The 57,671-nt window shown below is 60.0% G+C and carries 46 protein-coding genes and 5 pseudogenes; 24 read left to right on the top strand and 27 right to left on the bottom strand.

Going from position 1 to position 57,671, the window contains the following annotated elements:
* Positions 1–1,105 precede the first annotated feature (1,105 nt).
* The 4 genes from IVB18_RS34105 to IVB18_RS34090 all read left to right on the top strand — a co-directional run bounded on the left by IVB18_RS34105 (position 1,106) and on the right by IVB18_RS34090 (position 3,282).
* Positions 1,106–1,678 (top strand): hypothetical protein, encoded by a 573-nt coding sequence (locus IVB18_RS34105; protein ID WP_247984688.1) that lies wholly within the window; start codon positions 1,106–1,108, stop codon positions 1,676–1,678.
* Positions 1,679–1,865: 187 nt separating this feature from the next.
* Positions 1,866–2,309, top strand: coding sequence for a hypothetical protein (locus IVB18_RS34100; RefSeq protein WP_247984687.1), 444 nt, complete (start codon positions 1,866–1,868; stop codon positions 2,307–2,309).
* Positions 2,309–2,701: a hypothetical protein gene (locus tag IVB18_RS34095; protein ID WP_247984686.1), complete on the top strand. Its 393-nt coding sequence runs from the start codon at positions 2,309–2,311 to the stop codon at positions 2,699–2,701. Before IVB18_RS34100 ends, IVB18_RS34095 begins: the two co-directional genes overlap by 1 nt.
* A 284-nt stretch (positions 2,702–2,985) precedes the next feature.
* Entirely contained in the window at positions 2,986–3,282 is a 297-nt protein-coding gene (locus IVB18_RS34090; RefSeq protein ID WP_247984685.1) for a hypothetical protein, read from the top strand.
* 446 nt (positions 3,283–3,728) lie between these two features.
* Here the strand turns inward: IVB18_RS34090 and IVB18_RS34085 are convergent, their stop codons facing one another.
* A complete protein-coding gene (locus tag IVB18_RS34085; RefSeq protein ID WP_247984684.1) occupies positions 3,729–4,505 on the bottom strand; it encodes an outer membrane beta-barrel protein in 777 nt (258 codons plus the stop codon).
* A 140-nt stretch (positions 4,506–4,645) separates the two neighbouring features.
* On the opposite strand from IVB18_RS34085, the gene IVB18_RS34080 reads away from it, so the two are divergent.
* From IVB18_RS34080 to IVB18_RS34055, 6 genes are all read left to right on the top strand, one after another.
* Entirely contained in the window at positions 4,646–5,020 is a 375-nt protein-coding gene (locus IVB18_RS34080) for an NUDIX domain-containing protein (protein WP_247984683.1), read from the top strand.
* Between the two features lie 190 nt (positions 5,021–5,210).
* Positions 5,211–5,402, top strand: a complete 192-nt coding sequence (locus IVB18_RS34075; protein WP_247984682.1) for a hypothetical protein — start codon at positions 5,211–5,213, stop codon at positions 5,400–5,402.
* 18 nt (positions 5,403–5,420) lie between these two features.
* The gene (locus IVB18_RS34070) at positions 5,421–6,380 is read left to right on the top strand and encodes an IS630 family transposase (RefSeq protein WP_247984681.1); all 960 of its coding nucleotides are present in this window, start codon (positions 5,421–5,423) and stop codon (positions 6,378–6,380) included.
* Positions 6,381–6,776: 396 nt separating this feature from the next.
* The gene (locus IVB18_RS34065; RefSeq protein ID WP_247984680.1) at positions 6,777–7,169 is read left to right on the top strand and encodes a hypothetical protein; all 393 of its coding nucleotides are present in this window, start codon (positions 6,777–6,779) and stop codon (positions 7,167–7,169) included.
* Between the two features lie 257 nt (positions 7,170–7,426).
* Positions 7,427–9,151: an IS1634 family transposase gene (locus IVB18_RS34060; protein WP_247983724.1), complete on the top strand. Its 1,725-nt coding sequence runs from the start codon at positions 7,427–7,429 to the stop codon at positions 9,149–9,151.
* A gap of 201 nt (positions 9,152–9,352) precedes the next feature.
* The gene (locus IVB18_RS34055; RefSeq protein ID WP_247984679.1) at positions 9,353–9,865 is read left to right on the top strand and encodes a thermonuclease family protein; all 513 of its coding nucleotides are present in this window, start codon (positions 9,353–9,355) and stop codon (positions 9,863–9,865) included.
* A gap of 3 nt (positions 9,866–9,868) precedes the next feature.
* Here the strand turns inward: IVB18_RS34055 and IVB18_RS34050 are convergent, their stop codons facing one another.
* The 4 genes and pseudogenes from IVB18_RS34050 to IVB18_RS34035 form a co-directional block, all read right to left on the bottom strand.
* Complete coding sequence (locus tag IVB18_RS34050; protein ID WP_247984678.1) at positions 9,869–10,042, bottom strand: hypothetical protein; 174 nt, start codon at positions 10,040–10,042, stop codon at positions 9,869–9,871.
* A gap of 494 nt (positions 10,043–10,536) precedes the next feature.
* A pseudogene (locus IVB18_RS34045) lies at positions 10,537–11,614 on the bottom strand (IS110 family transposase).
* 987 nt (positions 11,615–12,601) lie between these two features.
* The gene (locus tag IVB18_RS34040) at positions 12,602–12,739 is read right to left on the bottom strand and encodes a hypothetical protein (protein WP_247984677.1); all 138 of its coding nucleotides are present in this window, start codon (positions 12,737–12,739) and stop codon (positions 12,602–12,604) included.
* A gap of 758 nt (positions 12,740–13,497) precedes the next feature.
* Positions 13,498–13,674, bottom strand: coding sequence for a hypothetical protein (locus IVB18_RS34035; RefSeq protein WP_247991962.1), 177 nt, complete (start codon positions 13,672–13,674; stop codon positions 13,498–13,500).
* Positions 13,675–14,296: 622 nt separating this feature from the next.
* Here IVB18_RS34035 and IVB18_RS34025 point away from each other — a divergent pair.
* Positions 14,297–17,707 (top strand): adenylate/guanylate cyclase domain-containing protein, encoded by a 3,411-nt coding sequence (locus tag IVB18_RS34025; protein ID WP_247984676.1) that lies wholly within the window; start codon positions 14,297–14,299, stop codon positions 17,705–17,707.
* Positions 17,708–17,979: 272 nt separating this feature from the next.
* On the opposite strand, the gene IVB18_RS34020 is transcribed toward IVB18_RS34025, so the two are convergent.
* The 3 genes and pseudogenes from IVB18_RS34020 to IVB18_RS34010 form a co-directional block, all read right to left on the bottom strand.
* Complete coding sequence (locus IVB18_RS34020; protein ID WP_247983252.1) at positions 17,980–19,395, bottom strand: IS4 family transposase; 1,416 nt, start codon at positions 19,393–19,395, stop codon at positions 17,980–17,982.
* A gap of 141 nt (positions 19,396–19,536) precedes the next feature.
* A pseudogene (locus tag IVB18_RS34015) lies at positions 19,537–20,767 on the bottom strand (IS66 family transposase); the annotation flags it as partial.
* 79 nt (positions 20,768–20,846) lie between these two features.
* Positions 20,847–20,996 carry a hypothetical protein gene (locus IVB18_RS34010; protein WP_247984675.1) on the bottom strand — a complete coding sequence of 50 codons (150 nt, stop codon included), beginning with the start codon at positions 20,994–20,996 and terminating at the stop codon, positions 20,847–20,849.
* Between the two features lie 95 nt (positions 20,997–21,091).
* Between IVB18_RS34010 and IVB18_RS34005 the strand changes: the two genes are divergently transcribed.
* Positions 21,092–22,030: a metallophosphoesterase gene (locus tag IVB18_RS34005; RefSeq protein ID WP_247984674.1), complete on the top strand. Its 939-nt coding sequence runs from the start codon at positions 21,092–21,094 to the stop codon at positions 22,028–22,030.
* A gap of 491 nt (positions 22,031–22,521) precedes the next feature.
* Positions 22,522–22,977 (top strand): hypothetical protein, encoded by a 456-nt coding sequence (locus IVB18_RS34000; RefSeq protein WP_247984673.1) that lies wholly within the window; start codon positions 22,522–22,524, stop codon positions 22,975–22,977.
* A gap of 21 nt (positions 22,978–22,998) precedes the next feature.
* On the opposite strand, the gene IVB18_RS33995 is transcribed toward IVB18_RS34000, so the two are convergent.
* From IVB18_RS33995 to IVB18_RS33970, 6 genes are all read right to left on the bottom strand, one after another.
* Positions 22,999–24,759 carry an IS1634 family transposase gene (locus tag IVB18_RS33995; RefSeq protein ID WP_247983291.1) on the bottom strand — a complete coding sequence of 587 codons (1,761 nt, stop codon included), beginning with the start codon at positions 24,757–24,759 and terminating at the stop codon, positions 22,999–23,001.
* Positions 24,760–24,863: 104 nt separating this feature from the next.
* Entirely contained in the window at positions 24,864–25,676 is an 813-nt protein-coding gene (locus tag IVB18_RS33990) for an ABC transporter permease subunit (RefSeq protein ID WP_247984672.1), read from the bottom strand.
* Positions 25,673–26,596, bottom strand: a complete 924-nt coding sequence (locus tag IVB18_RS33985; RefSeq protein ID WP_247984671.1) for an ABC transporter permease — start codon at positions 26,594–26,596, stop codon at positions 25,673–25,675. The genes IVB18_RS33990 and IVB18_RS33985 overlap by 4 nt, the downstream gene beginning before the upstream one ends.
* The gene (locus tag IVB18_RS33980) at positions 26,572–27,750 is read right to left on the bottom strand and encodes an extracellular solute-binding protein (protein ID WP_247984670.1); all 1,179 of its coding nucleotides are present in this window, start codon (positions 27,748–27,750) and stop codon (positions 26,572–26,574) included. Before IVB18_RS33980 ends, IVB18_RS33985 begins: the two co-directional genes overlap by 25 nt.
* Before the next feature lie 80 nt (positions 27,751–27,830).
* The gene (locus tag IVB18_RS33975; protein ID WP_247984669.1) at positions 27,831–28,919 is read right to left on the bottom strand and encodes an ABC transporter ATP-binding protein; all 1,089 of its coding nucleotides are present in this window, start codon (positions 28,917–28,919) and stop codon (positions 27,831–27,833) included.
* Positions 28,920–28,952: 33 nt separating this feature from the next.
* Positions 28,953–30,224, bottom strand: a complete 1,272-nt coding sequence (locus tag IVB18_RS33970; protein ID WP_247984668.1) for an ATP-binding protein — start codon at positions 30,222–30,224, stop codon at positions 28,953–28,955.
* A gap of 503 nt (positions 30,225–30,727) precedes the next feature.
* Here IVB18_RS33970 and IVB18_RS33965 point away from each other — a divergent pair.
* Positions 30,728–31,996: an IS256 family transposase gene (locus tag IVB18_RS33965; protein ID WP_247984146.1), complete on the top strand. Its 1,269-nt coding sequence runs from the start codon at positions 30,728–30,730 to the stop codon at positions 31,994–31,996.
* Between the two features lie 323 nt (positions 31,997–32,319).
* Here the strand turns inward: IVB18_RS33965 and IVB18_RS33960 are convergent, their stop codons facing one another.
* From IVB18_RS33960 to IVB18_RS33950, 3 genes are all read right to left on the bottom strand, one after another.
* Entirely contained in the window at positions 32,320–32,619 is a 300-nt protein-coding gene (locus IVB18_RS33960; protein ID WP_247984667.1) for a hypothetical protein, read from the bottom strand.
* Between the two features lie 655 nt (positions 32,620–33,274).
* Positions 33,275–33,526: a hypothetical protein gene (locus IVB18_RS33955; protein ID WP_247984666.1), complete on the bottom strand. Its 252-nt coding sequence runs from the start codon at positions 33,524–33,526 to the stop codon at positions 33,275–33,277.
* A 675-nt stretch (positions 33,527–34,201) separates the two neighbouring features.
* Positions 34,202–34,831, bottom strand: coding sequence for a response regulator transcription factor (locus IVB18_RS33950; protein WP_247984665.1), 630 nt, complete (start codon positions 34,829–34,831; stop codon positions 34,202–34,204).
* Between IVB18_RS33950 and IVB18_RS33945 the strand changes: the two genes are divergently transcribed.
* The 4 genes and pseudogenes from IVB18_RS33945 to IVB18_RS33930 all read left to right on the top strand — a co-directional run bounded on the left by IVB18_RS33945 (position 34,805) and on the right by IVB18_RS33930 (position 37,572).
* On the top strand, positions 34,805–35,068 hold the full coding sequence (locus tag IVB18_RS33945) for a DUF736 family protein (protein ID WP_247984664.1): 264 nt from the start codon (positions 34,805–34,807) through the stop codon (positions 35,066–35,068). The genes IVB18_RS33950 and IVB18_RS33945 overlap by 27 nt on opposite strands.
* An 81-nt stretch (positions 35,069–35,149) precedes the next feature.
* A pseudogene (locus IVB18_RS33940) lies at positions 35,150–35,284 on the top strand (DUF6499 domain-containing protein); the annotation flags it as partial.
* Between the two features lie 346 nt (positions 35,285–35,630).
* A complete protein-coding gene (locus IVB18_RS33935; RefSeq protein WP_247984663.1) occupies positions 35,631–36,101 on the top strand; it encodes a S26 family signal peptidase in 471 nt (156 codons plus the stop codon).
* Positions 36,102–36,372: 271 nt separating this feature from the next.
* Positions 36,373–37,572, top strand: coding sequence for a Fic family protein (locus IVB18_RS33930; protein WP_247984662.1), 1,200 nt, complete (start codon positions 36,373–36,375; stop codon positions 37,570–37,572).
* A 210-nt stretch (positions 37,573–37,782) separates the two neighbouring features.
* On the opposite strand, the pseudogene IVB18_RS33925 reads toward IVB18_RS33930, so the two are convergent.
* Positions 37,783–39,313 (bottom strand): annotated as a pseudogene (locus tag IVB18_RS33925) (IS66 family transposase).
* Between the two features lie 520 nt (positions 39,314–39,833).
* Between IVB18_RS33925 and IVB18_RS33920 the strand changes: the two are divergent.
* On the top strand, positions 39,834–41,921 hold the full coding sequence (locus IVB18_RS33920) for a recombinase family protein (RefSeq protein WP_247984661.1): 2,088 nt from the start codon (positions 39,834–39,836) through the stop codon (positions 41,919–41,921).
* Here IVB18_RS33920 and tnpB read toward each other — a convergent pair.
* Positions 41,909–42,217, bottom strand: coding sequence for an IS66 family insertion sequence element accessory protein TnpB (gene tnpB, locus IVB18_RS33915; protein WP_346732572.1), 309 nt, complete (start codon positions 42,215–42,217; stop codon positions 41,909–41,911). The two genes, IVB18_RS33920 and tnpB, sit on opposite strands and share 13 nt — an antisense overlap.
* Complete coding sequence (locus IVB18_RS33910; protein ID WP_247984659.1) at positions 42,217–43,056, bottom strand: transposase; 840 nt, start codon at positions 43,054–43,056, stop codon at positions 42,217–42,219. Before IVB18_RS33910 ends, tnpB begins: the two co-directional genes overlap by 1 nt.
* 354 nt (positions 43,057–43,410) lie before the next feature.
* Between IVB18_RS33910 and IVB18_RS33905 the strand changes: the two genes are divergently transcribed.
* From IVB18_RS33905 to IVB18_RS33885, 5 genes are all read left to right on the top strand, one after another.
* Complete coding sequence (locus IVB18_RS33905; protein ID WP_247984658.1) at positions 43,411–44,010, top strand: hypothetical protein; 600 nt, start codon at positions 43,411–43,413, stop codon at positions 44,008–44,010.
* A complete protein-coding gene (locus tag IVB18_RS33900; protein WP_247984657.1) occupies positions 44,007–44,468 on the top strand; it encodes a DUF3363 domain-containing protein in 462 nt (153 codons plus the stop codon). The genes IVB18_RS33905 and IVB18_RS33900 overlap by 4 nt, the downstream gene beginning before the upstream one ends.
* 364 nt (positions 44,469–44,832) lie before the next feature.
* On the top strand, positions 44,833–45,948 hold the full coding sequence (locus IVB18_RS33895; RefSeq protein WP_247984656.1) for a Fic family protein: 1,116 nt from the start codon (positions 44,833–44,835) through the stop codon (positions 45,946–45,948).
* A 258-nt stretch (positions 45,949–46,206) separates the two neighbouring features.
* Positions 46,207–47,277 (top strand): hypothetical protein, encoded by a 1,071-nt coding sequence (locus tag IVB18_RS33890; RefSeq protein WP_247984655.1) that lies wholly within the window; start codon positions 46,207–46,209, stop codon positions 47,275–47,277.
* Between the two features lie 156 nt (positions 47,278–47,433).
* Positions 47,434–48,039, top strand: coding sequence for a hypothetical protein (locus tag IVB18_RS33885; RefSeq protein ID WP_247984654.1), 606 nt, complete (start codon positions 47,434–47,436; stop codon positions 48,037–48,039).
* Between the two features lie 219 nt (positions 48,040–48,258).
* Here the strand turns inward: IVB18_RS33885 and IVB18_RS33880 are convergent, their stop codons facing one another.
* The 7 genes and pseudogenes from IVB18_RS33880 to IVB18_RS33850 form a co-directional block, all read right to left on the bottom strand.
* On the bottom strand, positions 48,259–49,536 hold the full coding sequence (locus tag IVB18_RS33880; RefSeq protein ID WP_247984653.1) for a hypothetical protein: 1,278 nt from the start codon (positions 49,534–49,536) through the stop codon (positions 48,259–48,261).
* A 971-nt stretch (positions 49,537–50,507) separates the two neighbouring features.
* The gene (locus tag IVB18_RS33875) at positions 50,508–50,924 is read right to left on the bottom strand and encodes a hypothetical protein (RefSeq protein WP_247984652.1); all 417 of its coding nucleotides are present in this window, start codon (positions 50,922–50,924) and stop codon (positions 50,508–50,510) included.
* Between the two features lie 81 nt (positions 50,925–51,005).
* Positions 51,006–51,290 carry a hypothetical protein gene (locus IVB18_RS33870; protein WP_247984651.1) on the bottom strand — a complete coding sequence of 95 codons (285 nt, stop codon included), beginning with the start codon at positions 51,288–51,290 and terminating at the stop codon, positions 51,006–51,008.
* A gap of 128 nt (positions 51,291–51,418) precedes the next feature.
* A complete protein-coding gene (locus tag IVB18_RS33865; RefSeq protein ID WP_247984650.1) occupies positions 51,419–52,339 on the bottom strand; it encodes an aldo/keto reductase in 921 nt (306 codons plus the stop codon).
* The gene (locus tag IVB18_RS33860; RefSeq protein WP_247984649.1) at positions 52,324–53,589 is read right to left on the bottom strand and encodes an MFS transporter; all 1,266 of its coding nucleotides are present in this window, start codon (positions 53,587–53,589) and stop codon (positions 52,324–52,326) included. Before IVB18_RS33860 ends, IVB18_RS33865 begins: the two co-directional genes overlap by 16 nt.
* Before the next feature lie 41 nt (positions 53,590–53,630).
* Positions 53,631–54,380: an NADPH-dependent F420 reductase gene (locus tag IVB18_RS33855; protein ID WP_247984648.1), complete on the bottom strand. Its 750-nt coding sequence runs from the start codon at positions 54,378–54,380 to the stop codon at positions 53,631–53,633.
* 1,913 nt (positions 54,381–56,293) lie between these two features.
* Positions 56,294–57,489: pseudogene (locus IVB18_RS33850) on the bottom strand (IS256 family transposase).
* Between the last annotated feature and the right edge of the window lie 182 nt (positions 57,490–57,671).

The following is a 57,671-nucleotide window of genomic DNA, read 5'->3' as shown; positions in this document are numbered from 1 at the left end:
TGCGGGCCACGACGGTGTGGCCTTGGCCTGCGATTTCGGCACAGGCGACAATCTCACGCGCCTCCTTGGCGTAGCTCGGTACAACGGCCGATACAGAGCGCATCGGAAAACGTGATCATCCCCCACATGATGCAATTGGGCGTGCCGAAGTAAAATGGTCGCCAAAATGCGTGGGACAATTGGATACCAAAGCGAATGAAAGGAGAGGTTCCCGCGTCCCAATTTCTTCGCCCCTACTCAGGCAATAGCTGCGACGAATTTCTGGAGCCTGGGGCGATGCCGCTCACCACCGCAAAGGTGATCACCTATTGATATCGCCGATTGCGTTCGTTGTGCTTTGTCGAGGGTGTTTCTGGTGCGAAACTGGTGCGGTTAGCGAACCTCGGGCGGAGCCGTTTCACGCGACTAAACTAGCTCCGACCGTTCGAAGAACTGCATGTCGGGTGTATGAGTCTGTCCCATGATGGATTGGACGGAGAGTTCAAAGTGTTCAATTTGTTAGAAGGCGGCGTGTGCACAGCGTGTGCACCGGGAGATCAAGAAAAATCTATTGAAAGCAAGTGTGGGCGGTCGTTTGGAGTGATGTAGGGCGCGCAGCGCCGTGGACGGCCTAGCTAGCGAAGTTGGGTCACCAGCAGAGCTCTGTGTTCGGCTGATCGCGAGGAGCACCGCGGAGGTCGCCTCTGTTGTCTGGAAATCAGATGACCATGGCAACTTGATCGAAATGAGGGGCGGCTATTTCAGGGATGTCTTTTTTCAAACAAGGTTAGCGGCCTCACGACCTGAGATCAGTGACTTACCTCATCGTGGCTTTGAGGGGGCCAAGTCGCGCCGACTACCACACGAACCCATGATCCCACGATCCGTATAATCATCTAAGGCGCCCCCCGACAGAGTATCCACCGTCCCCGTGACAAGACGTGGCGCAGGCCGCACCGAATGTGGCGCGCGCCTCACCCGAGCCAGCGCAAATCACCTACTATGCCAGCACGAGATTATTCACGTGGAAGACCATGACCGAAACAATCGAAACCGAGATTGCGGCGTTGCACGCGCGCGCCGACACCTAGCTGCCGATGCGGCGTTCTTTGACGCCAAGTCAAAGTTGCAGCGCCACCACCTCGAAGCTGATCTCTACGCGGACGATAAGGCTCGCGCGAAGCTCGAGGCGGCAGTCGCCGCCTGCACGTTGACGCGCGACGGCTACGCCGATGCGCTCGCCGAGGTGCAGACGAAGATCGCTGACACCGAACGGAGGCTGGCGGCTGAGCGCGCCGCCGCCGAGCGCAAGGCGGCGAGCGAGCAGTTGGCGCGTGATCTCGATGGTGTCGAGCAGGCGCTGCCGGACTACCTGCACGCCGGTCGCCATCTTGCTAGTGCATTGGAGGCGATCCACCACAGCTTCGAGGCCGCACAAATGGCGACCTTCATTCACAACGGACAGGCTCAGATCGAGATCGCCGCCGCGTTCGTTGTGCAGGAATTGCGCAATATGGTCGGAACGATCCGCGATGGCGCTGCACCAATCCCCGCAGCCAAGCCCGACGCCACGTTCACGCCGGCGCCGGAGTCCGTGCCGTACATCGAGGCCGATCCGATGCTGCGCGAAGGCATTTTCACAGTGATTGATCGCAGCGCCGAAGCGCGGACGATCCAGATCGAGGTGTCGCGGATATGAAGGCAGCACCTCCCGGCTGGCAAGTGGTCACGCGCATCGACGGCTGGATCGTTGATCCCCAGAACGAAAGCCGCATCCCCCCCCGCCGTGGCGGAGATAATCGCCCGCGCGATGCCGCAGCCCGGCGGTGACACCGTCGCTGCGATCTACGCGCGCATGCTCGCGAGGCACAGGAAGGTGTTGGGCGATGTCTAAAGGGAACCCGGCCGAGGAAGGCGATGCGCAACCTGCGACTTCTCTCGGCGGGTCGGAGGCCGCTGCCGGCGTCGGAGGCACGACCGACAACGGCGGCGGCCTCGATGCGGAGGTCGATGAATACGACGAACTCCTCGCTTCGCTCGGTCGCACTTACGACGAGGATGTGCGGATCGCGGTCCATGAAACGGGGCACGCCGTTTGCGCGCGCCTGCTCGGGCGTGAAGTTGGAGGCATGACCGTGAACCCGAACCCGGTCCGTGGTTACGAGGGCTTGTGCTGGGGTGTCGGACATACCGAGGCGTTCGCGGAAGGTCGCGGGGATGCCTCCGACGTTCGGAAAGCCATTGCTCCGCTGATGCCCAACGCTGGCGAGGATCACGGCTCGGTCGCTGATGTCTTTGCCAGCGTATATATAATGAGTGCGTCGAGCTGATGGCCGGCCGGGCTGCCGAAGCAATGCTGCTGAGCGACCGCGATCCTGAGCCGCCGGCCGATGATCTGCGGCAGGCGCGTGAGCTGGCCCTGCTGTTCTGCAAGAGCGAGGAAGCGATAGAAACATTCGTCGCACATTGCGATGTCGCTGCCCGTGATTTGTTGTTGCCCTACGGCGATGTCCTGATCGTGCTGTCCACTGTTCTGCGCATCAAGCGTACGCTGGACGGCGCCGAGATCGATCGGATCATCCTGGATCTCGAGACGCGCAAGGCATTGGCGATTGAGCATCGGCGCCGAGCCGAGTGGCGCAAGGCCGAGCACTTTCGGGCGGGATGTGAACGCCTCGATGTCGTGCGACTGCCATCATGTGCACAAGATCGGGTGCAGTAATCGCCGATATCTGGATCGGAAGGCTCGGCGGATGTACCCGAGCCTTGTGATCTTGAAGGGGGCCCCGGCGTGGAATACGTCGGGGCCATTTTTGTGTCGGCGTCGTTTCAAGCTCAATCGGTTGACCGGCTGGGAGGATTGCGCAACTGAATTCAGCGCCATTTACCCTCACGGCCGGTGCGCTTTTGAACCTCGCCATCCGGTCGGGACCTTGCCGCGAGTACAAGATGGAACCGTCGGTGTTCGTGACCGTTAGATCGGTTCAAGCTCAGGGAGGACCTCCCATGCTAAAAATCGCTATTGCCCTCGCGGCAGCCACGGCCGCGCTGACAACCACCCCGCTTGCAATTCCGGCCAAGGCTGAAGGCATCAAGATGGCCCAAGGCGTCGATGTTCAGGTCGGACGGGACCGGGATGACCGCTACTATCGGGACCGTTACCGCTATGACCGCGACACCACGGTCGGCGTCGGCCCGGGTGGCGTCACCGTCGGCCCACGAGAGCGCTGCCGCACAGTGACGACAACGGTTGAGCGTGACGACGGCCGAATGGTTACTCGCAAAGAGCGTCGCTGCGACTAGGTGCGGTCGCGAGGTCGAAGAAGATGGCCGGGCGTCAAGCCCGGCGAGAGGTAATTGCGCGATGTCGGACTATGCGGGACCCGCCCGCCCGGAAACCAGCGCACGCCGGATCGTGTTAGTACGGTTCAATAAATTAACCAGTACTACTCCCCGTCGCCTTAAAGCTGACCGTCCCCCTTGATCAGAAGGAGGCGTGCGCCATGACATTACCCATATGCTGCGCCTGCAATGTGGACCGACGGCTCGTGGCCGTTTCGCCGATCACCAGGGACCACGACACACGGTCGTTTGAATGCCCACAGTGCCGGACCGTCTTGCGACTGTTGGTGCGGCGGGATGCGCCCCCGCCGCGGGAAGTCGGGCACGCCTAAGCGCTGCCCAGCCATCTCGCATTCGCCCCGATGGAGGTCCCGCATGGGCTGTTGGCATGCTTCGGTTCGCGAAGATCAGTACTTCGCGACAACCGGGCCACCCCAGCGGTAGTTCAGACGAACCAAACCGATGTCGACGTCCTGATCAATACGGGCGGTTCCTGCGACAGCGCCCGCCGGAGCGCCCACTATCCCGGTTGAGAAGAAGTCCACGTCCCGATGGCCCATGAACAGGTGGTCGTATTCAACACCGACAGACCAGTTCGGAGCGAAGCCAAATTCAAGGCCCGCCCCTACGGTGCCGCCCCAGCGGGTTTCGCTGGCGTTATTGAGCGTCAGCCCGGTCGCAATATCGAAAACTCTGTATTTGTCGTTGACGACCGCAGCACCACCTTTCACGTAGAGCAGTACGTTGTTCCAAGTGTAGCCAACTTGGACCGTGAACAGGCCGAACGCATCCATCTTGGTTTCGTCCTGGACGCCCGCGAAGGCAAGATTGGCGTTGGACCCCGTGAAATCGGCCCAGTTGCCCTGCGCCTCCACGCCGAACACCCAGTTCGCCATCTGCCAGCGATAGCCGATCTGACCGCCGACTGAACCTCCGGTCGCATCATGGCACCCCATGGAAACGGGCGGAACGACGGGCACACCGCCGGTATTGATTACATCCCAGCACTTATGGGCGGAGCCGCCGCCGCCGTTGATGCCGATGTAGAAGCCGCTCCAATCATAGATCGGAGCGAGCATCATCGGAGGGGGCGCTTTGGTGTAGGGCCGCGCTGCCAGATCAGCGGCCGAGACAGGAGCGGCGAACGCGATGAGGGCAACCGTGCCCAGCACAATTTTCTTCATTTTTGACCCTGTTTCGAATCATTGTGGCGCCCCCAGTGTGCAACCTACCATTGTTCGCCGAAGTTTCTGTCGCCCGTGCGCCACACTCCGGAGAAGCTAGATAGTTGCACAACCGGACGTGATTTCGCACTTCAGGCGTCATGGCGGAATCATGTCGGCTATTACCGCAACTACATCGAAACGGGACTTTCGCGCTGCCGGACGCATTCGACGACGAGCCGTCGTTTGCCGTAACGAAAGTTCGAGTCCTTACTTCTGAAAGCCAGCGGAAGTGTCTTCGCCGTGAGATTGGCGAAGAGCTGCCGAAACTCAACGTTGGGCTGATGAAGCGCTGGAAGGAAGTGAAGGCGAAGAACCGACGATCTGGGCGCAAGGTGAGTGACGCTATCTTCGTGGCGAAGAAGGTCTCCGGCCGATTAAAGATCGGCGACAAAAGGGAGATCGACAAGGCGGCATGGCGCAAGCCGCGAGGCATCAGACTGACGCCCACGTCGCGCTACATTCGGGACAAGTGAACGAGCATGACTGTCTCGCGGTCGAGCACAAAGTTATCCAGGTGATAACTTCGTTTGCTATCGGCAGTTCGTTAGAAATAGCGATCATGCTCCCATGCTAGACGACCGATTCCATGAAATTGGCACTGATGGAACGGATGGTTTGTTGCGGGATTCCTCGTTTGTGTTTGGCTGAACGAGGAGTGGCGTCATGGCGAAGTGGCGGCAAGCGGTCGAGTTGGCGCTGACCGATGAGGAGGCTGAAGTGTTGACGGCTCTTTCGCGGTCGAGGACGGAACCGGCGAGCCGGGTGTCGCGGGCAGCGATGCTGCTCGCCTACCTCGAACAGCCATCGTTCTTTGCCGTGGGACAACGGCTTCGCGTGCACCATCAGACGGTCTAACGCTGCGTCGAGCGAGCCGTGGCGTACGGCGCACTGGCGGCACTCGACGACCGACCGCGACCGGGCAGGGAGCCGGTGATCACGCCTGAGGCCAAGGCCTGGTTGGTGTCTTTGGCGTGCGACAAGGCCAAGGAGCACGGCTATCCACACGAGCTGTGGACGACGCGGCTTTTGGCCCGTCATGCGCGCGAGCACGGACCGGCGGCGGGGCACGAATGTCTCGCCCGTCTGGTTCAAGGCACGGTGTGCAAGCTTCTCGGCCAAGAGGCAATCAAGCCGCACAAGGTGCGCTACTATCTTGAAAATCGCGACGCCGCGTTCGAACAGAAGATGGCGGAGGTTCTGTGCGTCTATCGTGAAGTCGATGTCCTGAAAAAAGCCCCTGCCAGATCCAAGAAGCGGGGAAAACCGGTGGCGATCGTCTCTTGCGACGAGAAGCCGGGAATTCAGGCCATCGCGACCACGGCGCCGGATTTGCCGCCTGAGCCCGGCATCCACGCCACCTTTGCGCGGGATCATGAGTACAAACGCACGCTCAGCCTGTTGGCCGGGATAGATCTGCTCACCGGAAAGGTCCACGCGCTCGTCAGAGATCGCCACCGCAGCCGCGAGTTCATCGAATTCCTCAAGCTTCTCGATGCCGCCTATCCGGCCAGCACCGCGATCAAGCTGATCCTCGACAATCATTCGGCACACATCTCGAGGGAAACCAGAGCCTGGCTCGACACCCGACCGGCAGGCCGCTTCGGCTTCACGTTCACGCCAAAGCACGGCTCCTGGCTCAACCTCATCGAGGGCTTCTTCTCCAAGTTTGCCCGCTCTGTCCTGCGTCACATCCGAGTGACATCAAAGCACGAACTCAAGGGACGCATCATGGCCGGCATCGACGACGTCAATCGCCATCCCGTCATCACACCTGGTCCTATAAGCTTGCCGATGCAGCCTGATATGATTCGAACCATGGAAACGCTGACCTAGTTATAGAATAACCAGCTTAGCCAAATTTATAACGGCAACTAACCACTCATCGTAATCAGTCCTCTAAAGCAAAAAAATTAAGACGCCAAGATCAAACGGTTGCATCGAAAAATACCAACCTACATTTATCGTAACCTCGTTACTCCTCTATCGGTTGGTGGGCGATTGGGCTGCATTGAGGCTATTCATTCGATCAGGTTGATCGAGCAGGTTTCTCGCACCATCCCGCGCCGATATAGACCGGCGCCAACAGCGACGAGCGTCCGCATGCGGACAAACGTCCATAACGGCCAGCGTCTAAAGGCCAGCGTAAAGCGAGCATCAACCGAATGCGCGCCCCGCAATCTTTGTGGGGCGCGCATTGCAAAAAAAATGTTCGCTCGCGGGAGGACGACGATGGTTATCAAGCTAGAGGATGCCCGCCTTCTCAAACCGATGAAGATGGCGCTCAACATTCCTATCGAGCAACGCACCTTCAGCGCAGAATATTCGCGCCATTGGGTCCGCTTGATGGATGCACAAAGCGCTTTCATACAGGCCGTGGACAAGTACACGACCGGCAGGCGCGCGGGACTACTGAGCACATGGAAACTGATGCGGCGCAAGCTGGATGCATTCGCTCAGCAATTCAGCCACTGCGCAACGTTTTGCGAAACGATCGGCGGGCATGTGCTGCGCCGTTGTTCAAAAGCGAGCAGGACGAACACGAATACGTCTTTCTCCGCTATTTCCTTGCCGAGTATGCGGCGCCGTACATTGAATTCTGGAAGGAAACCATGGATACCGTAGATGCAGGCGTGCACATGACATCAACTCTAGTGACGTCCCGGCGTGGCCGTGAACAATGCCGTTGACAGCAACGACGTGAGAGCGCGTCAGCTTGGTCGCGCTTTTTCTCATGCCACTGCCTCTAGCCCGAACTTCCCCTCGGGATTTTTGTTAGAGCGTTGAGAGGATTTGAGAAGTTTGGATCGGGCTGATTTTGTAGGCATGTAAATGATGATTTTTGGCTTGCGAATGGCAGGTTTCCGTGATTCGATTCCGGCATGTTCGTCGCCCGCATTCCCAACCGCAACTCACCGCCCGCGATCCTGTTGCGCGAGAGCTATCGCGAGGGCGACAAGATCAAGTCGCGCACGCTGGCCAACCTGTCGCATTGGCCGGATGAGAAGATCGATGCGCTGCGCCGCGTCCTGAAAGGCGAGGAGCTGGTCTCGCCGGCCGAGCAACTGCGGATCGAGCGCTCGCTGCCGCACGGCCACGTGGCCGCGGTGCTCGGCATGGCGCGCCAGCTCGGACTGCATCGCCTTGTCCCGGACAAGCCCAGACGGTTGGCCAGGCTGGCTTTGGCCTTGATCGTGGCACGGGTGATCGAACCGGCCGCCAAGCTGGCCACGGCGCGCCAGCTCAGCGAGGCGACGGCGGCGCATTCGCTGGGCGAACTGCTCGATCTCAGCGCCGTCGACGAGGACGAGCTTTACGAAGCGCTCGACCTGCTCGGCACGGCCCAACCGGGGATCGAGGCGACGCTCGCCAAGCGCCATCTGCATGACGGCTCGCTGGTGCTCTACGATCTCACCTCCAGCTATCTGGAGGGGCGACATTGCGAATTGGCGCGGCATGGTTACAGCCGCGACGGTCGTTCCGACAAGCTGCAGATCGTGTTCGGCTTGCTGTGCGCCGCCGACGGCTGCCCGGTGGCGGTGGAGGTGTTCGAAGGTAACACCGCCGACCCGAGCACGCTGGCCGCGCAAGTCGACAAACTGAAGGCCCGCTTCAAGCTGTCGCGTGTGGTACTGGTCGGCGATCGCGGCATGATCACCAGCGCCCGTATCGAAGCCGATCTGATGCCGGCCGGGCTCGATTGGATCACCGCTCTGCGGGCGCCGGCGATCCGCAAGCTCGCCGAGGACGGCGGCCCGCTGCAATTGTCGCTGTTCGACGATCGCGATATGGCCGAGATCACGTCCCCCGACTTCCCCGGCGAGCGCCTGATCGTGTGCCGCAACCCGGATCTGGCCGACGAGCGTCGGCGCAAGCGCGGCGAGTTGCTGGCGGCGACCGAGAAGGATCTCGCCCGCGTCAAGGCCGCCGTGCAGCGTCAGCGCAACCCCTTGCGCGGCGAGGATGAGATCGGTCTGAAGGTCGGCGCCGTGCTGGGCAAGCGTAAGATGGCCAAGCACTTCCACCTCGCCATCACCGACACTTCGTTCGACTTCAGTCGGATCGAGGATGCCATCGCCAACGAAGCGTCGCTCGACGGCTTCTATGTGCTACGGACCAACGTGCCGGCCGAGAACCTCGACACCGCCGCCACGGTGCGTGCCTACAAGAGCCTGGCCCAGGTCGAACGCGCCTTCCGCACCATCAAGACCGTCGAACTGGAGGTGCGCCCGATCCACCATCGCCTCGCTGGCCGCGTGCGCGCCCACGTCTTCCTCTGCATGCTCGCTTATTACATCGTCTGGCACATGCGCCGCGCGCTGGCCCCGATCCTGTTCGACGATCACGACCGCGAGGCCGCCGACGCCGCGCGCGTCTCGCCCGTCGCCAAGGCCAGAGTCTCGGCCGCGGCCAGAACCAAGGCTAATCGCAAGCACACCCACGATGGCCGGCCCGTGCACAGCTTTCGAACGCTGTTGCAGGATCTCGCCACGCTCACACGCAACATCGTTCGCATCGGTCAGGACGCCCCGGCCGCTATGCTCACAAGTCCAACCCCACTACAACAAGACGTCTTCAATCGGCTCGGCATTCCTATCGCCCCATAATGTAGGCAGACGCGCCGTCACGCCCGCTGGAATTACACGCCAGCTCAAATGCTTACGTCGCTACTCAAGGGGAAGTTCGGTCTAGCGCGCGGCACGCAGCTCGAATACCCTCTCAGTTTGCGCTCATAGTGTGAAGGCGACGAGCGGAGTACCCCACATCCACCTTTGGAGGTAGGCATTGGCCCTGCCAATATCGTAACCATGACCGTGATCCCATTTCGGCGCCGCCGCACATTCCTGAGCTGGCCCACTATTCTGGGCGCACTAGCTGCGGTTGCTTTTGCTGCCGTCTGCGCGTTTTTGGTTTCGCAAAGTGCACCTCACGCGACATCGCCTTACGAGCGCGCATCTCAAGCAATTCAGGTGATCGACGGCGACACCGTCAGACTTGACGGCAATACCTATCGTCTTGTTGGCTTTAATACGCCAGAAAAGGGCGATTTGGCTCGCTGCGAGGATGAACGCAAACGGGCGGATGCTGCGACTGCACGGCTGAAAGCTCTCATCGCAACAGGCGATGCGCGCCTAAGCCGCGTCGCATGCGCCTGCAAGCCGGGTCAGGAGGGCACCAAGCTCTGCAACTATGGGCGCCTATGCGGAGCTTTACTGGTTGATGGACGCGACGTGGGGCAGATCATGATCAGCGAGGGGCTTGCGGAGCGTTACGTGTGCAGCGCGCCGCGCTGTCCGCCGCGCAGATCGTGGTGCGGCTAGCAACTATTGCTCGCGCTTGTCGGCTATTTCTCGCGCAGCCAAACTAAGCTCCAGTTCTCTGAGTTGCTCGATCAACCGCTCTACAATCTGCTCGTAGTCATATGGCGTCAGTGAATGCACGCCGCGCAACGTCAGTTGGTTCTGGAGGATCGTCGCCATCATGGCTTTAACGCTCATGGGGACCTCGACTGAAAATTGGATCGTCATAAAATCAATCTCAAGTAGATGCTAAAGATGGCCGACACGCAACGGCAATGGCTTCACTTCGAGCTCCGTACAATTACGGGCGACGCTCGCGCTATGTTGCGCTTTCGAAGCACGCGTGTTCGACATCAAAGCGCTTCGCTTCGAATTCGGGTCATTCGAAACAGTTCGTTAGCTTTCATGTGGCTAGCTGGGAGCGTGCCGATTACCGCCGATTGCGGCACATGGAATGGGAATGCCGGCCCCGGCTGTCCTCCCAACCTGCGGCTGGGGCCGTTTTCTTGAACTTGCGCAGCATCGTTCAACCCCCGGTCCACAACCATGATTAGAGGCATTGCTATAGCGCTATTTGGGATGAGCATTCTCTCCCAGTTCGATCAGGCGTTCTTTTACGGCCGACATAGTGACGCGGCGCTCAGGCTTGTGCGCGAGACCAGCCGCGGGTTCGGCCTATAGGGCACATCACGTCAGTAGTGCGTTGCGGCGAGATGTCCGGAGTCGGCTGTAGACCGGAAGTCACGATCCAGGAGGCGAGCCGACGCGCGAACCGCCCAGGCGATGCGGGCGAGCTTGTTGGCGAGCGCAATCGCCAGCACGTTGTGGTGCAATCGTTTCTTGGCGGCTTCGATCCAAGATTTGAGGCCATAGCGCTCCCAACACTTGACCTTGACCAGCACAACCCACGCGGCTTGCACGAACAGAACGCGCAGGTAGCGATTGCCGCGCCTTGATATCTTGCCGAGGATCGTGCGGTCGCCTGTCGATATCTGCTTCGGCACCAGTCCAAGCCAGGCGCCGAAGTCGCGGCCTTTCGAGAACACGTCTCCAGTGCCGATCGCGGCTACCATCGCGCTCGAGATGATCGGGCCGATGCCCGGGACCGTCATCAGTCGCTCGCAGCCTTTGTCTTGACGAGCCAATGCTTCGATCTCGCTGGAGAGGTCCTCAATGCGCGCGTCCAGTCGGCGCCAGTCTCCTGCCAGGTCCTCGATGATGCGCAACATGCGAGGCGCGAGGACATCGGTGCGCGTCGCGAGAATACCCGGCAACTCGGACCGCAGCGAACGCAGGCCTTGCCGCACGGCGATGCCCCGCTCCAGCAGGAACGAACGGATCTGATTGATGACGCCGGTACGCTGGCCGACCAATCGCTCGCGCACGCGGTGCAGCGCCTGCAGGTCGAGCTGGTCGGCGGTCTTGGTCGCGACGAACTTCATGGTCGGGCGTTGGACAGCCTCGGCGATGGCTTCCGCATCACGGAAGTCATTCTTCTGTCCCTTCGAATAGGGGCGCACGTATTTCGCGGGCATCAGTCGGGCGTCGTGGCCGAGCATTTGGAGCTTGCGACTGAGATGATGCGCGCCGACGCAGGCCTCCATACCGATTAAGCACGGAGGCAGGTTGGCGAGCCGTGCTTCTACCTGGCCGCGTGACCACTTCTGCCGCAGCACGATTGCCGCGCTGATCGTGGCCCACGATGTGGAACGAGTTCTTGCCGATATCGATGCCTATCACGGCGATCGCTGAGCTGAGTTTCTGAGACATGGCGTGCTCCTTGTCTTGGGCGCCCCTTACCAGCTTGTCGTGCTGGCAGGGCCGGAGCACGGCCGGACCATTCCATTGGCGGACATTGAGGTTCGCGCAGCCGCGGTTCGCTGACGCTGATCGGATCGATTGTCGCCCTCTTCGAGACCCGCGCGGCACTGGATCGCAAGCGTTTCAAGAGGAGCCTAAATTTCCCAATGAACAAAGAGTAAGGCCGCCCCTTGGGCGGCCCTTCTTTCAGTCACGATCATGATGGTGATGTTCATGATGGTGTTCGTGGTGCTCGTGTTCATGCCGGGAGACCAGGCCGCCCCCGGAATGCGCAATTGCCGTGCTGGTAAGAGAGGTCGAGAGTAGCGCCGTAATGGCGGGCGGCGTCACAACCGCGAATCTCCCACAGTTCTTTAGAAATTGACGGCGATCATCTTGATCCGAGGGCATGTTGTTCCTCCAGCTGCGGCTAAGATATTAAATAGTCGCCGCAGAATTAAATCAAATTAAATAACTCGTTCCTTCACGAATTTGAGAGGCCACCTCAGTTGCCCCGATGTCCGGCTTAGGTCTGCAATGGGGTTGAGAGCGGATAGCCTCATACTCCAGCGCGTCAGCGCGTCTTCCAGGCAAATATCTTCTCTCCGCTGGCGGCACGACATCGAACTGGAGGCACCGGTCGGAGCAGCATCCCGGGACATGATCCGTACAATTATAGATTGTGAATTAAGCCGACGTGGAGGGGAAGTATGTCTTTGCTGGGAATGGCGAGGGCGTCTGATGGATTTCATTGAGCGTTGTTTTTGTGCGTTGCGATGACCGGGTTCATCGTTCTCGTCACCAACGTCGGATTGCTGTGCCTGCGTTGAGCGCGACGGTCTGTTCTATGTTGCCTTACCTGCTCTCCATCCCGGAACAAGTGGCGATCTGAAACGTTGCAATAACCGCTCTGACGGCCCCCGTCGGAGCTGTTAGACCCCCATCACGGCCTCAGCATTACCCTCGCTGAGGCCGTTTTTTTGTGCCGCGCTTGGATCGCCCGTCGAAATAAGAGAAGGCCGCCAGCGTGACTGCTAGCATGAACAATCCCAAGCCGCCCGTGATCGCCACCATCATTGCCACGGCGACGAACATGCGACCTAACTTTCAGCGGATCGGCGACTTGGTTGGCGGGAGGGATCGCTTGGTCTTCGCCACTTCGGCCTTCTCGAAAAACTCCAGAGCCAAGATATGCATGGCCTGTGCTTTTTCTGGATCAGACTCGGCGAGAGCGAACCGGGAGGCAACTTCGGCTTGCCTTAAATAGTAATCGACCCATTCTCCCGCGTGAAGGTGGCGGTTAACGCAACTTCAGAGCATTTGTTCCCGGCTGAGACGATCGAGCGCGAGGAGCAAACAGGCCCGAGGCCGGAACCAATTCGCCCCCTGTGCATTCTGGTAACGATCTACAAAGATCAGTAGCGCTGAAACGCAAAGGCCCCAGTCGGTCCAGCCCCGGACTGGGGCCTTTTCGTACGTCCGGAAACACACCGCCGCCCGCTTTGAAATAATTGCAGGCGGCGCTGTCCAGCCCCGGGAGGAGATAGCCTCGCACCTCCGAACAACTCGTGGATCGGCGTATTCTTCGTACGCATCCGACGAGCGCCGTCTTGTCTGACGCGTGGTATTTCGCGAAGCGTGTGACCTTAAGTCTAGCTTTAAGGTCATCAGGGGATGCGGGTCGAGATTTTGAGGCCAGAGCGTCCGATAGTGTAAACTGCGAACGCGAGTGAGCTCAGTTTGCCTGTGAAAGCTGATCTTCTCACGCCAATGAAGCATAGTCTTGCGAGGATCGGCCGGTTTTGACGCTAAGCTCACCTTCGGTGGGACATGCACGTCTCAGACATCCACGATCAATCCTCGTCCGGCTCCCGCACGACCGCCGGTTCATCGGCGCTGTTCTCTTCTTCGTCGTCTTCGTCCTCTTCGTCTTCTTCATCGGGATCGCGGGGCGGAATGATGTTGCCAACGGTCATGAAGGCGCTCAAGTCTGTCCTGATGAAAACTTCATCGGCTGTTTGTGAGCTCATATCGTTGCTCCTCTCGGAAGTGAATCACAGCGGGACTTCAGCCTCTATTTCAGCGACGTGAGACCATCGCAGTACCGCCGATCCCAAGCACATGCGCAGCGCCGGTGGATAAGTCAATGCAGCTTCCCTTCACGAACGGACCCGGTCATTTATCCGGACCGTGACGCTTCGACCGGTCGGGTGTGAGGTGATTGGTGATTGTGACATGAGAGCCGAATGGCCTGGTCCGATGCGTTGCGGTCATTGCGCTTGGATCCATCTGTTCGCCCGATGCTGTTCGGCCGCCGCTGTAACCATAACGAGAGGCAATGCAAGCTTCGGCGAATGCCGATGTGGACAAACAGGTGATCGCGCATATAGGGCGGATCATCGTCTCGCTCCCAGGATCCAGCCCAGTCGGCTAACTTTTTGATATGCCTCTACGTTCCTGTCAGGGTTGTCGAATGACGAAGCAGCCCGGACGTTCGGTCAGACTGGCACGTCGCAGAAAGGGCCAGAAGCTGACCTTCCTCAGCAGTCAACTCGTGACGTTTCACCGCGCCCACCGCACGGCATTTTGAGATAGACTGGAGTACCTAGCGCTCTGAGGACGTCTGAGGACGGCCGAGCCGGAGATGAGCCCATGGACGTCGCGGCCTGGCTGCGTGGTTTGGGGCTGGGACAGTACGAGCAGGCGTTCCGCGAGAACGACGTCGACGCCGAGGTCCTGGCCGATCTCACCGCCGAGGATTTAATCGGGCTCGGCGTCGCCTCGATCGGCCATCGCCGCAAGCTGCTCGCCGCCATTGCTGCCCTGCGTGCCGGCTCAATTTCGGCCACCACTCCTGCCACGTCCGCACCCACCACTATCTCCGAAAAGGCTTGGCTTGCACCCGAGGCCGAGCGCCGCCAGCTCACGGTGATGTTTGTCGACCTGGTCGATTCGACCGCCCTCGCGGCGCGCCTCGATCCGGAGGAAATGGCTGAAGTCCTGCGGATCTATCAGAGCGTAGTGACCGGCGCGATCGCGCGGTTCGAAGGACACGTGGCAAAGTACATGGGGGATGGTGTGCTGGCCTATTTCGGTTATCCGCGCGCCCATGAGGATGAGGCCGAACGCGCTGTGCGGGCCGGCCTCGCTGCAGTCGCGGCGGTGCACAGCCTGGAATCGGCGCATGGCGAGACACTGGCGGCCCGGGTCGGTATCGCGACCGGCCCGGTGGTTGTCGGCGAGTTAATCGGCGAAGGCGCGGCGCGGGAGGAGACGGTGGTCGGCGACACGCCGAACCTCGCGGCGCGGCTGCAAGCCTGGGCCGACCCGGGCACGGTGGTGATCTCCGCTCGCACCCGGGAGCTCGTTGGCGGGCTGTTCGAACTCGCCGAGCTCGGCATGCAGATCTTGAAGGGATTTCCGGTACCGGTCCGGCCGTGGCGGGTGGTCGGGGAAGGCGCCGCCGAGAGCCGGTTCGAGGCGTTGCACGGGGCAGGTCTGACGCCGCTTGTCGGCCGCGAAAATGAGATCGGCCTGCTGCTCGAGCACTGGGAGCGAGCCAAGGAGGGTGAAGGCCAGGTGGTGCTGCTGGCGGGCGAGGCTGGCATCGGCAAATCACGCCTTGTGCGGACGCTGCGCGGACGACTTGAAGATGAGCCGCATACCACCCTGGGCCACTACTGCTCACCGCATCATCAGACCAGCCCGCTTTATCCGGTGATCGGCCTGCTGGAGCGGGCGGCGGGCTTCGCCGCGGACGATCCCGCCGCAACGAGACTCGACAAGCTCGAGGCGCTGCTTGCGCTATCGACCGATGATGTCTCGGCAGTGGCTTCGCTGCTCGCGGCGTTACTGTCGCTCGAGACAGGTGCGCGGTACCCGCCCCTCGAGATGAGCCCGCATCGGCAGAAGGAGCGGACGCTCGAGGAGCTGGTCGCTCAGGTATTGGGGCTCGCAGCAAGGCGGCCCGTGCTGGCCATGTACGAGGACGTGCACTGGGCAGATCCGACCTCGCTCGAGCTGCTCGATCTCCTGGTCGACCGGGTGCAAGGCGCCCGCGTACTCGTCCTCATGACCTTCCGGCCCGAGTTCGAGCCGCCTTGGATGCGCTATGCCCATGTCACCGCGCTGACCCTCAGCCGCTTGAGCCGTCGACAGGGTGCGGCCATGGTCGCGCGGCTGAGCGGCGGCAAGGCGCTACCCCCTGCCGTGCTCGACCAGATCGTTGCCAAGACGGACGGCGTGCCGCTGTTCGTCGAGGAACTGACGCGGACGGTGCTGGAGACCAATTTGCTCCGCGATGAGGGCGACCACTACGCGCTCGCCGGGCCGCTGCCGCCGATGGCGATCCCGGCCACGCTCCAGGAGTCGCTCTTGGCGCGGCTCGACCGGCTGGCTCCGGCCCGGGAGGTGGCCCAGGTCGCAGCCGCTATTGGCCGGGAATTTTCTCACGAACTGCTCGCGATCGCGGCCGCGCTGCCGGAGAGCGATCTGCAGGCGGGGTTGGACGAGCTTGTCGACTCGGGCCTGGTGTTCCGGCGCGGAACGGCGCCGCAGGCGACCTATAGCTTCAAGCATGCACTCGTGCAGGACACCGCCTATGCCACGCTGGTGCGCGCGAAGCGGCAGCGCTTGCACGCCCGGATCGCTGCCGCGCTTGAGCAGCATTTTCCGGAGAGGGTGCAGGTGCAGCCCGAACTTCTGGCCCACCATTACATGGAGGCCGGGCTGGTCGAACCGGCGATCGAGTATTGGCTGAGGGCGGGACAGCGAGCCATCACGCGCTCGGCGATGACTGAAGCGCTGGCGCAGTTGCGGAATGGGTTGGACCTGCTTGTGGGCTTGCCGGAGGTCGACCGCCCGCGGCGAGAACTGGACCTCCAGGTGGCGTTGGGTGTGGCACTGATGGCAACGCAAGGCTGGGCAGCGCCGGAAGCCGGGCGGGCCAACGCCCGTGCTCGCGAGCTCTGCGAGCAGCTCGGTGCCATCGCCCAGCTCTGGCCCGTGCTCTACGGTCAATGGGTGTTCCACGGCGTGCGGGGCGAGCACAACGCCGCGCGAAGCGTGGCAGACGAGTTTCTTCGCCGGGCGCGGGACCATAATGACACGTCCCCAGCGGTGGTTGCTCACCGCATCTGCGGGACCGGTGCATTATGGCGCGGCGAGCTGCCGGCTGCCTGCGTCCATCTGGAGCGGACGCTTGCCCTCTATGACCGGGAGCAGCATCACTCGCTCGCCTCTCTCTACGTGCAGGATCCGCGGGTGGCGGCGCTGTCGGGGCTCTCATGGACGTTGTTTGCGCTGGGCTATCCGGAGCAGGCCCGGACGCGGAGCCGCGAAGCGCTCGATGCGGCACGTGAGCTCGCTCACCTCAACACGGTGGCTTACGCCCTTTTGTTCGCGTCTTTCTTCGAGCAGTATTGTCTGGCGTGGCGTGAGGCGAAGGACCGAGCCGAAGCACTGGTTGAGCTCTCGACCGAACAGGGATTTCCGCATTTCCTCGCGCCCGCCACGGTAATCCGGGGTTGGGCTCTGACTCAGTCGGGGGAAGCGGAGATAGGGCTCACGCAGCTTCGGCAGGGCCTTCCGGCATGGCGTGCCACCGGGGCTGGTCTCTATGAGCCGTATTTCCTCGGCCTGCAGGCTGAGGCGTGCGGCTGTTTGGGCGCAGTGGAGGAAGGTTTGGAGCTGGTTGCAAAGGCGCTGGACCGCGTGGAAGAAACCGGCGAGGGATGGTTCGAGGCCGAGCTTCATCGGGTGATGGGCGAGCTGATGCTGCGGCTGGAGAAAGCCGAACCGACCACCGCGGAAGCACAGTTTGGGCAGGCGGTTGCAACCGCGCGCCAGCAAGGTGCCAAGCTGTGGGAGTTGCGCGCAGCGACACGCCTTGCACGCTTGTGGAGCGAACAAGGTCGGCGCGGCGAGGCTCACGACCTGCTCATCCCGCTCTATAGCCAATTCACTGAGGGTTTTGGGACAGCGGATCTACAGGCTGCCAGAGCAACACTTCGCGAGATCACTGCCAGCTCCGAGCCGAAGAACCCGACAGACACCGGTAGTTGATGCGGTGCACGAGCGTGGCTGGTCTCTTAGCCAGTCGCTTGGACGGGATCTGGCCGGTTTTCAGCAGTGGCATGAAGCCGCCCGCGTCTGAACGGCGGCTCAGGGTCAAAAGCGACTACCTCAACACATCCGCTTAATGAGCGAAGCGGACCTTTACAGGAGCGGATGATGCGAACTTGCTTTCGCCCAGAACTCGGATATCGGCCTGAGTTCTTCCATAACATTTGATCTGCGAGCGCGACACACAGCTAGGTAAGCATCCGGCGAAGCTTTCAATTACCCACAATTTCTGCACCGACTATGGCCCCCAGCGCGATGTCGGTCAGGCGCGATAGCCCGCGCCACATGACCGTGTTGCCGGGCGGAGGATCGTGGGCGCGGGCGAGATAGCCGCCGAGCCTGGCGATCTTGGCCAGGTAATGTGAGAGGGTTTTCCGTCGAGCTTGCGGTTTGTCATTCACGAGTCGATCGAGCAGGGCGATTTCAGTTGCGGTCAACGCAAGAGTCGGTAGCGCCCCTGGAGCTGCGCGATTGAGCATCGTCATCCAGAAGACCCGCCAACTGAGGATGCAAAAGACAGAGATCAGGTTGGTCAGACGCTGGGCGGTCCGGAGCTTCGATTCCTCAGCTTTGCAGCCCGATTTGAGGATCTTGTGGAAGACTTCGATTTTCCATCTTAAGGCATACCATTCGAGTTTCTCGATTGCGTCGGCGCGTGAGCCCACAGGCAGATCTGTAATCAGCTTCCACTCGATCTTCTTTCTGTTCTTCGGCGTTACGCGCTCTTCGGCATGGATCACCGTCAAGATCAGCGCAGGATAGCGCTTCTGCTTCCCAATTGGCGGCAGGACGCGAATCTTGCGATATCTGATCTCAAGGACGGCTTCATCGGGATCGCCGTTGTTGTTTCTGACGTCGATGCGATGCAGTCCTTTGACGGCGACCTCGTCCATTTCGTCGGCGATCGTGTGATCCCCATCCCCAGCCAAGCGATTAACGCAAGTCCTGATCACGAAATGCGTTCCAGCTTCGCGAGCCGCGCAGAACAGCTCATAGATGTCGCTCTCGCGATCACCGATATGGATGCATCGTCCCGGATCGCGCAGCAGCTCTGTGGATTGCCGGACATTATCCAGCCATCGGACGCTCTCCTTCTTCTCGATGGGAACGCGCGTCGGGTTGATCTTCTTTTTAAGCGCGGCAGTCCCCTTGAATTTCTTTCGGGTCCAGAATTTGACGGCCGTCAGTCCAAGCGGCAGCCCCTCGGTCGTTACCGCCAGGCTCGAGTGCATCAGGATGCCGCAAACCGTGTGCGATCTCAGGCGGCCGGCCTTGTCCCGGCCGCTGTTTATGCTCTTGGTGATCCCGATCGCGTCTGAGTCCTCCCTTCGATAGCTGAACTCGGTTGTATCATGGAGCACCAGAACAGCACCGCCTGTGGCAATCGTGCGCTCACGCGTCGATTGAAAGTGGCCTGCCAGAATGTCCGCCTCACTGACCCGGTCGTTGGAGAAAAAACGATAGGCAGCCTTTGTGTTGGCCCAATCCTGGCAAACCAGCGGAATGCTTTCTCCCATGGCGCTCCCGATCTGCGCCACCAGTTTGCGGAGCCGCTTGTTCAGGCGCTCGTCGGCAAGGCTGCAGCCCGCGAGCTCACGATCAAACCATGCGCCTGCTTCTCCGTCCATTGGCACCGCCCCCGCGAATCGGTGCCAGACAAGGAATCACGGTCGATTCCTGCGATGCAACAGTTTATGCGCTCCCTCAGCCCACTCGGCTAAATGTGGGTAATTGAAAGCCGGCGAAGACCGCACGCGGGTCATTTCGGCTCAGGCGGCTTGATCAACGTTCCGGATGGCGGAGCGCCAATTCCAGGGCAGCAGCTCGTCGAGCCTTTGGACAGGATGCTCGGCGATGCGTGCCAGAACGTCGGCGAGCCAGGCTTGCGGATCGACGTCGTTCATCTTGGCGGTGACGATGAGGCTGTACATCACCGCGGCACGCTCGCCGCCGCGATCCGAGCCGCAGAACAACCACGACTTCCGACCCAAAGCGATGCCGCGCACGCCACGCTCGGCCGCGTTGTTGGACAGGCAGATGCGGCCGTCATCGAGGAAGCGGGTGAACGCACTCCAGCGCTTGAGCATGTAGTCCATGGCCTTGGCGACATCGTTGCTGCGCGAGAGCTTGGCGCGTTGCGCGCGCATCCAGGCTTGCAGATCGGCCACGAGCGGCGCGCTGAGTTCCTGGCGAACTGCCTGGCGCCTTTCGGCGCTCTGACCGTTGATGGTCCGCTCGATCTCGAACAAGGCGTCGATCCGGCGGACTGTTTCCAGCGCCAGCGGCGAGATCACTGCCGGCTTCTTGCCCTGAGCCTTGCGACGCGCGTTCTCGGCCAGATCAGCCATCACGAAGAACGGCCGCCGGGCATGGACCCAGCACGCGGCTTCCAGGATCGGACCTGCGTTGCGGCCCGGTTCGTAAAGCCTGCCATAGCCGCCATAGGCATCGGCCTGGAAGATTCCACTGTAGTTGGCCAGATGCGCCTGGGGATGCTCGCCGGCGCGATCGCGCGAGTAATAGAACACCGCCCCCGGCGGGGCCGGCCCGCCAAAAGGCTTGTCGTCGCGCAGATAGACCCAGATCCGGCCGGTATCGGTCTTGCCTTTGGCCAGGACCGGGACCCGTGGTGTCGTCCCCGTGCAATCGCTCGGCGCTCAGCACATAGGCCTCGAGGCGCTTGAACAAAGGTGCCAGCGCCGCCGTGCAGCCGCCGACTTGGTCGGCCAGGGTCGACAGACTGATCGGCACACCCTCCTTGGCATAGCGCTCTGCTTGCCGGTTCAGCGGCTGATGTTGACCAAACTTCTCGAACAGCACCATCGCCAGCAGGCTTGGCCCCGCCCAGCCGCGGGCAAGCACATGGAACGGCGCCGGGGCCTGGCTGATCTTCTCGCAATCACGGCAAGTAAACTTCTCACGGACGTGCTGGATCACCTTCCAGGATTTCGGGATCACCTCCAGCGTCTCGGTGATGTCCTCACCGAGCCTGGACAACCGCGTGCAAGGCGGCCCTCGCCGGAGGGAGACGTTGCATCCGACGTTAGTTCGATCGTCTATTGACTATTGTGAGCGCCTTTCAGTGGAACGCCTTGCGCCGGTCATCCAAAGCACCACGGTCGAGCTCATCCATCAACCTGAAGTCGCTGTCGCTGTTCGGCTGCGCCGACGTGATCGAATAGCGATGCAGTTTGTTGCAGTGCGCGAGCCAAATGACCCAAGGCGACATTCAGTGGAAGCCTGGGAATTAGCCACTGTCGGGTTGACCTTGGCCTCATGAGAATACGCTATATCTACCCGAAGGCCGTTCAAAAGGACTAGCTGGTGGACGAAGACATTCTGCGCAAACTCGAGATCCGTCTCGGGCCGCTCCATGCCCGGCAGCGATTGGGGGTTGAGAGAGATCACGAAGCTCAGGTATTTGGCCAGGGCCTCACATTTTTTCACCTTGAAAACTCATCTTGGGCCGAGTGGATCATTCGAAATGTTCTGAAGGCAACAGGGCTCTACTGGCGTGCACGACAGAATGCAGAACGCATTCTCGTCAAACGAAACGAAATGAGGTTCAAGACATTACCGCCCCTCTTTGAGGGCTTCACCATTCTCCACGTTAGCGACCTTCACGTGGATATGAATGAAGTTGCCATGAACAGACTCATCGAGCTGGTTGGCAGCATGCAGTACGATGTGTGTGTCCTAACTGGCGATTATCGGGGTCGGACTGTTGGGCCGTTCCAGCCCGCGCTGGATGGTGTCGCGCGAGTGGCAACTCATCTGAAACAGCCAATCTATGCCGTGCTCGGCAACCACGATACGATTCAGATGGTTCCCGGGCTCGAAGCCATGGGCATTCGCGTGCTGCTCAATGAATGCGAAACAATCGTTCGCAAGGACCAACGGATCTATCTGGCGGGAATCGACGATGCACATTTCTTCAGAGTGGACAACATCGAAAAAGCCGCTCTCTCGATACCCCGCGGTGAGTTCTCGATCTTGTTGTCTCACACACCGGAGGTCTATCATCAGGCTGCCCATGCCAACTTTGATCTGATGCTGAGCGGACACACCCACGGCGGTCAGATTTGTCTCCCCAGATCCATTCCCATCAAGCTTGAGGCGGTACTGCCAAGACGGATGGGGGCTGGGCCTTGGCAGTACAGAGATATGACCGGCTATACTTCCGTTGGTGCCGGCTCGAGCGTCGTTCCCGTGCGCCTCAATTGCCCGCCGGAAATTACCTTGCACCATTTACGCCGCGGCTGACGCTGACCCAATACGGTTCATCACGTGCATGAGCCTGAAACAAAAGGCGGGAGAGAAGTAGCTCGCCGACGAAAAATACTCCAACACCCGAGGCAGCTCTCGGCAACCGAGACTTCCTTCTAAACCGGCCCTATGGCACCGGTGACGGGGAGAATGGCAACGTGCTGCCTGACATTTCGTTTCGAAGTCTTTCCTGCTTTCCCACTCTGAACCCGTTTTCGAAACGAAGCGATCGAACAAGTCATAGGCCGATGTAAGGTTTTGATCCTGTGAACGGCTCCTCCACCGGCACGAGAGCGCGATGAACGTGGGCGCTGCATTCAACTCGCAATTTGTCCAGTCCATAAGTCCCTGTGCCCAAAGCCAAAGAGCGCTTAAGCCATCGTGATGTCGGCTGTCGCTGGTAGACCGGACGCCGAGCCGCGCTTGCTGCGACCGCCGCTTTTGACCCGTTGCGGAAGCGGGGCGCGCGCGACGCATAGTTCTCGGACATGCTGCCGGACCTCATCGAAATTGTCCCCCTGAGTCGTCGGACCGATGCAACCGTCGTCCTGCCGGGCTCGAAGAGCCTCACCAATCGTGCCTTGATTCTGGCCGCTCTTGCGAGCAATCCCGTCGTCCTACGCGGTGCTCTCTGGAGCGAGGACACGCAGGCGATGGTGAACTGTCTCAAGCGTTTGGGATTCTGCATTGAATGGCGGATGATCGGGCCGAGCCGGCCAACTGCACCTCACGGTTTACGGATGCGGCGGGAGGATTCCCAACGCCGGCACGCGGCGCAGCCGCTCACGCTCGAGCTCTTCGTCGAGAATGCCGGCACAGCTGCGCGCTTCTTGCCGCCGTTCCTGTGTCTCGGCCAAGGCGCCTACCGCCGGCTCTGCTGCCCCACTAGACTAGGCCGAAGTTTTCGCTTGGGAAGTGTGCAAGGGATTGATCCGACTCGATAAGTTGACGGTCGGTGTTTTCAATTACTGGACACGCAGCGGGTCAAGATCGAGCAGCTTGAACGCGGCCTCCTGGACGGAGGTTGGTGTGGAATGGAGCATGAAGCGATGCTTGGTGTGAAGGGGCACGCGCATCGTGTTTCGGACCAGCGTGCCGAGATGGGCGATGAGCGCATCGAAGCTCATGACGTGATGGCCGTCGGCTGATCGCTTTGTTGCCTTCTTGGCCTTCGCCGCCTCAGATGGTTCGGTCTTGGCGACGGGAGAGGTCCGTTCTCCCCGGGCGGCCTCAAGGTCGGTGTCGTGGAACAACAGCGGCGCCAAGGCTTCTCGCAGGTGCCATTCGACGTGATAGGCCAGCATGCACAGGAAGACATGGGCCCGCACGTGCTGTGCCGTCCAGTGGCGGATCGGCCGTATTTCGAGATCGATGGTTTTCATGGACCGGAAGCTGCGTTCGACTCGCGACAGGTCCTTGTAGGCCTGAACCGCCTCTGCAGCGTCGAGATGCCCAGCGGGTATGCTGGTTCGGATGACGTAGATGCCGTCGAGGCGAGCCTCTTCCTCGATCTGCTCGATCCGTCGCTGCCATGAGAGATAGCCATCGGCCACTTCGACGTCGAAGTGCTTGGCCATCTTCTTGCGGTCCAAAACCGCACCAACCGCGATGCCGATCTGGGCGGAACTGCGCAACGCAGAGTGTTTGCGCTGGACCTGCGCTTGAACGCGGGCAAGTTCGTGCTCGGTCGCGGCCAGCAGATCCTCGCGTTTGCGCGCTCGTTCGGCTGCCAGATCGCGATTGCGACAGACGATCAGCCGCTCGCCTGGGAACAGGTCAGGGGCGCTGATTTCGGCGAGATCGCGGTCATCGAACAGCGACAGCTGCAGCGGCCCGTTCTCCGCCGCCAAAGCCTGGATCGCCGGCGCGCGCAGGCAGGTGATCCAATCGACGCCCGCCGGCTTGAGATCATCGCGGATGCGTGCCGAGGTGATCATTCCCCGATCCCCGACCAACACCATACGGCTGATCCCGAAGCGATCCTTGATCTTTTGGACTTGAGAACTCAGCGTCTTCGGATCGGCCGTGTTGCCGTCGAAGACTTCAACCGCAATCGGCAGCCCCTCACGCGTACAGAGCAGCCCGTAGACAATCTGCGGCCGGTCGCCCCGGTGATCGCGGCTATGGCCATAGCGCGCCAGCGGACAGCAGCGGCCCTCAAAGTAGGACGAGCTGACGTCGTAGAGCACCAGCACGCCGTCCTGGAGATGTCGCCGCGCCAAGCCGGTCTCGATCCGCGCCTGGCGCTCGACCAGCCAATCGAGCGCCTCATAGGCCTCGCGCTCCTTCACCTTGCCCAGGCGCAGAACCGATCCGAGGCTGGAGATTGCCGTCTCCTGATCCACCGCCCGTACAAAGCCAAGCTTCGAGCGTGGCGCAATCAACCGATCAACGATCATGGCTACCACCAGATCGTAATGGCGTCGCGATGCCTCATCCTTCGTCGTGCTTAAAATCAGCCGATCCAGTGCAATTCTGCGGATCGTCCCGAGCGCCGCTGCAACATGGCCGTGAGGCAGTGAGCGCTCGATTTGAATCTCGTCCGGTCCGGTGCCAATCACCGTGCCGCCCTTGAGCAGAGCCTTCAGTCCGCCAATCAAATCCACCGGCAGCTTGCTCAGATTGGCCAAGGTCCGCTTCTGCGCGCGGCCATGCTCGTCGCGATACGCCTCCCGCAACAGCACCGCAGGCGGCGAGCCTCGATTGGGAATCGTCTCGATGAACATTCCCAAATCGAATCACATCTCGACTGATTTGGGAATCCCCGTTACATGGATACAAACTGCAAACTACTCTCCGCCCATCCGCCCGAAAGGATTCGTCTTTCAGGTCAAACCAAGCGCAAACTTCGGACTAGGCCGGCAAAGACCAGGACGACGACTGCGACCGAGATGACGATGATCGCGCCTGAAAATGCGTAGATGGTCGGCGAGGCACCCGAATTCATCGCGCCGAACATATAAAGCGGAAGCGTGTTCTGGCGACCGGCCAGGTAGTAGGCGCGCGCCTGCTCGTTCAGTGAAAGGAGAAATGCAAATACGAAGCTTGAGATGAGATTGGTGCGCATAAGCGGCAGGGTTATGTCGACGAAGGTCCGTATCGGCCCGGCGCCGAGGTCGCGGGCCGCCGCGATGGTGCTGGGCCTCACCGCCAACAGGCCGATGAGCGAGACCACAGCGACGAACGGCAGCGTCCACAGAAGGTGTCCGATTGCGATGGTGGCCCAAGATGGGGCGAGACCGACAACTCTCAGAGTCGCCGACAGACCGAGGCCCTCAATCGTACCCGGGACGAACATGGCCGAGAGAATGACGAGGAGGAATACGCCGCGCAGGCGCGTCATCGTCCGGTAGGCGAGCGCAGCGGAGAGGCCGATCGGCGTCGCCAGTGCGGCTGTTGCGAGCCCGACCAGCACGCTTTCCTTGAGAGCCCCGGCGAGGCGGCCATCGTCGAGAAGCGCAAAATACCATTTGAGGCTATAGCGGCTCGGCGGAACGAGACCAAGCTGCACGTCCGGATTCAGCGATGCAAGCAGCAGGTACAGAACAGGCGCATACATGATTGCTAGGCTCAGCGCCGTGATAGCGGTGAACAAAAGCCGGCCGCCGCTGGTGCGTCCCGTGATGATTGCATCGAAGCTCATATGCCGAGGCTTTCGAACAGGCGCGACAGCCCGAGCGCGCGATTTGCGGTGATGATGAGGACGGTGAGCAGAGTGATGACGACCGTAGCGATGGCGAAGGCGAGGGGGAAATTCACCACTCTCAGTACATCGTCGATCATGATGGAAATGGAAGAAGCCCCAGCCCCTCCAAGAAGCTGGATCTCCATCGACGTGCCAACGGCGACGACGAATACGAACAGAAAGCCCGCCACGATTCCTGGCAGGACGAGCGGTAAGACGATGGTTGCGAGCACGGTCCAGAAGCCTGCACCAAGGTCCTGGCTTGCACGAATCACTGAATGTTCGATCCGCTTGAATGCCAGCACAATGGGAACTATAGCGAATGGCAGATAGGCGGCGACCATCCCCAGCAGGACCGCAAAATCGGAGAACAAAAGCCATTCGACTGGAGTCTCCACAATTCCAAGGCTCATTAGCGCGTTGTTGATGACGCCCTGCCGACCAAGCACGAGGCGCCATGCAAAGGCGCGCACGAGGCCGCTCGTGAAGAATGGAATGGTGAACAGTGCGAGGAGGAGCGCAGCCCGGCGCGGTCCGCTCAACAGACCGACGACCCCCGCGGCCGGAACAGCGAGCAGCGTGGAAGCCGTAGCGGTCAGTGCGGCGAGGCCCGCCGTGCGCAGAAAAACGGTTGCTCGTCCGTTCTCGAGGAGGGCCGCATATGACGCGAACGACCAGGCGGGCTTGATCCAGTAGGTATCAGGATCGAAGCTCCAGAAACTCCACGTCGCGATCAGTGCCAGCGGAATGAAGCCCACCCCAACAAAGACCGCGAGCGACGGGAGCGCGAGGAGGAAGCCCGCCGGCCGCCAGCGGGCGCCCACGCTTTCGCCGAGCCCTGGTTCGTGAGGCACTACGCGTTCCTCAATCTCTGCCACCATGTTTCGTAGAGCTGGAAATTGTCCGGCCGGGTGTTTTGCCAATAGATCTTGCCGGCAAACTTTTGCTTCACATGCTCGGCCAGTTTCCGGACGCTCGCCGGATCGAAAGCATTCGTATGAGCCGTCGCGTAGGCGACGTTGTTGTCGGTGGGAACGACATAGCCGCGCAGCAGGCCGAGCTTGCAGCCGTAGAATCCCGAGAAAAGGGCATTGACCAACTGATGGGCCGCCTTTGTACGCCCGCGGACCACCGCGCTCTTCAGCAGGATGGTATTGTTAGCCCATCCCTCGTAGCCTTCCTTAGGCACGGCATAATAGCAATCGACACCCCGCATCCGCGCGGCATAAACAATGGGTTCCCAGCCGGTCATCACCCAGACCTCTTGGTTGGCCAAGAGCTGGAGACCCTGTTCCCAACCGTTCCAGAATGTGCGGAACTGGCGGTCCCGCTTGTGCTTGATCAGGAATTCCATGACCAGCCCGAGCTCGTCAGCGGTCAGGTTGCCGGGCTCGTCAATCTTCGCATTCTCGGAGTTCTTCAGATAAATGGCGGTAAAGATGACGCTGTTGATCCAGGCGTCTTCCATGGCGGTCTTGCCCTTCAGCTTCGGATCAAAGATGGCGCCGTAGCTGTCGACGCTGCCAGCCTTGCCTCTTACGGCGATGATGGAATCGGCATTGATGACGGTCGGAATTCCGTAGGCCTTGCCATCGTGGGTCAGGTAGGGAATGTCCTTCGCCCACTGCCACACGCTCGCATAATTCTGGATTTGCGAAATGTCCCAGGGCGCAACAAGGCCGCGTCTCGCCAGTTCCTTTTCGCTGCCTCCCTGAAGCCCTGCGACATCATAAATGTCGTTTGCGTTGCCAGCCGCCAGCTTGGCAACGACCGGCCCCGGGTCATTGCCGTTATCGGTGAAGTCGACTTTGACACCGCTGTCGTTTGCAAAGGTTCTCCACCCGTCGTCGCCGATATCGAGCGTGCCAGTTGCCCAAAAATTGATCTCATCTAACGCTCGGGCAGCGCGCGGTAGGCCCAAACTTCCGACTGCCAGCGCGCCAGCGCCAAGAACACCGTTCTGAACAAGCTGGCGGCGTGTCAACTGGGAGAATACGCCCGGTGGAGAGCCATTCCCGATGCTGTGCGCCATTGTCCAAGCTCCTCAGGAGCCTCCCGGCTTGATGCATATCATAATTCAGGCGCCTTCGCAGAGGCGTCGCTGGGCAGATATCAGGGCTCGACCAGCGCGTCCGGTAGCAACAGCGGCTTCATGGGTTCCCAAACAATCTCGATGCTGCTGCCTGATGCGGGTACCGCGACACCCGGATCTGCGGAGATGAGAAATTTGAGCGCTTGACCGTCAACCAACCGGCTCTCAACCTCGACGTCTCGGCCCTTGTAGGCGGTGGAAATGACCGTGAGCGGCCCGAGATCACTTCGTTCTTTTGGGTGTGCGATCCTGATCCGCTCGGGTCGGAGGACCAGCACATAACCGTTCGCCGGGTCACGGCTGACGGGCGGTTCACAGCGGATATCTCGTCCAGTGACGCGCGCATGCCAGTCGGCAATGCCGGAATCGACACGCTCCGGCTTCAATATTGCGTCGAACCCAACGAACCGCGCGACGAAGGCATTGGCCGGTCGTTCGAAGACTTCGCGCGGCGTACCGATCTGTTCGATGCGGCCCGCTCGCAAAACTATAATTCGATCGCTTAGAGACAGAGCCTCATCCTGATTGTGAGTGACGGCAAGGATGGTCGCGCCGAGCCGTCGGTGCAGACGACTGATCTCGCCGCGCAGTTGCTGGCGCAATCGCTCATCGAGCCCCGTCAATGGCTCGTCGAGCAGAAGAACAGCAGGGTCGAGCACCAGCGCTCGGGCAAGCGCCACGCGTTGGCGCTGGCCTCCGGAAAGCTGGTGTATGCGGCGCCGCTCGTAGCCTTCAAGAGCAACGATAGCGAGCATCTCCGCCGTGCACTTGCGCCGCGTGGCTGGGTCGACGCCGCGTACCTTAAGACCATAGGCGACGTTCTCGGCAACAGTCATGTGCGGAAACAGGCCGAGGTCCTGAAAGATCGTGTTGCATGGCCGCTTGTTGGGCGGAAGCGCCGTCATGTCCGTACCGGCGAAGAGAATACGGCCTGCGGTCGGCTGCAGGAAGCCACCGATCATTTGCAATATCGTGCTCTTGCCAGAGCCGGAAGGCCCCAACACCGTGACGAAGCTTCCCTCCGGCACCTCCAACGAAATGTCGGACACGACAGGTTTGTCGTAGACCTTGGTTACACGATCGAGCGCTATGGCGGCTGGCGGACTCATCCGGCCTCCTCGTTCGCCAGGAAACCGAAACAGTCAATGGCTGACGTTCCGCGCGTGTGCAGTATCCACCAATCCGACCGGCAGAACGAATTGGACGCGCGCGCCGGTCCTGCCGTCTGACGATGCCGAAAGTTGACCGCCGTGACGCTGAATGATCATGCGGCAGATCGCGAGGCCCAATCCCATTCCATTCGCTTTGGTCGTGACGAATGCATCAAATATGTTGTTCAAACGTCCAGGATCAATCCCAGGTCCTGAATCCTCAACTGCGACCGCGATTGTGTTGCGACCCCGAGGCTGTGTGCTCACCCGCAGCAGGCGTCTTTTATCCGTTGTGGTGGCCATGGCTTCGATCGCATTGTGGACCAGGTTGAAGACCGCCTGTCGCAACTGACCCTGATGCCCTTCGACCAGCGGCAGATCGGATGCAAGTTCGGTTTCGGTCGCGACGCCGTGATCCCTCAACTGTCCGTGAAGCGATTGCAGCACGCCACGTGCAATCTCGTTGACATCGACCGGTCCTCTGCTGTGATCGACCTTCTTGAACAGGGCACTGATGCTGTCGAAGACCTCGCTCGCGTGATGGCAATCGGTGATGATCCGATTCAGAATCGCCCGCAACTCGTCAAGATCGGGCGGCGTCATTTCAAGAAAGCTTATTGCCGCATCGCCGTTTGTCGCAATGGCCGTCAGGGGTTGGCGTACTTCGTGGGCGATGGACGCTGTGGCCGCCTCGACATTCAGCAGTTTGTTGTCTCGTTCGCGCTGCAGCGTCTCAACCGCCTCGCGCAGGGCGCGTTCGGTCCGTCGCAGGTCCGTTATGTCGGTCGAGATGCCGCAAATTCCCTGGACTTCGCCGGCGTCGGAAATCAGCGGCACCTTCTTGGACAGGAGAAACCGGTCACCTGCAGGTGTCTTCGACATTTCCTCGGATTCCGACAGCTTGCCCGTCATCATGGCGGCGACGTCATTGCTTCGATACTGCTGGGCGATTTCTATGGGAAACACGTCAAAGTCTGTTCTGCCGAGGCACTGCCCCCGAGTCACGTTGCACAGCATCTCCATGCCTCGGTTGAGGAAGGTATAGCGACCATCTTTGCGTTTGGCGTAAATACTCGCGGCGCTGTTTTCGAGGACGGTGTGCAGTAGCAGATGGTTCTCTCGCAACGTCTCGTAGAGCGTTTCGATCCGCTGCCTCACGTCTGCAAAATGCTTGCGTGCTTTTGGCTTCGCGAGGTCCGCCTCAAGAGCATCAATCTCGCGCTTCAGTGCGGCATAGTGCGCTTCAAATTCCGGCTGCGACATTGGGGATGCTCGGGCCAACCGGTTTCACGACCTCATATCGAAGCAGCCATCCGCGTCCACTTTGCGGCCGCCACGATGACACTGATGTAGAAAGGCAGCAACGCTACTACGATTTTGGCTGGCATTCAATCTCGCGTGCGGATCGGCACGGAGGCTCTGCTGATGGTAGGGTCGTACCAACACTCATCCGGCTTGCGAGCCTGTGTGATTGGTTGTGCAGTTATCCACTCCTCCAAACCCGAGCAGCCAGGATATTGAATTGCCGGCAGCTTTCTCACAGCAAGCCCGAGGTTCTCGTAGCTACGGTGACGAGCTACGAATAAGTTGGCCACGCTCGGATCACGGCTGCAAAACAGGGTGGGGCAGGGCAATTCGCGATTAGCCTAGCAAGACGAGTTGGCGATCTGAGCTATGCGGGAAAGTGGGTGATGACGGAATGAGATAGGCGGCGTATCGAGGCGGGTGTCGAGCCTGCCAGAACCTCTCAAGGAGAGCGATACGCCATGAACGAGACTAGCAATATTGTTGCCCTTCGTCAGCCCGACAATATCGACGATCCACTGACCAATATTCTGCGAACTGGTGCGCGGCAGCTTCTGGCGCAGGCCGTCGAGATCGAAGTCGAGACGTTTCTTGCCACGGTGAAGGATTTGAAGCTTGCCGACGGGCGCGCCCGTGTCGTGCGGCATGGTTACGGCCCGGCGCGAACGATTGCGACCGGCATCGGCCCGGTCGAGATCGCGCGGGCGAAGATTCGAGACCGCGGGGCGGCCGGTGACGGCGAGCGGATCCGCTTCAGCTCGGCGATCCTGCCGCTGTGGGCGCGGAGGACCAGGAGCCTGGATGCGCTGTTGCCGGTGCTGTACCTGCGCGGCATCTCGACCGGTGATTTCCAGGAGGCGCTGACGGCCCTACTGGGCAAGGACGCGCCGAACCTGTCGCCGGCGGTCATCTCCCGGCTGACGGCCGAGTGGCAGGGCGAGTACGAGCGCTGGCAAAAGCGCGATCTGTCGGCGCGGCGCTACGTCTATGTGTGGGCTGATGGCATATTCCTGCAGGCACGCATGGAAGACCACGGCGAATGCATGCTGGTGCTGATCGGCGCGACGCCGGAAGGCAAGAAGGAGCTGATTGGCTTTCAGGTCGGCGTCCGGGAGAGCACGCAGAGCTGGCGTGAGCTCCTGATCGACGTCAAGCAGCGCGGGTTGCAGATCGCCCCGGAAATTGCCGTTGGTGACGGTGCGCTCGGCTTCTGGAAGGCGCTTGACGAGGTCTTTCCTGGCACGCGGCACCAGCGCTGCTGGGTGCACAAGACCGTGAACGTCCTGGACAAGGTGCCACTCTCGGTGCAGGCCAACATGAAGAAGGACCTGCGCGAAATCTACTGGGCGCCGAACCGGGCGGCCGCCGAGGCGGCGATCGACGTCTTCGCCGAGAAATACCGCGTCAAGTACGGCCGGGCGGTCGAATGCCTCGCCAAGGACCGTGACGCGCTGCTGGCCTTCTACGACTTCCCTGCCGAGCATTGGGATCACTTGCGCACGACCAACCCCATCGAAAGCGTGTTCGCAACCGTGCGGCACAGAACCGTGCGGACGAAAGGATCACTGTCGTCAACGACAGCAAGGCTGATGGTGTTCAAGCTGGTCGTCGCCGCATCGAAAACCTGGCGGCGGCTCAAAGGCACAAATCAGTTGCCGAAGGTCATCGCAGGTGTCAGATTCAACGACGGCATCGAGGTCATCCACATGCCGGCAAACCACGCCGCCTGATCGCCTCGTCACCCAAAATCCTGCATAGCTCTGGCGATCTTGGAGACGATGCCCTCCAACTCGGCTTGACAGGTGCGCCGGTACAGGTCGGCGCCATCCAACTCAAACTGCTCGCTGCATTTCGACGGGCATTTCGGCGATCAGCTCTTTCAAGGCGGCCTTGCGCTCCTCCGCGGCAGATGGCGTAGATCGCGACCATTAAGGTACAGGAGATCGAAGGCCACGAAGACGATGAATGCCCCAGTTATTGCCGCTTCACGCACGCATTCACGTGTGGCGGGGCCCAACAGGGAGCCCGCCTCCAAGAGGAAAGGACGAAACTGTCAGTGCGCTTTTCGCTCCATGTCTCTAAGGAGCGCATGGAGAAAGTCGCTGGCATGGTCATAATGTGCGCTGCCATCGGCGATCTGCCGGGTGCGCGGGATTAGCATGCTACCAACGATTTCGGGGTCGAGCAGCTGAGTGCGGTCTGACCATAGCTCTAGTAAGTAGTCAGGAATGTCTTTGGTCGAAGCGAACAACTTCAATAGCCGGTGTTCACCATCATGCTCGTGGTCGGCCTTTTCTGCGTAAAGAGCAAACAAACCACGAAAGGCGTCACGCGAAACCGCAGGTTTCACCATCGCAATGTACCCGAAAAATGAATCACAGAAATCAATTTTAGAAAGTCTGGAGCTCTAAGCTAGTGAAATCTCAACGGGAAAGCGTCAGTAAAGCTCACTCATCATGGAGTGTTACCGTCCTCATCACCGCGGTGTGGGCTCTTCTTCGACCTCCTCCCATAGAGGGAACGCGCTGGCGAGCGCATGGGAAGGCGGCCGATCAATTGGCCTACATCGGCTTCCATCCGTATGTGTGGTTTGGAATTGGCCGGTGACGTCGGGATCTTTGTATCTGAACTAATGGGTCGCGTTCGTCTGATCTTCGGTCCTGCATGACACCATGACCGAAGGCCCCAGCTTTCCCTTCTGGCTGGGGCCAAATTTATCCAGATGTGCTCGCACTCTCATATTTGAAAGCGACGCCTTCGGGATTGTGTAACCTTGCTACTGGCGGAGCTTGATTCGTCATGCTGGAAACCATTCTCGTAGTGCTGGGAATTGGGACCGTAGCTCTCCTGCTAATTGCGTTCTGGGGGCTGCATCGCCACGTGTGAGGCCAGCCACTCCCGCCGGTGCTTTTTGAGCAGCCAATCCACCAGCGCGAAGGGCGCGTTGCCAAGCACATCGAGCCAAGCAGCGAAGACGAACTACTTGAGCAACGATAAGATGGATCAAGTCACATCGTTGCTGCGTTATGTCGCGTGACTGAAAACGGAAGGACAAGGAAAGTCTGCCCGCCGATTCCAGGGCTGCCAGTAACCTCGACGCGCCATTTATTATCGTGCCATAACGGACCTTCTGGTTCATCGTTGAGAATTCGGCCGCTCAATTCGATCGCCGCTGCTTGCGCAGCGTCGATATCCGGAAGCTCCAGCCCGACGTCATCGAAGACAGAAATGCAGCTGTGGACGAAGAAGAAGCGGGTCATCCACGCGGCTCCCTCCAAGAGACGGCAGCGAGAGCGCGCGGTCTCAGTCCGCCAATACGGAGACCAGATATAGACCGGCGGTGAAACGCGGAGGGCCGCTCTTTTGAGGCAGATAAATGCCCCCTAGTGGGTAGGTTTCTGGGTCAGAGCCTAAGCTGCTGAACTTGCCCTGGCCGGAGCGCATCTGGCCTCACGCGCAGGCGGTGCTTCAAGAGCCTAGTGGCATGCCCCTCGGGGATGACCCGCGCGACCGCTCCCATCGCCTTCTCTGGCGTCACTGCTGCCACCCAGTATGACCTTCTCCCATCAGGCGAGATGACCCCGACTACGGGTAAGCGGACCATCATGAAAAAAATCCATACTGAAAACTACAACTGTAAGTTTTTAAGCTTTGTCTAACAAGACGTGGTCGTAGTTATGGTTAGCGGCGGCCGGGCCACGAATGTTCGAAAACGCATAGACCTAGTTTTTGTTGCGTCGGACGAGGTACCTTCAGTGGTGATCGCTCGGCCCATCAAGTTCGGCTCGCTTCCACCCCTGAGAATGGCGCCGCGCTTGCCGCATGCCTTGCAGATAAGCCGCGGCTCGCGCTCGACAGCCGCAAATCATCCGGCCAAGGATCGGCAAATATGCGTTGAGAACGCGAAGGAAACGCGAAGACTTGCTGATCGCTCCTTAACGATGGAGCTTGGCAGAGAGTTCAATCGCCAACCGGACCAATTCGCTGGTCGACCTAAGGCCAAGCTTATGCCTCACAACCGCGATATCGTTGGCGACCGTTCCGTAGGAAACACTGATCAGTTTTGCGATCTCGGAAAAGCCCCTGCCGGACGCGAGGAGGTGAAGAATCTTCGCTTCTCTTGGGCTGACTTGCGCAAGCCGGTTTGCTGCAATCACCGGATCAGCCAACGCTGGCGTTTGAACGGCACGCGATGACAGGAAAGTGCCGCCTTTCCGGACTTCACGAATTGCAAGAACTAGGTTGTTGGGGTCTCCCGATTTGGAAACGTACCCTTTGACGCCGATGTCGATCGCGGTTGCCACGAATGCAGGATCGTCGTTGACGCTAAACATCACGATGCGCGCTTCGGCGTCTCTTCCAAGGATCCGTCGAGCGAGCTCCATGCCGGAGACGGATGGCAGGTTAACGTCTATGACGCAGACCTCAGGAGGTCTGGCAATAAAGGACGCCAATCCACTTACCGCATCTGCCGCTCCCGTGACAATGAATCCTGCCTCGTCGGCAAGCAAGGCCTGGCAAGCAGCTATGATGATGGGATGATCGTCGACGATCAGTACTCGCATCAGAGCTCCGTGCAGCAATATTCGAGGCCTACCCAACCCGACTTCCGCGTCGTCACCCAGGGCGTCGAGATCGGCGCAGGCTGGACCCGGCGCGGGGAAACCAGCGGCAAGGATTATGTGAGCCTGTCGCTGGCCGCACCCGAGTTCGGACCGCGCAAGCTCTACGCCAATCTCGGCCGCGCCGCCGGCCAGGATGATGACAGCGTCTTTGCCATCATCTGGAATCCCGCCGACTGAGGAAGCCGGCCCCCGCGCCAGGCGCGGGGGCCTCTCTCGCGCCGCAATCGCCTTCGAGCATCGTCGGAGTGACGGGGGACGATGCCGAGCAGCAATCATGGCCGAGAAGGCCCGGCGAAGGGCGCCACACCGGGTCTTGCGCAGGCCGAGCCTTGCGATGGAAGCGACTGGGCCTGGGAATTCCTGCGCCGCAATCCGGACTATCTGGCTGACTGGCGCGCCGCTGTGCCGCGGCGCCTGAGCCCCATCACACTGCACGACGGCCCGCCATTGCTGCGCCTGCGCAGGCGTTATCCCAAGGCAGAAAATTGGGGCCTCTACGCGTTCGCAGACCCCTTCAGCACTGCACGCAGCTCGCCCGTGTTCTGGCTGCCGACGATGAGCCGGCGAGTCATTCGCGCCCGTTGCACGCCACTTGGATATCGAGACGGCGCGCCGAAAATGAGCCTTGCCGACTTCAAGGTCAGCCGGGCCGCCGTCATTGGCGTCGACGGAGTTCCGGTGGTGACGTTGAAAGGACCGTCGAGCTATGTGCTCCTGAAGATCTACGGCCTTCGTCGCCATGCTGGCCTCGCTCCAAACCCATGCGCCGCTCGTCCTTTACAATGCCTCCGGCAGCGCGCCGCTCGGCTTCTACCGCGTCGAGCACCGGCTTCCGCAGCGAGGCGAGACCGCTACCGTTCAGCCGCCGCCACTCATCGAAATGATGATCGTCGCGCGCGGAATTCTTGCACCCGATGTCCCACTCGTGAAACAGGTCGCGGCCATGGGCGGCGATGAGGTTTGCCGCTCCAAGGTGGATGGGACCGGAGTTGTCAGCGTGAACGGCAAGACCATCGCCGAGACCTTCGAGAAGGATCGCGAGGGGCGCCCGCTGCCGTCGTGGGATGGCTGCCTTACCCTCATCGAGGGCGAGTATTTCCTGCTGCAGCCCCATCCTTACTCGTTCGATAGCCGGTATTTCGGGCCGGTCATGCGATGCGATGTCATCGGCGTCGCGCGTCCGGTCTGGACCTGGAATCCGCCGGGATAGTTCGCTCCATTTGGCCGCCGTCCGGTGCGAGAGCGAAGCTCGGATTGACAAGAGACAGGCCGATCCACCAAGATCGGCCAAGAAAACGGCCAAAACTTGTATTTTGTTGTATTTTATCGTTACTTATCAGTGTCTTATATGACATATAGATCGGCCAAAATTGCCTGAAAATGCCGCTGCCAAAATCGGCCAAAAGATCGGCCAAAGCGTGTAATCTTAACATGAAAATCATTTATATTGAATATCTTAACAGACTACCGGATCGGCCAAAATGCCCCCAATGCTGGAAACCGTCGAACGCATCGAGCCGGCCAGGCTGGAAGAAGTGCCCGAGGCCATCTCTGACGTGGTGGCCGAGCTTTCGGCCGCGACCGCGAAGCTCGGTCACGCGCTTAATCCGCAAACCGCCGCCAATCTCGCGGGCCTCGTGCGGATCATGAACACCTATTACAGCAACCTGATCGAAGGACATAACACCAGGCCGCGCGACATCGCGCGCGCACTCGACGGCAACTTTGACAACGACAAGCAACGCCGCAACCTGCAGATCGAGGCGGCAGCCCACGTGCGCGTGCAGTCCGAAATCGATTCCATGGCGCGCGAAAATCGCCTGGGCGAACCGGCCTCCGTCGATTTTATTCTCTGGCTCCACCGCGAATTCTACCGCGACGCCGCGCCCGAGATGCTTTGCATCCGCGGCAACGGTAGCGAGTTCACGATGCAGCCCGGCACATGGCGGTCGAGCACCGAACACGATGTCTCAGTCGGCCGCCATCAACCGCCTTCCAGCGATCGCATCACAGCCTTCATGACGTATTTTGCCGACCGCTATCGCTTCGAACGCTTCGGCAAGGCGGCGCGGATCATCGCGATTCCGGCCGCACATCATCGCTTCAACTACATCCATCCTTTCCCGGACGGCAACGGCCGCGTCAGCCGCCTGATGAGCCACGCCATGGCGCATCTTGGCGGAATCGGTGCGCACGGGCTGTGGTCTGTCTCGCGCGGATTGGCGCGCGGCCTCACCGGCCCAGGCGATTACAAGCGGATGATGGACCATGCCGACATGCCCCGGCAGGGCGATCTCGACGGCCGGGGCAACCTCTCGCAACGGGCTTTAAGCGAATTCATTCTCTGGTTTCTGCGCGTTTGCCTGGATCAGGTGACGTTCATGGGAAGCCTGTTCGAGATCGAAACGCTGGCCCAGCGGTTGCGCGGTTTCGTCGAGAGGAGCGAGCAGTTAAAGCCGCAAGCCGCGCGGCTTCTGGAGGAGGCGCTCATTCGCGGACAGTTCGACCGCGGCGACGTCCCGCGCATCACCGGCCTTCCCGAACGCACGGCACGGCGCGTCTTCAACGATGTCGTCGCAACCGGTCTTCTTGCCTCGGAAACACCCAAGGGCCCGGTGTCGTTGCGCTTTCCCATGGATACGCTCGACGTGCTGTTTCCGCGACTGTTTCCGGAGATCTGAGGGGCACGAAAGCGCGCTTTCTAACGTGTCGCACGACGGTTTCTGCGAACGAAACTGCGCGCAGCATTGTTCGCTTTCCCTGTCGGCCAGGCTCCGATCAGGTCTGCGCAGCTTTGCACCGGAGCGTGACGATATCCTTGCCCAACGAACTGCAATCCAGCATGGAGCAATCAGGCGGCAGATCGTAAGCGTCCGGAGCATGCATGTCAGTCAGGTCTTGACATGATTCTTATTTTTCCAGGTCCAAGGCAGCAGTTCATCGAGGCGGTTGATGGGATGCCCGTTGACCATGCGCGTGAGCACATCGCGCAGGTAGGCGTAGGGTTCGACGCCGTTGAGTTTGCAAGTTTCGATCAGCGAACAGACGATCGCCCACCGGTCGCCGCCACCATCGCTTCCGGCAAAGAGATGGTTCTTACGCCCGAGCGCCACTGGGCGGATCGCGCGTTCGACCGGATTGGTATCGAGTTCAATGCGGCCGTCATGCAGGAAGCGGGTCAGACCTTCCCAGCGCGAGAGCGCATAGCGGATCGCCTCGGCCAGGGTGCTCCGGCCTGCTACGCGCGGAAGCTGGGCTTCCAGCCAGGCATGCAGAGCTTGCACGATCGGCCTGGAGAAGGAGCGCCGCTCGGCAAGGCGATGAGCGGACGATTTCCCGCGCACGCGTACTTCGATGACATAGAGTTCACCGATCCGGCGCAGTGCTTCGGCCGCCACCGGCGAGCCGGTAGCCTCGGCCACTTCGTAGAACTTGCGCCTCGTGTGCGCCCAACAGGCGGCAAGCACGACATCGCCGTTGTTGGCCAGTTGTTCGAAGCCGGCATAACCATCGACATGCAGGACGCCTTTGAAGTCCTCGAGATGCGAGGCGGGCCGTTCTGCTTTGCGATCCGGCGCATACAAATAGACCGCAGCCGGCGGTTCGGGTCCGCTCCACGGTCGTTGCTCGCGGGCATAGACCCACAATCGCCCCGTCTTCGTCCTCCCTCTGCCGGGATCAAGTACTGGGATCGGCGTGTCGTCTGCGAACAGATGATCAGACGCGAACACGTTCTTGCACAGCCGCTCATGCAGCGCTTCCAGCCCACCAGCACGCACCGCCAACCCATCCGACCAGCGTCGAACGGCTGAGATCGACACCGTGCCGAGCAAAGATTTGCGATTGCCGATAGAGCGGCGTGTGATCGCAATATTTGCTGATCAACACTTGAGTGAGCAGAGCTGGCGTCGCCAATCCGCCGGCGATCGGCCGTTCGGACGCCGGCGCTTGCACAACCTTGTTACAGGCGCGGCAGGCGTATTTCGGGCGGGCGATACGAACGACACGAAGCTGCGCCGGAACCCAGTCGAGCATCTCGCTCACGCTTTCGCCGATCGCGTGGAGCGCGCCGCCGCAACAACCGCAGATCTCACTATCGACGTCGAGCAGAACGTCCTCGCGGGGCAGATGATCGGGCAGTGGCTTGCGCCGGGATGGCGCTTCAGCTGCCTCTGTCGCGATCGCCGGACGGCTCTCCCGGATGCGGGCAATATCGCCGTCGAGATCCTCAAGTGCGAGCGCCAGTTGATCGGCATCGAGGCGTTCGGAGCGACGCCCGAACTGCGCCCGCTGCAGCTTCTTGATGATGATCTGAAGGCGCTCGATCTCGCCATCGCGGCTCTCGACAACATCAGCCATCTTACGCACCAAACGGTGCAACAGGGCCGTATCGGAGGGCAGGTTTTCGAGGTCAAATCGCATGTTCGATTCTACTCGAATATGCTGATTCGAAGAAGCAAGTTCGCTATATTCTATGCGAGTTTCTGCGATGTTTCAGCCGGCAAGAGCGGGCTTCCAGATACGCTCGGGCACACGCCAATCGATGCCTTCGATCGAGGGGATTGAGGAATGTCCCTAATAGTGAGTCTGACGAATCATTTCCGGAGGTGGTCGAAGTTCGAGATCCCCGCCATCCTTTGTACGGCCGCTCATTTCGAGTGATCAGGAAGATCGGCCAGCGAGGCCGAGGCATTCCCGCTTCGTATGAAGTTGAGTTTCGCACGGGAAGCAGTCTCCTAATTCAGGCAACCGCAATCGAATATTATGAGCAAGAAGCAAATCAGATTAAGCTGAGTATGGAGGCTCTACTCGACCTTTTATCGACAGCGGATTGTCCCGACGCACATGAGCATGGATCCAGCCGATCTTTGGTCGACGCTGACGCCCGCGCTCCGACGCCAGATCGTCGAAGACGTCGCCGCGATTTTGGCGGAGATCCCTCATGAAGTCCGAGCTGGTCACACCAAGCCACTTGGCACGCAAAGCCGTAGTATACATCCGGCAGTCGACGCCCCACCAGGTTGTAAGCAATCAGGAGAGCCTGCGCCTTCAATACGCGCTTCGCCAGCGCGCCCGCGAACTCGGATGGCGTGAGGCGGCCATCGACGTGATCGATGCGGATCTCGGGTTGAGCGGCGCTTCTATAGCACAACGTAACGGCTTCAAGGAGCTCGTTGGCCGTGTTGGCCTGAGTGAAGTCGGACTCATTTTGTCGATCGACGTGACCCGCTTGGCGCGTAATTGTACCGACTGGTATCCGCTCCTGGATATCTGCGGTCTACGTGGCTGCCTGATCGCCGACCGCGATGGTGTCTATGATCCGGGCACTCCCAACGGACGGTTACTTCTCGGGCTGAAGGGTTCGATCTCCGAGCTTGAGCTACATACGATCCGCAGCCGGCTGACCGCCGGCCTGCTGGCTAAAGCCGAACGCGGCGAACTTGCGGTTATGCTGCCAATCGGGCTGATGCGAGACCCGAGCGGCGTGGTCGTTAAGGATCCCGACATGGCCGTGCAAGGGCGGCTCGGTCTCGTCTTCCAGCTGTTCCTGCAGCTGCGCAGCGTTGCCAAGGTCATGCGAGCGTTGAACGAGCGTGACCTGGAACTGCCGCGTCGTGATCGGTATGGCGATTTGTGCTGGACGCGCGCGACGCTGGCTGCTGTCGCGGCGATCTTGAAGAACCCCGCATACGCGGGCGCCTTTGTCTATGGACGAACCCGCTTCCAGCCGCCCAAGCGGGAGGGTGCTCTGCCACAAAAGGCTCCGCGGCCGATGGAGGAGTGGCGGATCGTCGTTAAAGATCGATATCCGGCCTATATCGACTGGCCAATTTATGAAAAAATCCGAGCCGTCATCAGAGATAACCGAGCCGAATACATGCGCATCAAAACCCGCGGCGCGCCTCGCAATGGCGAGCTCCTGCTCCACGGCATTGCCTGGTGCGCACGATGTGGCCATAAGATGTACGTCCGCTACAAGGGCGGAGGCGAGTATGTATGCAATCACCTGCGTACCCAGGAAGGTCAGCCAACCTGCCAACACATCCGCGCCGCCCATATCGATGCAGCGGTTGGCGGCGCATTCCTAACCGCACTAGCGCCGGCCGAACTCGATGCCTTGTCGCGCTCCCGCCGGGTGCAGCAGCAGATGAACAATGCGTTACGCTCCAGTGCAGAACGAGAGCTCGAGCGCAAGCGGTACACGGCGGCGCTCGCCGAACGGCAGTTCAACCGAGCTGATCCAGATAATCGGTTGGTCGCCTCGGAACTCGAGCGCCGATGGGAAGTGGCGCTAAACGACGTGCGCGCCGCCGAAGAGGCGCTCGCCCGACAGACGCCGCCCAAAGCCATCACACAAGTGGCCATAAGCAAGGAGCTCAACGACAAGGTCATCAGCCTCACCGGCCGCCTCCCGCAGATATGGGGTGACGAGAGTATCTCGGATGCGCATCGCAAGGCGTTGTTGCGATGCCTCATCGAAAAGGTCGTGCTCGACCGCGGTGAGCACGACTTGGCCCTGGCCAGGATTGTCTGGCGAGGAGGCGCCATGACGGAGCTCGAGGTGAAGATGAGCGTCAACTCTGTCACCAGATTGACGCGAGGTACGGAAATGCGGGAGCGCCTGCTGGCGCTTGCCCGCGACGGCGTCCCCGACGACAAGATCGCCGCGATCCTTACTCACGAAGGCCACCGCTCTCCCCATTGCGCCGATAAGGTGCTGCCCATCACCGTTGGGCGGCTCCGCCGTGCCGCTGCCATCAAGGTGGCCACCCAGCGCAACCGATGGGAGCATGACGACGCACTCCTCAGCCCACCCGAATTGGCCCGCAAGCTCAAGATCCCGGTGAACTGGCTCTATGTGCAGATCCGAAGTAAGCGTTTGCTGATTGATCGCCAGCCAAGCGGCGCCTATCTCTTCCCGAATACACCATCCCTTCTTGACGCTGTCCGCGAGCTTCGAAACCACGTCATTGCGCAACTTGATCTAAGAATCTGTCAGCCTAACAAGGAGGGGCATCAACATGGGTGATCGATCAGCATCGCGAGCTGCGCTGGAGACAACGTGATGGAGCCTTCGTACCCCGTCATCCGCGGCCACACGAAGCCGCCCCGATCGAGCCGCTTGGTGAACAAGCACAGCCCGTTGCCGTCCCAGAACAGGATCTTGACGATCTGCGCTCGTTTGCCCCGGAAGGCGAACAGGTGGCCGCAGAACGGATCCTTCTTCAGCGTTTCCTGGACCAGCATGGCCAGTCCATCCATGCCCTTTCTCATGTCGGTGTAACCCAGCGCCAGGTGCACCTTCACGCCTGCAGGAACGATCATCATCGTGCAGCCTCCCGGTCGAGAACATGCTGGCGAACCACTTCCGGATCGCTGCCTTCGGGCGCAAAGACGCGTCGCCCGTCGAGCAGTTGCACCGGCATCATCCCGTCCGGTGGATGCAACAGATCGTGCAGCACCGCTGGGCCGGATGATCCTCCAGAGCTACCTCCCGGGAGCGTAACCGTTGCCAGCTTCGCTGCCTTCTTGCCCGTAAAGCCGAACTGGACGCGCCAGCGGAACACCATGCTCGTGACGATGCGATGGCGGCGGCAGACCTCCGCCACACTCATGCCGGGCTGTTCCGATTCCAACACGACGGCTAGCTTCTCTTCATCCGTGAAGCTGCGCCGGTTCGAGCGTCCGTCGTGCGGCGGATCCGCTTCGCGTGCCGCTGTCCAGCCGTTTTCCCGCGAGCTATCCTTAGCAGCGCTGCTAGCACCAGTGCTTATTTGCGGGCAGGCACTCGGATGAAGATGCGCCCGCCAGTCGATCTCCACCTCGGCGTTCTCGATACGGTCCCGCCATTTGCGCAACGCGTGAGGCGAAAGACGCAGGCCGGAGGCATATTCGCGAACACCCATCCCGCTCCAGTTCATGGCTTCCACATGCATCGCCCAGAACGCCTGAAGCGCACGCGAGCGGGTGTCCGTGCGTACGGAATAGCGCGGTCTCAGATGCCGCTTGCCACTCTTCCCCTGCTGGCGTTGCTCTTGCCGACGCGAATCCTGCAGGGATTTCGCATGTTCGCGGGCTTCTTCCTTGCTGATCAGATGCTTCATCCAGCGTTCGAACGTCTTGGTCGACAGCCCGTGCTGGCGGCAATAATCCGCGCGCCCCATTCCGCTTTGACGCCATGCCTCGACGTGCAACGACCAATAAGGGCTGTGCGCTTTTACCCACGACCGAGATGCCACCGGAGATCCTCCCATGTACGAGAGAACCCGATTTGGAACGACACCGCACTCTCAGAAAGTCGTGCAAGATTCGGACGCTTACGCAGATCAGGCGGGAGGGCAAGATAAAAGCACTGGCGCCTCACCGTGCTTAAGTCGTTGTCTGCACATCCCAGTTTTGTCGACACCTTGCTGCGCGATGTCGCCAATTCGATTGCGTCGTTTAATCTTTTCGTCTGTGTCTTGGCGATCGCGCGCCGGCCTCACATATCCGCGGTCTTCCTGAAGGGAGCTCGCGTCATGCGCAGTGTCGACGACGAATTCGAGGTGAAACTCGGGCGGATCGGCAACCGCAGAGCCCGAAGGGCGACGAGCTATCTGCGGCGTGTGCGCCAGGCGACGGAGAAAGCTGGGGCCGGTTCGCATCGCACGTCCAACTTCTCGGGTGGCCGGATAGGTCGCGGATACGCGCAAGGTGCGGTGCTGGCCGGGAGGGGGCGGAGCAAGGGCCAGCGCCGCGTCGTGATCAAGGCGCGCATCGTACGCATCAAGGCGGGCGATGGCGGTGCAACCCGGGCGCATCTGCGCTACGTGCAGCGCGACGGCGTCACGCGGGACGGTGAGCCGGGTGAGCTCTACGATGCCGCCAACGATCGCGCCGACGGCAAGGCCTTCACGGAACGGAGCGAGGGAGATCGCCACCAGTTCCGGTTCATTGTGGCGCCCGAGGATAGCGCGGAACTCTCCGACCTGAAGCCCTTCGTCCGCGACCTGATGCGACAGATGGAGAGTGACCTCGGTACCAGGCTCGACTGGGTCGCAGCTGATCATTTCAACACGGGTATCCCCATAGTCATATCGTCCTCCGCGGAAGGGATGACGAAGGGCAGGACCTCGTGATCGCCCGCGATTATATCTCTCACGGCCTGCGGGCGCGGGCCGCCGATCTGATCACGCGGGAGCTCGGTCCAGAGACGGAGATCGAGGTCACGCGCAAGCTCCAGCAGGAGGTGATGGCCGAGCGGTTCACGCGCCTTGACCGGGCCATCGTGCGCGATGCGCCGGATGGCGCTCTTGAACTCAGCGCGATGCCGGCGAGAGATCCAGTCTGGCAAGCCGCCCGGATGGGGCGGTTACGAGCGCTCGAGCGGATGGGACTTGCGGAAGAGACCGGCCCCGGCCAGTGGCAGATCGATGCCGCCCTCGAGGCAAAGCTCAGGCGCATGGGCGAGCGGGGCGATATCATCAAGACCATGCATCGAGCTTGCCGCGGCTGGACTGTCGCGGGCCCCTGGCGGCTACATGATCTTCGATCCAGGACAGAGCAGCCAGCGGCTGGTCGGGCGTGTCGTCGGTGAAGGGTTTGCGGACGAGCTGAGGGAGCCCCGCGGATGTTCACATCGATAAGAAACGCCTGACCGTTGTCAAAACGCAGAAGGGTCATGTCGCCGTTGGATACGGGAAGAAGGTAATGGTAGCGGTCATGAGTGAAGCTTTCGTTCGATATTTGTTCTAGCGATTGGTCAAATGCTGGCAGTCCTTCGAGTACAGGCGGTATTTCGGCTGTCTGGGATTTACGGGAACAGAGATGGAACCGATTCAGGGTTTTTCTGAGGCAGAGTCTTAGGACTTCCCCACATGGTTGTAGTGTGAGCTATAGGAAGGTTCCATATAGCTCATTATTTCTGCTATCATGAGTTATAGAGAGGAGCGCTATAGCTCATGCCGTGGAACTGGGAGCGGCCGTCTTGGCCGGAATTTACTTATCAATCCAGCGACTTAGAGCCGCTGGAGCGTAAATTTCTGCTGAGTGCCGGCGAGTTTATAGGCGCTTTCAAGCACATCGGCCCCGATGACCGGGAGACCCTAAAAATTGAGTTGATAAGTGACGAGGCCCTCAAAACCTCAGAGATCGAGGGCGAGGTGCTGGACAGGGACAGCGTGGAGTCCTCCCTTCGCCGGCAGTTCGGGCTCGGGAACGATGGCCAACGCATCCTGCCGGCCGAAAACGGCATCGCAGAGATGATGGCCGACCTCTACAAGAATTTTGACACATCCCTCTCTCACGAGACCATGTTGGCCTGGCACAGCATGCTCATGAGTGGGTCTAGGCGCATCCATACGATCGGAGCCTATCGCACCCATCCAGACCCCATGCAGGTCGTGTCGGGTAACATCGGTCATCCGAAGGTTCACTTCGAAGCGCCCCCGTCTTCAAAAATGACGGAGGAGATGGACGCGTTCGTGTCCTGGTTCAACGAAACAGCACCCGGTGGCAAGCATCCGCTTGCGGCATTGACGCGCGCCGGGCTGGCTCATCTTTATTTTGTGAGCATCCACCCATTTGAGGATGGCAACGGCCGTATTGCACGAGCCCTCGCGGAAAAATCGCTCGCGCAAAATCTGGCGCAACCGACCCTGATTGCACTCTCATACACAATTGAGAGATCGAGAAAGGAATACTATGCCGCTCTCGAACGCAACAACAAGGACATGGAAATTGCCGACTGGCTTCTTTATTTCGCGAATACCGTCATCGACGCGCAGGCCAATACGATCAGGCGCGTGAATTTCTATCTCGCCAAGACCAAGTTGTATGAAGCGTTGCGAGACCAGTTCAACGAACGTCAGGAAAAGGCGATTGCCCGGATGTTTCGCGAAGGCATCGATGGCTTCAAGGGCGGCCTTAGCGCGGAAAACTACATCAGCATCACAAAAACTTCCCGGGCAACGGCGACGCGAGATTTGCAGGACCTCGTGAACAAGAGCGCACTCACAAAAACTGGCGAGCTGCGTCATACGAGATATCACTTAAATATTTCAGTCGCAGGCGAATAGCTGGTCGGGCCGCGGATCGGAATGATGGTCGGCAAGCTCGACACAGTCAGCAAAACTGACCTATTGGATCCGTCACCACTCGACCTCTTATGCTGTCAATTGGCTAATCTTGAGATTTAAATTCTCTTCTGCGCTTGCGGCCTTCGACCCACGCACCACATAGCTGCGCGGAGGGGGCTGTACTCGCCAGAATACTCCCCGCGTTTCACGTCGATCCAACGGTCGCCCACAAGGTGGCCGCTCATAGGAGTTCGCGCGTTGCCATACGAGATTGATTTCTTGCGTGCCGGCGACAGTAACGGCGATGCCATCGTCGTCAAATGGGGCGAGTCCAAATACGCCGATTTCTACCTCAATGTCGTGGATGGCGGTTTCACCGACACTGGCGACCAAATTATCGCTCACATCGAGCAGTATCATTCGAACCGAGCAGTCATCGCCAACGTTGTTCTGACACACGCCGACAATGACCACGCCACAGGTCTCATCAAGCTCTTGGAGCATCCATATTTCACGATCCAAACCCTTTGGATGAACCGTCCATGGGATTACTTTGACGAGGTACTGGATAAATTCCACGGTCTTTATACTCGCGAAGGCCTAATCAGGAAGATGCGCGAAATGCATCCGTATCTGGTCGAGATGGAAAAGATCGCCGAGCGGCGCGGCATCGCTATCCGCGCGCCGTTGCAGGGAGCTCAAATCGGCGCCTTTACAGTTTTGGCGCCGAGCCGCGCACGATACGTCGCCCTAATCCCTGATCTCGAAAAGACTCCGCCATCCTACGCTAGCGACTCGGCATCGACACTCGGCGGCATCTTCGGGTCCGCCCTAAAGAATATCGTGGAGAAGATCAAAGAACGCCTGGACCTCGAGACGCTAGACAACAACCCGCCAGCCACGTCTGCATCAAACGAGTCCTCGGTGATCCAGATGGGCACGTTCGGCACTGAGCGCGTCGTGCTCACAGGCGATGTCGGCCCCGAGGGACTAGACGAAGCCGCCCGCTACGCCGAGAGCATCTATCTCCAAATCCAACCGAATCTGATTCAAATCCCCCATCACGGAAGCCGCCGCAATGTCACGTCTGCGGTCCTCAACCGTTGGCTCGGTTCGTATCCTTCATCACGCCGTGGCGACGCAATCGCGTCGGTTGGTAAGGATGAGTCTCGGTCTCCGCGCGCGAAGGTTGCCAACGCCTTTGTTCGACGGGGCTTTGATGTCTACAAGACCAACACGGGCTGGGTAAACTTCCACAGCGGTTATGATCGCAGGTCGAATATGGGATACGCGACAACCGTTCCCTTTTCGCCAGACGTCGAGGACTAACCGCTGCCTAAGTTCGATAAGTACACGCTCTTCGCGCGGCTGTTCCCTGCCATCATCGCAGCGGCACCAGCGATCGCTTTTGCTTGGGTCGCCGTATCGGGAAAATCTCTGAGCGTCACGCATGCAATAGCCGGAACTGCGCTCACAGTCCTCCTTATGGTTTTTGCCGACGTTGCCCGGCGCCAGGGCAAGCGCATCGAACCAAAATTGATCGACCGTATGGGAGGCCTTCCCAGCATCACCATGCTTCGGCATCAAGATACGACCATCGACGCGCCGACGAAGGCGAGGATGCACGCGATCATTTCTGCAAAGCTGTCTGAGCAAGCGCCCACCGCCACCCAGGAGCAGGCCGATCCCGCTGCGGCTGACGGTTACTACACGCGTGCAGGAACGTGGCTGCGCGAGAATACACGCGATAAGAAGAAATTCGATATCCTGTTCAATGAGAATGTCACCTACGGCTACCGGCGCAATCTATATGCACTCAAATGGCCGGCATTGACTCTAAACGCTGCGATCGTGATCGGCTGCGCCCTCGCATATTGGTACGCGCTGCCGGAGAAATATTCGCTTGATCTCATCCCTGTTTTCGTGATTGCCGTTCTTCATGCTGCATATCTCGCCGTGTTCTCTTCCGAGGATGCCGTTCGCGAGGCTTCCCGCACCTATGCACGCCAACTTCTCCTGAGTACCGAGTCGCCGCATTTGGGTGCCGTAAAAGCACCCGCAAAATCGGGTGCAAAGAAAAAACCCGCCTGAAAACGAGGTTCTACCCTCAGATCGCTAGCGAAGCGGCATACTGGCAACGGACCTCGTGGTTCGCAAAACTGAGGGCCAATACGCACGTTCCAGCCCGAAAGTGCATTTTGAGACGCCTCCTTCCTCACAGGTCAAAGAGGAGATGGACGCCTTCGTATCTTGGTTCAATGAGGCCGCACCGGGTGAAAGCAGCCCACTTTCCCCCGTTGGTTCGTGCCTTCAGGAGTTCGGAATTCGCTCGCAAGATGGAAACTGGCGCATGTGGCGGCCGCCCATATAACACTCGTAATTACCTTCAAATTTCAGCAGGGCGAAGATAAGCCGTGCGTTGATTTCCCGCACGATCACGATGAGGTCCCATAGGGTCTTCCTATCGGTCGCGATGCCGCGATGCACGATATCGTTTCGGGTCGTCACCAGTCGCCGCAGCATTTTATTTGTGATGTCGGTCTTGCTGACGCCCCAGAGGTCGAAGAGCGCTCTGATATTTTGTACTAGCGATTGGCGATTTAATCCTTCCAGCCGAACTTTCAGGGCCTGTTTGACATCATCGGACAGGTAAGCGCTTTGCTCTAGGAGGGCTTCAATCTCGCTTCTGAGCTTTTCAAAATCAGGCGCGGCGATAAGCTGCCGTGACTGTTCGGGGAGATGATGCGAAGCCAAATGTTCAAGGGCGGTCATGCCGCTTAGGAAACGCACTTCATCGTGCGTTGTTTCGACGTGCAACCAGCCGATCGCGTTGGCTAGCGCGTCGCGATTATGTCGAGCAGCGTCGAAATTAGCGGCGACGGAATAGAAGAACGGCTGCAAATTCAGGAAGTGCTGCACCGGCAGCTCAGAAGTCCCACTACTGCCTGTGCGACAGAAAGTCACCGTAAGGGTGTCATTTACCCAATACTCCACGATGGGCGAACTAAGGTGTCCGCCGTTTGCAAAGGACAGAGCCATCCTGAGATGCAGAAGGAGGTCATTGGCCTCGCCGTGCCAGTTAGCAGGCAACTCACCTTCTGGTGCTCGAACTGTAAGATGACCTGTTATTGCATAGGGACCGGAGACTTCCGTCATTCCGCGTGCGTAGACTTTTCCCAAGCGCGTCGTGCCATTGAGCCCAGGGCCAAAGCTGCGAATGCCGCGGAGGCGGAATTGCAGAGTCGGTGGCGACGGCTGGGAGGCCTGAATGCGAAGCTCGGCTTCGTAAGCCTCAAGCGAAATCTCGAGGATGCCGCTCTTGTGGCTGTAGCCGGCCAGAAAAACGCGCTCTGACTTTAGCTGCTTTCCGCTTTCGCTCGAACACTCGAGCCCGAATTCCGCGATTTCAGTCCCCGACTTTCCGAGCGTTTGCATCAGCTTTAGGAGGGCTGACTGTTGTCCTTCAAATAGCAGAGGCTCCACGTCAAACTTCAGTTCGCCGGATGAATCTGCGGAGACAGTCGTAGTCAGCGGAATACGCGCGTCTTGAAGAAGAATATGACCTTGATATCGTTCCGGGCTGAGCATGGCCGTTGAATTGTACCCCAAACATTCCCCACACCTCAAAAAGCTTATGTATCGCCTTGAAGCTGGAAGCGCAAAAGTTTACAGGGCCAGAGCCCTACCGACTCCAGAGCCCCGCAAACAATCGGAGCGGTAGAGAGAAGCCGCATCCTGGCCAAAGACCTTTTCAAGTAGGTTTCCGGCTGCTCGGCGGCTTTAGCTTCTCTTCGCGATCCGAAGATGTGAATTCGCCGCCAAAACCCCTGTCTGAAAAGAAGATCACTCGTTAGCGACGTTGAGACGCTGTCCGTTGGAGCTCCCTTCAGGAGCTAATCCGTCGGCCATCCGGTGCATGCCGATTCCTCGCTCGGCTTGTTGTTGAGAGCGTAGCTAATGAAGGTGAACGCTTCTTGATTGCACCGCGAGTTCTTTAGCTGCCCAACGATTTCGTCGCGGGCTCTGGAGGAGAGCTGTCAGCCCAGCGGAAGCTGAATCTTGGATGGCGATAGACTGAACGTTATTTGCTTGACCACCATACATCCTAGTCTGCACCTAAACTCGTTGTTCACCTCCGTAACCCGTTGAAATCACAGAAAATGCGACCGCCCTCCGAGCGTACCAAAGGCAATAAGTCATTGATACGAAAATATTTTCGCGATTTCTCTACTCCCACATTGTTACTCAGAGCTCAGAGCCAATGTTAGACTTCGTTCCACGCAAACCTTCACTGTTTGATCTCGCGCGTCTTCCAGCATTTTGCTCCTGTCGTGTCGCGCCTTTATTTGAATCAAGACCCCGCAAAGCAAAACCATTGTTTGCTTACGAGAGGGCAGTAGCGTAGCCCAGCGTAGAAATCGGCCGGCTCGTACTCTCATCCGTGACCACTACACGGTCTCCCGAACAGCGTTCCCATCAAACGAGGGTGCCGTCGGCACATTGCCCGACCACGTCCTTGAGCACGCGCGCTGCCTCATGCCGATGTCGTTCAATGGCAGCTAAGTCGGCATCGTATGGCGGTTACGGCCATGGAAGGTGCCGAGATCGGACGGGTTGAGTTGTCCCGATCTCCAACGCTCTTCGGGTAATGGGTCACTCAACTGGGAGCACGCTTGACGTTCGATCCGGCGCTCAGTCCGCCGCGGCCTTGATCGCGGTTTCAAAGGTCTTTGCCTCGAAGGCCGGCATACTTTGGATCCGTCCCAGACCCTGGGTGGAGTACCAGACGGAAAACGCAAGGACCGCCTCAGGATTCGGGCATCGACGATGTCGACAAAATCGTAATAGCCTTGCGTGTAGTGGATCGACTCGATCTTGATGCCCAGTTTGTCGAGCTTTGCCTTGGCCTTGCCGACCCGCTCCGACTGCTTGTTTGCCCATTCCGAGTTCAGATTTCCGAGCAGCACATATTTCATGGCTACCTCCACATTCTGAGCGAAGGACCCTGCGACTATACGCCTTTGGCGACCCGCGCACAGCCATTTATGGCGGCCGAATCAGGATTGCGAGAGGTAGCGTGGCAGCTCGCGCTCGAACTCGGGAAAGTAGCGGGAGATCACAGTGATGTCGAAACGCTGCAGGATCGACTCCTGGGGCTCGCGATCAAGCAGGAATTGGAACGCCGCTTCGATGCAAAGTTCCGGAGTCTGCGTGCCCATCGTCAGTCGTTCGCACGTGTCTCTTGCCATCGTGACGTGATGGCGAGTCTCGCCGTTTCCCACACGGACGATGACCTCGAATTCGAGGGGATCGCCTTCGCCGGCTCTCTCGACCTTGATCACAGCCTGCCCTTCACCGTAGTCGGTTCAATTCGGTTATCGTGGTAGATTCATCCTAACACGTGGGCCGACGGTTCATAGAAAGTTGCCGAGGCTCGCTACAAGTCTAGCGAGTGCCCCTCGGATGGATGTCAAAGCGCTTCGACGAACTCGACCATTCGATGACGTTGATCGAGATCGGGCAACGGGCCGCGCATCGCGGCGGCATTATCCGCCATGTGGCGGGCATCGCCGGTCCCCGGGATCACCGCGGTCACACGCGGGTCGCCGAGCAAATATTTCAGGAAAAACTGTCCCCAGGAGTTCGCGAACACCCGTGCCCAGTCCGGCAATTCCTTGCCGTGCACTGCCCGGAACAATCTGCCGTTGCCGTAGGGCAAAGCGGTCAGCACGCCGGCTCTGATCTCGGCGGCCAGTGGAAGGATGGTTTTCTCAGCCCCGCGGTTATCGAGTGAATAGTCGATCTGGACGAAATCGGGTTTCTCCCGTTCCAGCACCGCCTCGACCACGGGATAGTCGCGGTGGAATGTCGAAGTGATGCCGACATAGCGGCACACGCCTTGCTTCTTCCAATCCTTGAAGCGTTGAAGAGATTGCTGCTTGTTTCTGACGTTGTGGAGCTGCAGCAGATCGACGCTTGCAGTTTTCAGTCGGGTCAATGATCGCTTGAGTTCCTGGGAGTCGGGCGACTCGAGCTTGGTGGCGATGAAGAGCTTTTCGCGCAAGCCGGCAGTTGCGGTGACCTCACCCAGTACGCTTTCGGCATCGCCGTAGGTTGATGCGGTGTCGATTAGCCGTCCGCCATTATTGACCAAAGCCTGTATGACTGCATCGGCCTTGCTCCGCGTCGCTTCGTTATTCTCATCGAAAACATAGGCGGTGCCAAGGCCAACAGCGGGAATGCGCTCGCCGCTGCCGGGAATCGGACGGGTGAGAAGCGGAGACGCGGTTTGGGCAACGGCTTGGGTCGATAGCAGAAATCCGCCGGCGACTGCCGCAAAGTCGCGGCGGGTTATTTGGCGAGTTATTCGCGGAGTCATTCGGATTGCCATTCCGGCTCTCCTTGATCATCTGCTTTTGTCGCAAGGCCTTCCTGCGTTCGCCCCAGCGCGGTTGAGAGAAAGAGCCATCCCGCCACGACCGGCAGTGCACACAGCGCGATGGCGCCAAGCTTCAATCCCAACGCCTGCAGGCTGTCGTAGACCCAGCCATACAACGCGTCTGAGCCGCGATAGATCACCACATCGATCAGGTTTTTGGCCTTATATTTCTCCTCGCGCCCAACCACCGTGAAGAACACCTGGCGTGCCGGATTGGCGATTGCGAAGTTCATCCAGCGTTGCGCGACCTGGAGTGTCACCACCACGGACAGGCTCGGCGCGATCGCCAGCGCTGCGAAGCCCACGACATAAATAGCGGGCAAAGCTGCGGCCGCGATGCCGGTGCCGAAGCGCTTGAGGAATGTGGCGGTGGCAATTACCTGTGTCGCCAGGCTCAGCAGGCCCACCGCGAGATCGATACCAGCGAACAGACGCGTTTGCGCTGCCGCGCTATGGAACGTCGCCGAAACGATGTTGGCCTGCGCGAAATAGGCAATCGTCGCGCCGAACGAGAGCAGGCTGACCCAGCCGGCCACGCCCAGCAGGTAAGGCGAGCGCATCAATTCGGACAATCCTGCGAACGCGCTGCCGCCAATGCGCTGAGCTCGAGCATCTACTTCCGTCGGCGGATCCGTCACGCGTTCAATTCGATGCACGCAGAGCACAGCGAATTCGAGGAAGACAGCGGTCACGATCAGCAGGTTGACCGGACCGAGCGGCCCCGACAGCCAGATTGTGATCACGGGACCGAGAAGCGCGCCAGCCGTTCCCCCAGCGCCGATGAACCCGAACAGCCGCTTGCCCTGCTCTGACGTAAACAGATCAGCCATGAACGACCAGAAAACCGCGACCGCGAACAAATTGAAGACGCTGACCCAGACGAAAAACGCGCGCGCCACGATCACTTTTTCAAAGTCGAAAATCAGCAACAGCCAAAACAGAACCAGGTTGGCGACGAAGACGTGGTAGACAACGGGAATAAACCTGACCCGTGGCAGCCTCGCTACCAGCGCGCCGTAGAGCGGCTGTGCGATGAGCAGGCTGACAAACGTAGCCGTGAACAGCCAGGGCAGGTTTTTGGTTCCGCCTGCAATGCCCATCTGATCGCGCAGCGGACGCAGCACGTAATAGCCAGCGAGCAGGGTGAAGAAATACGCGAACGACCACAGCGCTGCCCCCCGTTCTTGCGCGGTACCGGGCATCGTGCGCTGCAACCAGCCCCCGAGAGCTGCTGAGGGAGCCATCATGGTGCCAGCGACAGCTTCTGCCTGAGCTCCGCGGCGCTCACATTCTGGCCATATCCCGGAGCGCCGCGCTGGAAGCGGCTCGCATCGGCCAGTTTGCCGACTTCCACCGGGTCAAACCCGGCATCACGCACCAGTCGCGCCGCGACCTCGACTGCTTCCTGATCATCGCCGGCAATCGGGACCGCGAGCCTCGGGGCAGGACGGTTCGCTTCGCGTTCGAAGGTCATGTAGCTGAGCGTGTTGAAGGCGCGCACCAGCCGCGCGCCGGGCAGATATTTCTGCGAAGTAACTCCAATGCCATTGCGCTCAACCTCCTCGGCAATGGCGCCGTCGCGGCTGGCCACAGCATTATTGGCGTCGAGCACGATCTTCCCCGCCAACGATTTGCTGTAATCTCTGCCGATCTGCGGCACTGCGCCGTAAGGCACGGCGATGAAGACAACGTCGCCAAACGCAATCGCCTGATCGACGGTGCCGGCCTGTGCAAGGGGGCCAAGGCGTGCAACAAGATCCTGCAATTCCTCCGGATGGCGTGATGAGAAGAAAACCGCATGGCCGGCCTTGGTCCAGAGGCCACCGATCGTGCTGCCGATATGGCCTGCGCCGATAACTCCGATTTTCATCTTGGGAGCTGAGGTCGTCTGACCCGATGCGGTCGTCGGCAGAAGAATCCCTTGGATGATCAGCGCTCCTGCAGCCCCCAATAGCGCACGGCGACGGAGATCAATAGGGAGATGCTCGACCATTGGCACACCAATTGCGGATTTCAGGACTAATTCTTGTCGCGCTTTCCAGCATTAAGTCTGTCATTGCATCATGAGTATTATAACGCGCAGAGCGCCGTAAATGGCCGCTCGAAATAGCGCTCGCACAGAGTTGATCCCTTGTTCCAAACGGCGGCACGCGCGCAAAGCGTTGGCTGAGGTAGCGAAAGGATTCCATGGTGCCCACGCGAGAGCTGCTACCGTTCTCTAGCGGTCAGGAGATCTATTGGGTGCAGCGGACGGAGCGGTGTTATCAGAGGGAATAGTCGGTACGTCGTCTTTCACGCTACACTGTTCGACATAACGATCTTCAGTCAAACCGCGTTTCATCATCGCCTCCTTATCAGCTCTCCATTCGTCTTCGCACTCCTCCTCAATATTCTTGTGTGGTGCGGAACTGGCAGCCGGGGCGGCGGCGGTAGCGCTTGACTTGGCAGTCTCCGCAAATGCGGTGACATGTAGGATTGTTATCCCAGCAAGCGCAACGCACACCAAACAAGGGTGCTTTTTCATGCTTGGACTCCTGTTGGCATAGCTTGCATCGCGAAAAGACCACTAAACGCGTGGTCGTGCGTGCAGCCGCTCCTTCGTGCCCCCACAAACGAATGCGAATCTCTCGTGCGCGTTCCTGCCGCGTGAGCCTTGATAAGAGTTTGGGGCTGGTCGGGGCCGGTCGGCTTTATCCTCGACATCCGCGCCCGTGAGCGCGCGGATCAGGTAATCGAGGCAGCAGCGATAGGGTCTTCTCGAGCATCGGTATTTCCAGCTTGTCCAGTTGCGCTGCTCGCGCCAAATCCCGGAATCGGCTCGGTGGCGGGATAGAAGCCGTGGTCCGGCCCCATGGAGACGTGTCATATGGCACAGCGGCGCGGAGGCCAGCCGGCCTGCACGCCGCCGAAATAGGTTAGCCAGCTTCTCGATGAGGATCCTTCGGGTCTCGGCGGCGGGTGAGGGTAGGCAAGCCCGATCAAGGCGCGGTCTTGATAAATCGCCCGATGGTCGGGGGAGGAAAGGATCACGCCCAATACTCGGGGGTCACCACAACAAGACACTCGCAGAGGAAGCAATTTTCGGCGACGAATATCTCACTGCGATTGTGCTAGGCGCTTTAGCAGCCGGTGCTGGAATGGCGGTCTATTCGACGAGAGGCTAATCGGACTTTTGCCCACAACCATGGGCAGCGTGAGTCACCGCGTTCTTTGCTCCGCGTCAGGCGTTCTATAGTGCCATGGGTCACGCCGGCTCAAAGGTGTGGGTGAGCCTACTGAGACCAGCTGAGCAACCGGATTTACCGCCCCGCTATTGACTCCATTTGGCTGTGGCGTAGCGTGATCAGTGAACCGCGAGCGGGCTTCCTACGCCAGCAGAGCCAGAGCGGGTCGCTTCCGCCAGCGCCAGTCAAAGCAGGCCGGTTCACGCGTATGGTGCACCAAAACGGCGCTGGCAACAGCGCCGTTCTTATGGGAGTCCCCAGCAACATACTACCTTCGTCGCCCCCAGGATGCTGCGGCAGGGCGCGCGATCGGCAATCGCGCCCTGCGTCATATCCGCAATATTGAACTCAGCGGCGTCGAAGTTGCCAGCGTGACAGCTGATGCGCGGCCCTCGTTCTGGCCTGGCGACGTCAGTGGCGTCGATCTCCTGGACATCAAATTTCCCCGCGGCCTGTGTCCTTAATGACGTGTCCGATTTCCGAACGCATTCGAACCGCGGTTTCAGCGATATCTCAATCGACAGCGCGGTTTCGCATCTGCAGATCTGAGTGCGTACTTTCGTTGTTCAGCAGTTGTGCATCCCAGCTTGCTGCACTGCATCGGGCGGCCACCTCGATCGTGTCCCGTGGCGTGGTGTAGCTGGCGGCGGGTCACCGCGTTCGCCGGCAAGGGCCGGGCCGGTCAGCTGGCGATAGCCGGAAGGCTGACGATCGGATCATCGCTCAATGGCGCGATGGTTTCCAGCGTCATGTAGCGGGCACGCTGGACGGCCCACTCATCGTTTTGCTCGAGCAGGATCGCGCCTATGAGGCGAACGATCGCATCCTCGTTGGGGAAGATGCCGACCACTTCGGTGCGCCGCTTGATCTCGCCGTTGAGGCGCTCGATCGGGTTGGTGGAGTGCAGCTTGGTCCGATGCTGCGGCGGGAAGGTCATGTAGGCGAGCACGTCGGTCTCGGCCTCGTCGAGGAAGCCAGCAAGCTTCGGCAGCTTGGGACGGAGCTGATCCGCGACCTTGCGCCACTGCGTTCGCGCGGCCTCCGCATCATCCTGAGCAAACGCGGTGGCGATGAAGGCGGAGACGACGCGCCGCCCGCTCTTGCCGGCATGCGCCAGCGCGTTGCGCATAAAGTGGACGCGGCACCGCTGCCAGCTGGCGTTGAGGACCTTGGCTACGGTAGCCTTGATGCCCTCGTGGGCGTCGGACACGACCAGCTTGACGCCGCGCAGGCCGCGGCGGGCGAGCTTGCGCAGGAACGCCGTCCAGAAGGTCTCAGCCTCGGACGGCCCAATGTCCATGCCAAGAACCTCGCGCCGGCCGTCGCTGTTGACGCCGACCGCGACGATCACCGCGACTGATACGATGCGGCCATTCTGGCGCACCTTCACGTAAGTGGCGTCGATCCACAGATACGGCCAGTCGCCCTCGATCGGACGGGCGAGGAAGGCCTTCACCTTGTCGATCTCGCCACACAGCCGGCTGACCTGGCTCTTGGAGATGCCGGTCATGCCCATCGCCTGCACCAGATCGTCCACCGAACGGGTCGAGACGCCCTGCACATAAGCTTCCTGCACCACGGCGGTGAGCGCCTTCTCGGCCATGCGGCGCGGCTCCAGGAAGCCCGGGAAGTAGGAGCCTTTGCGCAGCTTTGGGATGCGCAGTTCGACCGCGCCGGCGCGGGTCTCCCAGATCCGCTCCCGGTAACCGTTGCGCTGGGCCAGGCGCTCGGGGCTCTTCTCGCCGTAGCTCGCCCCGGTCTGGCCCTCGACTTCCAGCTCCATCAGACGCTGGGCGGCAAAGCCGATCATCTCGCGCAGCAGATCGGCGTCGGGGTCTTCTCTACGAGTGAGCGCAGGTTCATCATGTCGTCGGTCATCGGTGGTTCCTCGGTTGCGTTGGCGTGTCGCAACCCGATCCTACCGGAGAACTGCCGGTGACCACCGCAAAGCCGCCCGCCCGCTACGGCGCTATTGGGGGCGCGCGTCCGGGCGGCTTTGCTCTACCGAGCACCACCACCACCGGGGACACGACCATCAATGTGCCGGCTACCTACGTTCC

Origin of the sequence: Bradyrhizobium sp. 186, from assembly GCF_023101685.1 — a bacterium.
In the GTDB taxonomy this organism is placed as follows: Bacteria; Pseudomonadota; Alphaproteobacteria; order Rhizobiales; family Xanthobacteraceae; genus Bradyrhizobium.
Note: the sequence above shows the minus strand (reverse complement) of the source record. Positions and strands in the feature narration are given on the sequence as shown.

Coding starts and splice junctions, on each gene's coding strand:
- IVB18_RS34100 (WP_247984687.1), top strand. CDS start 1,866: ATGTCTAAAGGGAACCCGGCCGAGGAAGGCGATGCGCAACCTGCGACT.
- IVB18_RS34095 (WP_247984686.1), top strand. CDS start 2,309: ATGGCCGGCCGGGCTGCCGAAGCAATGCTGCTGAGCGACCGCGATCCT.
- IVB18_RS34090 (WP_247984685.1), top strand. CDS start 2,986: ATGCTAAAAATCGCTATTGCCCTCGCGGCAGCCACGGCCGCGCTGACA.
- IVB18_RS34085 (WP_247984684.1), bottom strand. CDS start 4,505: ATGAAGAAAATTGTGCTGGGCACGGTTGCCCTCATCGCGTTCGCCGCT.
- IVB18_RS34080 (WP_247984683.1), top strand. CDS start 4,646: ATGGCGGAATCATGTCGGCTATTACCGCAACTACATCGAAACGGGACT.
- IVB18_RS34075 (WP_247984682.1), top strand. CDS start 5,211: ATGGCGAAGTGGCGGCAAGCGGTCGAGTTGGCGCTGACCGATGAGGAG.
- IVB18_RS34065 (WP_247984680.1), top strand. CDS start 6,777: ATGGTTATCAAGCTAGAGGATGCCCGCCTTCTCAAACCGATGAAGATG.
- IVB18_RS34060 (WP_247983724.1), top strand. CDS start 7,427: ATGTTCGTCGCCCGCATTCCCAACCGCAACTCACCGCCCGCGATCCTG.
- IVB18_RS34055 (WP_247984679.1), top strand. CDS start 9,353: ATGACCGTGATCCCATTTCGGCGCCGCCGCACATTCCTGAGCTGGCCC.
- IVB18_RS34050 (WP_247984678.1), bottom strand. CDS start 10,042: ATGAGCGTTAAAGCCATGATGGCGACGATCCTCCAGAACCAACTGACG.
- IVB18_RS34040 (WP_247984677.1), bottom strand. CDS start 12,739: ATGTTCGTCGCCGTGGCAATGATGGTGGCGATCACGGGCGGCTTGGGA.
- IVB18_RS34035 (WP_247991962.1), bottom strand. CDS start 13,674: ATGAGCTCACAAACAGCCGATGAAGTTTTCATCAGGACAGACTTGAGC.
- IVB18_RS34025 (WP_247984676.1), top strand. CDS start 14,297: ATGGACGTCGCGGCCTGGCTGCGTGGTTTGGGGCTGGGACAGTACGAG.
- IVB18_RS34020 (WP_247983252.1), bottom strand. CDS start 19,395: ATGGACGGAGAAGCAGGCGCATGGTTTGATCGTGAGCTCGCGGGCTGC.
- IVB18_RS34010 (WP_247984675.1), bottom strand. CDS start 20,996: ATGTCGCCTTGGGTCATTTGGCTCGCGCACTGCAACAAACTGCATCGC.
- IVB18_RS34000 (WP_247984673.1), top strand. CDS start 22,522: ATGCTGCCGGACCTCATCGAAATTGTCCCCCTGAGTCGTCGGACCGAT.
- IVB18_RS33995 (WP_247983291.1), bottom strand. CDS start 24,759: ATGTTCATCGAGACGATTCCCAATCGAGGCTCGCCGCCTGCGGTGCTG.
- IVB18_RS33990 (WP_247984672.1), bottom strand. CDS start 25,676: ATGAGCTTCGATGCAATCATCACGGGACGCACCAGCGGCGGCCGGCTT.
- IVB18_RS33980 (WP_247984670.1), bottom strand. CDS start 27,750: ATGGCGCACAGCATCGGGAATGGCTCTCCACCGGGCGTATTCTCCCAG.
- IVB18_RS33975 (WP_247984669.1), bottom strand. CDS start 28,919: ATGAGTCCGCCAGCCGCCATAGCGCTCGATCGTGTAACCAAGGTCTAC.
- IVB18_RS33970 (WP_247984668.1), bottom strand. CDS start 30,224: ATGTCGCAGCCGGAATTTGAAGCGCACTATGCCGCACTGAAGCGCGAG.
- IVB18_RS33965 (WP_247984146.1), top strand. CDS start 30,728: ATGAACGAGACTAGCAATATTGTTGCCCTTCGTCAGCCCGACAATATC.
- IVB18_RS33960 (WP_247984667.1), bottom strand. CDS start 32,619: ATGGTGAAACCTGCGGTTTCGCGTGACGCCTTTCGTGGTTTGTTTGCT.
- IVB18_RS33955 (WP_247984666.1), bottom strand. CDS start 33,526: ATGACCCGCTTCTTCTTCGTCCACAGCTGCATTTCTGTCTTCGATGAC.
- IVB18_RS33945 (WP_247984664.1), top strand. CDS start 34,805: ATGATCGTCGACGATCAGTACTCGCATCAGAGCTCCGTGCAGCAATAT.
- IVB18_RS33950 (WP_247984665.1), bottom strand. CDS start 34,831: ATGCGAGTACTGATCGTCGACGATCATCCCATCATCATAGCTGCTTGC.
- IVB18_RS33935 (WP_247984663.1), top strand. CDS start 35,631: ATGCTGGCCTCGCTCCAAACCCATGCGCCGCTCGTCCTTTACAATGCC.
- IVB18_RS33930 (WP_247984662.1), top strand. CDS start 36,373: ATGCCCCCAATGCTGGAAACCGTCGAACGCATCGAGCCGGCCAGGCTG.
- IVB18_RS33920 (WP_247984661.1), top strand. CDS start 39,834: ATGAAGTCCGAGCTGGTCACACCAAGCCACTTGGCACGCAAAGCCGTA.
- tnpB (WP_346732572.1), bottom strand. CDS start 42,217: ATGATCGTTCCTGCAGGCGTGAAGGTGCACCTGGCGCTGGGTTACACC.
- IVB18_RS33910 (WP_247984659.1), bottom strand. CDS start 43,056: ATGGGGCGCGCGGATTATTGCCGCCAGCACGGGCTGTCGACCAAGACG.
- IVB18_RS33905 (WP_247984658.1), top strand. CDS start 43,411: ATGCGCAGTGTCGACGACGAATTCGAGGTGAAACTCGGGCGGATCGGC.
- IVB18_RS33895 (WP_247984656.1), top strand. CDS start 44,833: ATGCCGTGGAACTGGGAGCGGCCGTCTTGGCCGGAATTTACTTATCAA.
- IVB18_RS33885 (WP_247984654.1), top strand. CDS start 47,434: ATGGTTTTTGCCGACGTTGCCCGGCGCCAGGGCAAGCGCATCGAACCA.
- IVB18_RS33880 (WP_247984653.1), bottom strand. CDS start 49,536: ATGCTCAGCCCGGAACGATATCAAGGTCATATTCTTCTTCAAGACGCG.
- IVB18_RS33875 (WP_247984652.1), bottom strand. CDS start 50,924: ATGAAATATGTGCTGCTCGGAAATCTGAACTCGGAATGGGCAAACAAG.
- IVB18_RS33865 (WP_247984650.1), bottom strand. CDS start 52,339: ATGGCAATCCGAATGACTCCGCGAATAACTCGCCAAATAACCCGCCGC.
- IVB18_RS33860 (WP_247984649.1), bottom strand. CDS start 53,589: ATGCCCGGTACCGCGCAAGAACGGGGGGCAGCGCTGTGGTCGTTCGCG.
- IVB18_RS33855 (WP_247984648.1), bottom strand. CDS start 54,380: ATGGTCGAGCATCTCCCTATTGATCTCCGTCGCCGTGCGCTATTGGGG.